This is a genomic window from Cytobacillus sp. S13-E01 (genome assembly GCF_029193815.1).
GTDB lineage: Bacteria > Bacillota > Bacilli > Bacillales > Bacillaceae_L > Bacillus_BV.
This window is the reverse complement of record NZ_JARFVC010000030.1, coordinates 1-50,620: the sequence shown is the minus strand read 5'-3', so window position 1 is coordinate 50,620 and position 50,620 is coordinate 1. Positions and strand designations below refer to the sequence as shown.

At 35.9% G+C, this 50,620-nt stretch carries 54 protein-coding genes, 1 pseudogene and 1 riboswitch; of the genes and pseudogenes, 33 read left to right on the top strand and 22 right to left on the bottom strand.

Annotated features, from left to right (window positions below):
• Nucleotides 1-368 precede the first annotated feature (368 nt).
• A complete protein-coding gene (locus PY093_RS16310; RefSeq protein WP_275646910.1) occupies nucleotides 369-1,385 on the bottom strand; it encodes a thermonuclease family protein in 1,017 nt (338 codons plus the stop codon).
• A gap of 139 nt (nucleotides 1,386-1,524) precedes the next feature.
• Nucleotides 1,525-1,845, bottom strand: a complete 321-nt coding sequence (locus tag PY093_RS16305; protein WP_275646909.1) for a winged helix-turn-helix transcriptional regulator — start codon at nucleotides 1,843-1,845, stop codon at nucleotides 1,525-1,527.
• 150 nt (nucleotides 1,846-1,995) lie between these two features.
• Here PY093_RS16305 and PY093_RS16300 point away from each other — a divergent pair, with 150 nt between their 5' ends.
• From PY093_RS16300 to PY093_RS16270, 7 genes are all read left to right on the top strand, one after another.
• Complete coding sequence (locus tag PY093_RS16300; protein ID WP_275646908.1) at nucleotides 1,996-2,730, top strand: GTP cyclohydrolase II; 735 nt, start codon at nucleotides 1,996-1,998, stop codon at nucleotides 2,728-2,730.
• Nucleotides 2,731-3,004: 274 nt separating this feature from the next.
• On the top strand, nucleotides 3,005-4,105 hold the full coding sequence (locus tag PY093_RS16295; RefSeq protein ID WP_275646907.1) for an AI-2E family transporter: 1,101 nt from the start codon (nucleotides 3,005-3,007) through the stop codon (nucleotides 4,103-4,105).
• Between the two features lie 289 nt (nucleotides 4,106-4,394).
• Nucleotides 4,395-5,174, top strand: a complete 780-nt coding sequence (locus PY093_RS16290) for a DUF1189 domain-containing protein (protein ID WP_275646906.1) — start codon at nucleotides 4,395-4,397, stop codon at nucleotides 5,172-5,174.
• A gap of 319 nt (nucleotides 5,175-5,493) precedes the next feature.
• Nucleotides 5,494-6,939, top strand: a complete 1,446-nt coding sequence (gene treP, locus PY093_RS16285; protein ID WP_275646905.1) for a PTS system trehalose-specific EIIBC component — start codon at nucleotides 5,494-5,496, stop codon at nucleotides 6,937-6,939.
• A 107-nt stretch (nucleotides 6,940-7,046) separates the two neighbouring features.
• Nucleotides 7,047-8,729, top strand: a complete 1,683-nt coding sequence (treC, locus tag PY093_RS16280) for an alpha,alpha-phosphotrehalase (RefSeq protein ID WP_275646904.1) — start codon at nucleotides 7,047-7,049, stop codon at nucleotides 8,727-8,729.
• A 13-nt stretch (nucleotides 8,730-8,742) separates the two neighbouring features.
• The gene (gene treR / locus PY093_RS16275) at nucleotides 8,743-9,456 is read left to right on the top strand and encodes a trehalose operon repressor (protein WP_275646903.1); all 714 of its coding nucleotides are present in this window, start codon (nucleotides 8,743-8,745) and stop codon (nucleotides 9,454-9,456) included.
• Between the two features lie 20 nt (nucleotides 9,457-9,476).
• Entirely contained in the window at nucleotides 9,477-9,974 is a 498-nt protein-coding gene (locus PY093_RS16270) for a PTS sugar transporter subunit IIA (protein ID WP_275646902.1), read from the top strand.
• Nucleotides 9,975-10,144: 170 nt separating this feature from the next.
• Here PY093_RS16270 and PY093_RS16265 read toward each other — a convergent pair whose 3' ends face one another.
• Nucleotides 10,145-10,420 carry a hypothetical protein gene (locus tag PY093_RS16265; protein ID WP_275646901.1) on the bottom strand — a complete coding sequence of 92 codons (276 nt, stop codon included), beginning with the start codon at nucleotides 10,418-10,420 and terminating at the stop codon, nucleotides 10,145-10,147.
• A gap of 458 nt (nucleotides 10,421-10,878) precedes the next feature.
• Between PY093_RS16265 and PY093_RS16260 the strand changes: the two genes are divergently transcribed.
• Nucleotides 10,879-11,541, top strand: a complete 663-nt coding sequence (locus PY093_RS16260) for a haloacid dehalogenase type II (protein WP_275646900.1) — start codon at nucleotides 10,879-10,881, stop codon at nucleotides 11,539-11,541.
• Nucleotides 11,542-11,783: 242 nt separating this feature from the next.
• Here PY093_RS16260 and PY093_RS16255 read toward each other — a convergent pair whose 3' ends face one another.
• From PY093_RS16255 to PY093_RS16245, 3 genes are all read right to left on the bottom strand, one after another.
• Nucleotides 11,784-12,215, bottom strand: coding sequence for a Fur family transcriptional regulator (locus PY093_RS16255; RefSeq protein ID WP_345774246.1), 432 nt, complete (start codon nucleotides 12,213-12,215; stop codon nucleotides 11,784-11,786).
• A gap of 78 nt (nucleotides 12,216-12,293) precedes the next feature.
• Nucleotides 12,294-13,754: a catalase KatA gene (gene katA, locus PY093_RS16250; RefSeq protein WP_275646898.1), complete on the bottom strand. Its 1,461-nt coding sequence runs from the start codon at nucleotides 13,752-13,754 to the stop codon at nucleotides 12,294-12,296.
• A 378-nt stretch (nucleotides 13,755-14,132) separates the two neighbouring features.
• Entirely contained in the window at nucleotides 14,133-15,275 is a 1,143-nt protein-coding gene (locus PY093_RS16245; protein ID WP_275646897.1) for a CAP domain-containing protein, read from the bottom strand.
• A gap of 801 nt (nucleotides 15,276-16,076) precedes the next feature.
• Nucleotides 16,077-16,194, top strand: a riboswitch (SAM riboswitch).
• Nucleotides 16,195-16,557: 363 nt separating this feature from the next.
• On the opposite strand from PY093_RS16245, the gene PY093_RS16240 reads away from it, so the two are divergent.
• The 3 genes from PY093_RS16240 (at nucleotide 16,558) to PY093_RS16230 (ending at nucleotide 20,250) form a co-directional block, all read left to right on the top strand.
• Entirely contained in the window at nucleotides 16,558-17,673 is a 1,116-nt protein-coding gene (locus tag PY093_RS16240; protein ID WP_275646896.1) for a sugar ABC transporter substrate-binding protein, read from the top strand.
• A 74-nt stretch (nucleotides 17,674-17,747) separates the two neighbouring features.
• Complete coding sequence (locus tag PY093_RS16235) at nucleotides 17,748-19,301, top strand: sugar ABC transporter ATP-binding protein (RefSeq protein ID WP_275646895.1); 1,554 nt, start codon at nucleotides 17,748-17,750, stop codon at nucleotides 19,299-19,301.
• A complete protein-coding gene (locus tag PY093_RS16230; protein ID WP_275646894.1) occupies nucleotides 19,252-20,250 on the top strand; it encodes an ABC transporter permease in 999 nt (332 codons plus the stop codon). The genes PY093_RS16235 and PY093_RS16230 overlap by 50 nt, the downstream gene beginning before the upstream one ends.
• A 77-nt stretch (nucleotides 20,251-20,327) precedes the next feature.
• Here PY093_RS16230 and PY093_RS16225 read toward each other — a convergent pair whose 3' ends face one another.
• Nucleotides 20,328-20,720 (bottom strand): SET domain-containing protein, encoded by a 393-nt coding sequence (locus PY093_RS16225; protein ID WP_275646893.1) that lies wholly within the window; start codon nucleotides 20,718-20,720, stop codon nucleotides 20,328-20,330.
• A gap of 253 nt (nucleotides 20,721-20,973) precedes the next feature.
• On the opposite strand from PY093_RS16225, the gene PY093_RS16220 reads away from it, so the two are divergent.
• From PY093_RS16220 to PY093_RS16210, 3 genes are all read left to right on the top strand, one after another.
• Nucleotides 20,974-21,984, top strand: a complete 1,011-nt coding sequence (locus PY093_RS16220; RefSeq protein ID WP_275646892.1) for a DUF3231 family protein — start codon at nucleotides 20,974-20,976, stop codon at nucleotides 21,982-21,984.
• A gap of 139 nt (nucleotides 21,985-22,123) precedes the next feature.
• Nucleotides 22,124-22,591, top strand: coding sequence for a UPF0158 family protein (locus tag PY093_RS16215; RefSeq protein WP_275646891.1), 468 nt, complete (start codon nucleotides 22,124-22,126; stop codon nucleotides 22,589-22,591).
• Between the two features lie 61 nt (nucleotides 22,592-22,652).
• Nucleotides 22,653-23,213, top strand: a complete 561-nt coding sequence (locus PY093_RS16210) for a maltose acetyltransferase domain-containing protein (RefSeq protein ID WP_275646890.1) — start codon at nucleotides 22,653-22,655, stop codon at nucleotides 23,211-23,213.
• A gap of 172 nt (nucleotides 23,214-23,385) precedes the next feature.
• Here PY093_RS16210 and PY093_RS16205 read toward each other — a convergent pair whose 3' ends face one another.
• The 3 genes from PY093_RS16205 to PY093_RS16195 all read right to left on the bottom strand — a co-directional run bounded on the left by PY093_RS16205 (nucleotide 23,386) and on the right by PY093_RS16195 (nucleotide 26,386).
• Nucleotides 23,386-24,624 carry an MFS transporter gene (locus PY093_RS16205; RefSeq protein ID WP_275646889.1) on the bottom strand — a complete coding sequence of 413 codons (1,239 nt, stop codon included), beginning with the start codon at nucleotides 24,622-24,624 and terminating at the stop codon, nucleotides 23,386-23,388.
• Between the two features lie 32 nt (nucleotides 24,625-24,656).
• Entirely contained in the window at nucleotides 24,657-25,010 is a 354-nt protein-coding gene (locus PY093_RS16200) for an NUDIX hydrolase (protein ID WP_275646916.1), read from the bottom strand.
• Nucleotides 25,011-25,453: 443 nt separating this feature from the next.
• A complete protein-coding gene (locus tag PY093_RS16195; protein ID WP_275646888.1) occupies nucleotides 25,454-26,386 on the bottom strand; it encodes a manganese-dependent inorganic pyrophosphatase in 933 nt (310 codons plus the stop codon).
• Nucleotides 26,387-26,687: 301 nt separating this feature from the next.
• On the opposite strand from PY093_RS16195, the gene PY093_RS16190 reads away from it, so the two are divergent.
• The 5 genes from PY093_RS16190 (at nucleotide 26,688) to PY093_RS16170 (ending at nucleotide 30,504) form a co-directional block, all read left to right on the top strand.
• Complete coding sequence (locus PY093_RS16190) at nucleotides 26,688-27,317, top strand: hypothetical protein (RefSeq protein ID WP_275646887.1); 630 nt, start codon at nucleotides 26,688-26,690, stop codon at nucleotides 27,315-27,317.
• A 336-nt stretch (nucleotides 27,318-27,653) separates the two neighbouring features.
• The gene (locus PY093_RS16185) at nucleotides 27,654-28,052 is read left to right on the top strand and encodes a hypothetical protein (RefSeq protein WP_275646886.1); all 399 of its coding nucleotides are present in this window, start codon (nucleotides 27,654-27,656) and stop codon (nucleotides 28,050-28,052) included.
• 186 nt (nucleotides 28,053-28,238) lie between these two features.
• On the top strand, nucleotides 28,239-28,802 hold the full coding sequence (locus PY093_RS16180) for a VUT family protein (protein ID WP_275646885.1): 564 nt from the start codon (nucleotides 28,239-28,241) through the stop codon (nucleotides 28,800-28,802).
• 350 nt (nucleotides 28,803-29,152) lie between these two features.
• Nucleotides 29,153-29,896: a type I methionyl aminopeptidase gene (gene map / locus PY093_RS16175; protein WP_275646884.1), complete on the top strand. Its 744-nt coding sequence runs from the start codon at nucleotides 29,153-29,155 to the stop codon at nucleotides 29,894-29,896.
• Between the two features lie 203 nt (nucleotides 29,897-30,099).
• On the top strand, nucleotides 30,100-30,504 hold the full coding sequence (locus tag PY093_RS16170; protein WP_275646883.1) for a hypothetical protein: 405 nt from the start codon (nucleotides 30,100-30,102) through the stop codon (nucleotides 30,502-30,504).
• 263 nt (nucleotides 30,505-30,767) lie between these two features.
• Here the strand turns inward: PY093_RS16170 and PY093_RS16165 are convergent, their stop codons facing one another.
• Complete coding sequence (locus PY093_RS16165) at nucleotides 30,768-30,854, bottom strand: YjcZ family sporulation protein (protein ID WP_275646915.1); 87 nt, start codon at nucleotides 30,852-30,854, stop codon at nucleotides 30,768-30,770.
• Between the two features lie 324 nt (nucleotides 30,855-31,178).
• On the opposite strand from PY093_RS16165, the gene PY093_RS16160 reads away from it, so the two are divergent.
• Together PY093_RS16160 and PY093_RS16155 are read left to right on the top strand one after the other, a co-directional pair.
• Nucleotides 31,179-31,664, top strand: a complete 486-nt coding sequence (locus PY093_RS16160) for a hypothetical protein (protein ID WP_275646882.1) — start codon at nucleotides 31,179-31,181, stop codon at nucleotides 31,662-31,664.
• Between the two features lie 188 nt (nucleotides 31,665-31,852).
• Nucleotides 31,853-32,533, top strand: coding sequence for a protein kinase family protein (locus tag PY093_RS16155; protein WP_275646881.1), 681 nt, complete (start codon nucleotides 31,853-31,855; stop codon nucleotides 32,531-32,533).
• Between the two features lie 139 nt (nucleotides 32,534-32,672).
• On the opposite strand, the gene PY093_RS16150 is transcribed toward PY093_RS16155, so the two are convergent.
• A complete protein-coding gene (locus PY093_RS16150) occupies nucleotides 32,673-33,578 on the bottom strand; it encodes a VanW family protein (protein ID WP_275646880.1) in 906 nt (301 codons plus the stop codon).
• A gap of 137 nt (nucleotides 33,579-33,715) precedes the next feature.
• Here PY093_RS16150 and PY093_RS16145 point away from each other — a divergent pair, with 137 nt between their 5' ends.
• A complete protein-coding gene (locus tag PY093_RS16145) occupies nucleotides 33,716-34,558 on the top strand; it encodes a hypothetical protein (RefSeq protein ID WP_275646879.1) in 843 nt (280 codons plus the stop codon).
• Between the two features lie 235 nt (nucleotides 34,559-34,793).
• Nucleotides 34,794-35,411: a signal peptidase I gene (gene lepB, locus PY093_RS16140; RefSeq protein ID WP_275646878.1), complete on the top strand. Its 618-nt coding sequence runs from the start codon at nucleotides 34,794-34,796 to the stop codon at nucleotides 35,409-35,411.
• A gap of 120 nt (nucleotides 35,412-35,531) precedes the next feature.
• Here the strand turns inward: lepB and PY093_RS16135 are convergent, their stop codons facing one another.
• Nucleotides 35,532-35,825, bottom strand: coding sequence for a hypothetical protein (locus tag PY093_RS16135; RefSeq protein WP_275646877.1), 294 nt, complete (start codon nucleotides 35,823-35,825; stop codon nucleotides 35,532-35,534).
• A gap of 424 nt (nucleotides 35,826-36,249) precedes the next feature.
• Here PY093_RS16135 and PY093_RS16130 point away from each other — a divergent pair, with 424 nt between their 5' ends.
• The 3 genes from PY093_RS16130 (at nucleotide 36,250) to PY093_RS21465 (ending at nucleotide 38,123) form a co-directional block, all read left to right on the top strand.
• Nucleotides 36,250-37,119, top strand: a complete 870-nt coding sequence (locus tag PY093_RS16130) for a PhzF family phenazine biosynthesis protein (RefSeq protein WP_275646876.1) — start codon at nucleotides 36,250-36,252, stop codon at nucleotides 37,117-37,119.
• A 15-nt stretch (nucleotides 37,120-37,134) separates the two neighbouring features.
• Nucleotides 37,135-37,761, top strand: a complete 627-nt coding sequence (locus tag PY093_RS16125) for an NUDIX hydrolase (RefSeq protein WP_275646875.1) — start codon at nucleotides 37,135-37,137, stop codon at nucleotides 37,759-37,761.
• 155 nt (nucleotides 37,762-37,916) lie between these two features.
• Nucleotides 37,917-38,123, top strand: coding sequence for a YrvL family regulatory protein (locus PY093_RS21465; RefSeq protein ID WP_481769312.1), 207 nt, complete (start codon nucleotides 37,917-37,919; stop codon nucleotides 38,121-38,123).
• Nucleotides 38,124-38,136: 13 nt separating this feature from the next.
• Here PY093_RS21465 and PY093_RS16120 read toward each other — a convergent pair whose 3' ends face one another.
• Nucleotides 38,137-38,280, bottom strand: coding sequence for a hypothetical protein (locus PY093_RS16120; RefSeq protein WP_275646874.1), 144 nt, complete (start codon nucleotides 38,278-38,280; stop codon nucleotides 38,137-38,139).
• A gap of 263 nt (nucleotides 38,281-38,543) precedes the next feature.
• On the opposite strand from PY093_RS16120, the gene PY093_RS16115 reads away from it, so the two are divergent.
• Nucleotides 38,544-39,785 carry an HD domain-containing protein gene (locus PY093_RS16115; protein WP_275646873.1) on the top strand — a complete coding sequence of 414 codons (1,242 nt, stop codon included), beginning with the start codon at nucleotides 38,544-38,546 and terminating at the stop codon, nucleotides 39,783-39,785.
• A 48-nt stretch (nucleotides 39,786-39,833) separates the two neighbouring features.
• On the opposite strand, the gene PY093_RS16110 is transcribed toward PY093_RS16115, so the two are convergent.
• Nucleotides 39,834-40,211, bottom strand: a complete 378-nt coding sequence (locus tag PY093_RS16110; RefSeq protein ID WP_275646872.1) for a hypothetical protein — start codon at nucleotides 40,209-40,211, stop codon at nucleotides 39,834-39,836.
• Nucleotides 40,212-40,578: 367 nt separating this feature from the next.
• On the opposite strand from PY093_RS16110, the gene PY093_RS16105 reads away from it, so the two are divergent.
• Together PY093_RS16105 and PY093_RS16100 are read left to right on the top strand one after the other, a co-directional pair.
• A complete protein-coding gene (locus PY093_RS16105; protein ID WP_275646871.1) occupies nucleotides 40,579-40,785 on the top strand; it encodes a zinc ribbon domain-containing protein in 207 nt (68 codons plus the stop codon).
• Between the two features lie 737 nt (nucleotides 40,786-41,522).
• Nucleotides 41,523-42,956: pseudogene (locus tag PY093_RS16100) on the top strand (IS4 family transposase).
• Nucleotides 42,957-43,153: 197 nt separating this feature from the next.
• Here PY093_RS16100 and PY093_RS16095 read toward each other — a convergent pair.
• The 7 genes from PY093_RS16095 to PY093_RS16065 all read right to left on the bottom strand — a co-directional run bounded on the left by PY093_RS16095 (nucleotide 43,154) and on the right by PY093_RS16065 (nucleotide 46,967).
• Nucleotides 43,154-43,318 carry a YjcZ family sporulation protein gene (locus PY093_RS16095; RefSeq protein ID WP_481769311.1) on the bottom strand — a complete coding sequence of 55 codons (165 nt, stop codon included), beginning with the start codon at nucleotides 43,316-43,318 and terminating at the stop codon, nucleotides 43,154-43,156.
• Between the two features lie 39 nt (nucleotides 43,319-43,357).
• Nucleotides 43,358-43,438: a YjcZ family sporulation protein gene (locus PY093_RS16090; RefSeq protein WP_275646913.1), complete on the bottom strand. Its 81-nt coding sequence runs from the start codon at nucleotides 43,436-43,438 to the stop codon at nucleotides 43,358-43,360.
• 433 nt (nucleotides 43,439-43,871) lie between these two features.
• The gene (locus PY093_RS16085) at nucleotides 43,872-44,000 is read right to left on the bottom strand and encodes a YjcZ family sporulation protein (protein WP_275646912.1); all 129 of its coding nucleotides are present in this window, start codon (nucleotides 43,998-44,000) and stop codon (nucleotides 43,872-43,874) included.
• Between the two features lie 62 nt (nucleotides 44,001-44,062).
• Nucleotides 44,063-44,149, bottom strand: a complete 87-nt coding sequence (locus PY093_RS16080) for a YjcZ family sporulation protein (RefSeq protein ID WP_275646911.1) — start codon at nucleotides 44,147-44,149, stop codon at nucleotides 44,063-44,065.
• A 278-nt stretch (nucleotides 44,150-44,427) separates the two neighbouring features.
• On the bottom strand, nucleotides 44,428-45,612 hold the full coding sequence (locus tag PY093_RS16075) for a chromate transporter (protein ID WP_275646869.1): 1,185 nt from the start codon (nucleotides 45,610-45,612) through the stop codon (nucleotides 44,428-44,430).
• Between the two features lie 243 nt (nucleotides 45,613-45,855).
• Nucleotides 45,856-46,083, bottom strand: coding sequence for a hypothetical protein (locus PY093_RS16070; RefSeq protein ID WP_275646868.1), 228 nt, complete (start codon nucleotides 46,081-46,083; stop codon nucleotides 45,856-45,858).
• Between the two features lie 305 nt (nucleotides 46,084-46,388).
• On the bottom strand, nucleotides 46,389-46,967 hold the full coding sequence (locus PY093_RS16065; protein ID WP_275646867.1) for a thioredoxin family protein: 579 nt from the start codon (nucleotides 46,965-46,967) through the stop codon (nucleotides 46,389-46,391).
• A gap of 175 nt (nucleotides 46,968-47,142) precedes the next feature.
• On the opposite strand from PY093_RS16065, the gene coaA reads away from it, so the two are divergent.
• The 4 genes from coaA to PY093_RS16045 all read left to right on the top strand — a co-directional run.
• Entirely contained in the window at nucleotides 47,143-48,129 is a 987-nt protein-coding gene (gene coaA, locus PY093_RS16060) for a type I pantothenate kinase (protein WP_275646866.1), read from the top strand.
• Between the two features lie 178 nt (nucleotides 48,130-48,307).
• A complete protein-coding gene (locus tag PY093_RS16055) occupies nucleotides 48,308-48,739 on the top strand; it encodes a GNAT family N-acetyltransferase (protein ID WP_275646865.1) in 432 nt (143 codons plus the stop codon).
• A 194-nt stretch (nucleotides 48,740-48,933) separates the two neighbouring features.
• A complete protein-coding gene (locus tag PY093_RS16050) occupies nucleotides 48,934-49,068 on the top strand; it encodes a hypothetical protein (protein WP_275646864.1) in 135 nt (44 codons plus the stop codon).
• An 865-nt stretch (nucleotides 49,069-49,933) separates the two neighbouring features.
• A partial coding sequence (locus PY093_RS16045) for a reverse transcriptase domain-containing protein (protein WP_275643805.1) occupies nucleotides 49,934-50,620 on the top strand: 687 nt, incomplete at its 3' end.

Here is a 50,620-nt window from a genome sequence, read left to right as displayed (position 1 = left end):
TTTATGGTATTCTTGTCCATAGATTTCTCCTTATAATTGGGATTTGGACAGGACAACCTACCTTCCACCTAATTATAAGGTTTTTTTGTATCTATTTGAACTAAAAATTACCAATTATTACAAAAAAATCAATATAAATTTATGTTGAATTAGTCTTGACAAATTGATTTTTATTTAATGCAATGCTAGTGAGGAATTTATAAAATTGTAAGGTTGTGTATAACTTCGAGTCTTTGTCTATCTATGTCTAGCTCCAGGCGCCATCGGACCTGAGGTCATAAGCCATTTCCTTTAAGAAGGAAAAACCACCTTCTTGAATAAACCGTCTTATGCTTGTCGCCGAAAGACGGGCGCGCCTTTCGCTTTTCTTATTTTGCTTTATAAAAAACAAAAAACAGAATGAGGATAATAATGATGATTGCTGTATAGATTGGTCCATTTTTTTCTTCGTCTATTGATGACTCAACTTCATTTTCAATAGCCTCTTTTTCTTTTGTAGCAGGCTCGGATTGGTTTTCTTTAGAATTAGGGGCTACTTTTTCACTTTCAGTAGAACTATCGTCTTTATCCGTACTCTCACTTGTCGAACGATTATCTGTTGGTTTTGTTGAATCGTCTGGTTTTAAAGAAGCAAACATGCCAGTATAGTTTGTTTTGGCATTTTCCATAGCTGAAATGATACGATCTTCATATTTATAGGTACCATAATCATAAAAATCCTCAACTAGCCCAGCCTTTGTGATTTCTTCTTGATGGAGTTTCGCATCAACCCATACCCATGCAAGTAGACGTTCATACTTATCAAAAAGATCTTTCCCATCTGTTTCAATTGTAATTTCACCCTGTTTCAAAAAAGAACATGTATAATCACTAGCTTCTTTTCCAAAGGGTTCAATTTGGTTTGTACTTTCAGGTGTATCAATATAAAGAAAACGAGTTTTATAAATGGTTCCATTAATATTGAAATTAGCTGTATCTCCGTCTGTACATTTTTCTAGAGTTGCCGTGTATTTTTGGCCAATCTGTAATTGTGTCTCTGTGTCAGGCACTGTTTCTTTTACTTGTGGTGGTGTTGATCCAGTTTGTGGAGAGGTTGATTGACTTCCTGTAAAAGTATATCCTTCTAACTCAACAGTACTTGGGCTTAATTTTTCTGCACAACTAGAATTACTATTATTTTTTTTAATCAGTCCAATTAACTCTGTGAGGTTTGCAGCAGATTTAGCAATGGGTGTTGGTTCATGAAGGATATAGACACAATCAGCTCGTCTGAAGTGGCCACCTAATTCATCTCTCCCACCATTATGCGCTAGTGCAAGAGTGGGTAAATAGGATAATGTCAAAATTATTATAACTAAAAATAAATGAATACTGCGTTTTAACAAATCAGATGTTCCTCCTATTATTACTTTAACTAACGTAACTATAATACCATATTAAGAGCGCTTTATCGGTTTTATCTTAAGTTGTAAAAAATTTGAAATTAAAACGATTCGACAAGTACCTGGTACTTGTCGAATCGTTTTAGTTATCTTCAATTTTAATCCAGTCTTGAGACCAATTTTGAATTTCTTTGATTATAGGTTCAAGTGCAAGTCCTTTTGTAGTTAAGGAATATTCAATGCGCACAGGGGTTTCAGGAAATACTTTGCGACTGACGATGTCCTCTTTTTCTAATTCCTTTAGCCTTTCAGACAAAAGTCTACCACTGATGGGGAGGGATGATTCCAGGGTGCCAAACCGATGTGGGCCAGATAGAAGTTGAAAAACAATAAGTCCAGTCCAGCGCTTGCTTATTAATGTCATGGCCTTTTCAAATCTTGGACATAATAAGGATGGATTCATTTATATCACCTCATTTTTTTTATTGTAGCGTAAACTAACTTTTAAATACAAGTTTATTTATGGTAAAAAGATTACTTGACATCGTTTCATTACAAATATAAAGTTTATTACAGAAAGTAAGTTAAATTATGAAATAAAGGGGTTTAACAAATGAACACCATGACACTTGATCATAAAGTTCTTGCCTTGTTGGAAAAGAAAATACAGTTAATAAAAACAGATAAAGGTGCAATCTATTTAGTTGGTCCTATCCGTTTACCAGTTACATTAGGTGATAAAACCGAAATTTTTCAGTGGTATTGCTGGTTGCAATGTGAAGAAGTTACAGAAGACTACCAACGAATTGTAGAAAAATTATCGTCTGTAAACTTAGCTGAGCTTCAACAGTCCAGTGCACTCGTTTATGGTGATTTTGAAAATAATGAAGATGCACTGATTCGTATGCACTCAATCTGTCACACAGGTGATATTTTTGGTAGTAAACGTTGTGACTGTGGATTCCAATTAGAGCAATCAATGAAAATGATCACAGAACACGGGACAGGAGCTCTGTTTTACCTAGCAAACCACGAGGGAAGAGGTATCGGCTTGTTCAGTAAAGCAATGGCATATGTTTTACAAGAAAACGGGTATGATACAGTCGAAGCTAATTTAAAGCTTGGTTTTGTTGACGATGCTAGGAACTATGATGATGCCATTCGAGTGTTGAAAACTTTACGAAAAAAAGCAGTTACGTTACTTACAAACAATCCCAAAAAATTAGATGCCTTACAAAATTCTGGAATGGATGTTACAGGTCGGACCCCACTTTGGGGTGATACCACCGAATTTAATGAGAAGTATTTGAACACAAAGGTTGTCCGCTCTGGTCATTTGAAAGAATAATATCGAAACCAAAGGTCAACTATGTATAGTTTGACCTCTTTGTTGCATTAAATGGAAAAAAGTTCAAAAAGATCTAGAGAATTATATGTAGGGGACTCTCGTTCCTTATTTGTCAACAATACCTCATTTTTAGGAATTTATGCTTAATGTATTCTGAGTCCGCTAAACCATCTAAAATGTACAAATCCAGAATGTTCCATTATAATAGTAGTTGATGTATACTTGGTTAAGTCTTCGGATCTAAGAAGTTAAAAAGCAAATGAGGTAGAGTAAATTGTTTAAAAATAAATTTCATTTTTGGTCTCTTCAACTATTAATTATTGTAACCATATTGTATCTATCTTCAAAAATTACATTTTTGTTTGAACCAGTTGTCGTTTTCTTTACAACACTATTCTTTCCAATCATAATATCAGGATTTTTATATTTTTTATTAAATCCTTTAGTTAAAATACTGCAAAAATGGAGGGTGCCAAGAATATTGGCAATTGCCATTATGTATGTTGTTTTTATTGGATTAGTAGGTGTTGTAATAGGGAGCTTGGCCCCATTGATATCAAGGCAAATAACAGAGTTGTTTAATAATTTACCACTGTATGCAGAACAAACGAAACTTCTAATAAATGGGTTGTCGACTTCCCCACAATTCAAATGGGTCATGACTCAATCCTATGTTCCAATTACCGAAGTTGAAAATGAGCTTATTCGATTTGCTAACACGCTCCCTGATTTAGCGTCACAAGCGATTTCCAACCTTCTTGGGTTAATTGCCAATGTCACAATCACCATCGTCACGGTTCCATTTCTATTATTTTATATGTTCAAGGATGGTCATAGGTTTCCAATTGCCCTTACAAAGTTTTTCCCGGTGGCATATAGAAAAGAGGGAATTGAAACTTTAAAAGATACTGGAAATACATTAGCAGCCTATATTCAAGGACAGGTTTTAGTTGCATTGTTTGTTGGCACATTAGCTTTTATAGGCTACTTAATCATCGATTTACCATATGCTTTAGTTATGGCAATGATTGTAGCAGTAACAAATATCATTCCCTATGTTGGCCCATTTCTTGGGGGGGCACCAGCAGTAATAATAGGTTTGTTTGAGTCACCAACTACTGGATTATTAGTTGTCGTCGTCATTTTAATAGCCCAACAGGTAGAGGGAAATCTTCTCTCACCATTAATTCTAGGTAAACGATTAGATACCCATCCTGCGACGATCATTATCCTATTACTAGTTGCAGGTAATTTAGCAGGGGTACTGGGAATGATCCTTGCAGTCCCAACCTATGCGGTACTAAAGACAATTGTACTTAACGCCGCTAGACTGCTAAGAGCCCGAAAAGCGCACATAGAACAAGAAATAGAATAATTTAGGAGAGCTACAAACCTGACTAACAGTTTTGACTAAAGTTAAAAGGTTTTAGTAGCTCTTTTTAAAATAAGCGGGCTTCGCAAGCCACCATCTACAATGAAAAAGGTATTTCGTTTATTGAATATTGTAGTTCTATTTTGGAAATGATATTAATTTAGCCCCGGGCGTCATCGACTCTATGGTATAAGCCAATCCGTCCGGAAGGAAAAAAACAACAGTTAGGTTTGCTTTCACTTAGGTCCATTTAATTAAATGAAGTTAATAGACCTTACAAGGAGGATGTGCTATGAGCTTTTTTAACAAACTAATGTATAGTATGGTGAAATTTGATAAATATCCTGATATGGTTAAACAAGGAATAGGGAAAGCGTTTTTATATTTGTTCCTGTTTACTCTACTATTTGGAACTTTAAACAGCATCATTATTGGGTATCAAATAAATAGAGATATTGGTAAGTTTGTAACCGAGGTTAGTGGAAATATACCAGAATTCACATTTTCTGGTGGATTGCTTGATGTGAAAGAACCAATGCCAATTGTTTATGATAATATTGATGGAAGTACCCTTATCATTGATACAGATGGTCAAACAACGCCTGGTGTTCTAGACCAATATGAATCAGCAACATTGATACTAGAAGACCGTGTAATTACGAAAGAAAACGGCTTTAGCTCTGAGGAATACTCCTTTAGTGATTTTACAGGAATTACATTTGACCAAGATGATGTAATTAACAAGTTACCCCTACTAAAGTGGTTTAGCGCCATTGCGGCATTTTTTGTTTGGATTGGATTTTTCATTGGAAAGTTATTTAGTGCTTTACTACTATCACTTCTTGGTTTAATCATTGCCGCAATTAGAAAGACGAAACTTTCATTCGGTAGGCTATACAGCTTAAGTATCTATGCACTTACTATACCAATTTTACTAGATATTCTGCTACAAATATTCCAAACAGATTTACACAATCTTATTTATTATGCTATTGCATTAGTATACATGTGGATTGCAATGGGCCATTTTAAAGAACCAGCAATTGAATCAATGGAATTAGACAATTACTAAAAGTGAGCTTACTTACAATAATAACGAATTAAGGTGCAACCATTATAATTAGAAGAAAATATCGGGGCGAAATCTTAAACGATTTCGCCCTTTTTATGTTTTTAAAAGATAGTACTTTGTGTTAAAATGTCTAGCTCCAGGCGCCCCGTTTTTCTTTTGAATAATAAAATAGCAGATTGTGAAAAGTAAAATGAGGTAATTTTGTTGACATACTTGTATATACAAGATAGAATGAAAACGCAATCAATGACTTGTATATACAAATTTTTGTAACCGCAAACAAGTATATGTTTTATAAATGATGAGGGGGTTAAACTACATGAGTAAATATACTGACTCAGCAAAGGATTTGCTTGAGCATGTAGGGGGAAGTGACAATATTTCTGTTGTTACACACTGTGCTACTAGAATGCGTTTCGTTTTAAAAGATCCAAAACAGGCAGATGTGAAAAAGGTAGAAGAAATCGATATTGTTAAAGGGACCTTTACACAAGCTGGACAGTTTCAAGTTATTATTGGTAATGAAGTATCAACCTTTTATAATGAATTTTCAAAGGTTTCAGGTGTAGGTGATACAGCATCGAAAGACGATGCGAAAGTTGCAGCTAAACAGAATATGAATGTGTTACAGCGTATGATTGCCCATCTTGCTGACATTTTTACACCATTAATTCCAGCACTAGTTGTTGGTGGTCTTATTCTAGGTTTTAGAAATGTTATTGGCGAAATAAAGATGATTGATGATGGAACCAAAACATTAGTTGAAATATCACAATTCTGGGCTGGTGTCCATGCGTTCTTGTGGTTAATTGGTGAAGCGATATTCCACTTTTTGCCGGTCGGGATTACATGGGCGATTTCAAGAAAGATGGGAACGACCCAAATACTTGGAATTGTTTTAGGTATTACTTTAGTTTCTCCTCAGCTCCTCAACGCTTATGGTGTTGCAGGTGCGCAAGAAATACCTGTATGGGACTTTGGTTTTGCACAAGTGCAAATGATCGGGTATCAGGCCCAAGTTATTCCAGCCATTCTTGCCGGATTTGTACTTGCATATCTTGAATTAGGGTTGCGTAAAGTCATTCCTAATGTTATATCGATGATTTTTGTTCCATTCTTTGCTTTAATTCCAGCAGTGTTAATTGCACATGTTGTATTAGGACCAATTGGTTGGACAATCGGTTCATGGATTTCTGATGTTGTGTACACAGGATTAACATCTGCATTTGGCTGGTTATTTGCAGCTGTATTTGGATTTGCTTATGCACCACTCGTTATAACTGGTCTCCATCACATGTCCAATGCTATTGATCTACAATTGATGAGTGAGTTCGGTGGAACAAATCTATGGCCAATGATTGCATTATCGAATATTGCGCAAGGTTCAGCGGTGGTTGCGATGATTTTCTTAAATCGAAAAGATGAAAAAGAGCAGCAAGTTTCCGTTCCAGCTGCAATTTCTTGTTATTTAGGTGTTACTGAACCCGCGATGTTTGGTATTAATTTAAAATATTTATTCCCTTTCCTAGCAGCGATGATTGGTTCAGCGGTGGCGGCAGTTATATCAGTAGCTAGTGGAGTAATGGCAAACTCTATCGGTGTTGGTGGTATCCCTGGGATCCTATCAATTCAAGTACAAGATATGCTTACCTTCGCAATTGCAATGCTAGTCGCAATCGTTATCCCATTCTTATTAACAATTGTTTTATCAAAAACAAAAATGGGTGTGAATGCTTACCAACGTCTTGGAAAAGTTAGAAGTTAATCATTATAACCGTCTTGTAAAACATAAAGACTTCAATATAAAAAGAATAGCAACCTAAAATTGGTTGCTATTCCCCTTTCTAAAACTAAAACAGGTAGGTGCTCTAATTGACTCAACCATGGTGGAAAAAAGCCGTTGTCTATCAAATTTATCCAAAGAGCTTTAATGATACAATAGGAAATGGTGTGGGAGATCTTCAAGGGATAATTGAGAAATTAGATTATTTGAAAGAACTAGGTGTGGATGTTCTTTGGTTAACTCCTATATATGAATCCCCACAACGGGATAATGGGTATGACATTAGTGACTACTACAATATTTACAATCAATATGGAACGATGGAAGACTTTGAGCGCTTGTTAAATGAAGCACATAGGCGCGATTTGAAAATTATCATGGATATCGTCATAAATCATACCTCTACAGAACATGAATGGTTTAACAAATCCATGTCTTCAAAAGATAACCAATATCGCGATTATTACATATGGAAAGATGGAGTTAACGGGGAGCCACCAACGAATTGGGCTTCGAAATTCGGTGGCTCTGCATGGCAGTATGATGAAAATACTGGGCAGTATTATTTGCATTTATTTGATGTGACACAGGCCGATTTGAACTGGGAAAACGAAGAGGTTCGAAACACTTTATATGAGATGATGAACTATTGGCTTAAAAAAGGAGTCGATGGTTTTCGGCTTGACGTAATCAACCTGATATCAAAGGACCAAGACTTTCCGAATGATGACGGCTCAGTTCATCCAGGAGATGGACGAAAATTTTACACAGACGGCCCACGCGTACATGAATTTTTTCGAGAAATGAATAAAGAAGTGTTTTCAAACTATGACATTATGACTGTTGGCGAAATGTCGTCGACAACGATTGAAAATTGTATTAAATATACAGATCCAACAAGAAACGAACTCAATATGACGTTTAACTTTCATCACCTCAAGGTCGATTATCCAGATGGTGAGAAATGGACGAAAGCCGACTTTAATTTCCATGAACTAAAGAAGATTTTATCTACTTGGCAGGTTGAGATGAATAAAGGGTCTGGGTGGAATGCCCTTTTCTGGTGCAACCATGATCAGCCAAGAGTAGTATCAAGATTTGGTGATGATGAAAAGTATCATAACAAATCTGCCAAAATGCTTGCAACCACCATTCATATGATGCAGGGGACCCCTTACATTTATCAGGGAGAAGAGTTTGGGATGACCAATCCTAAATTCGGCCACATTGATGATTACCGTGATGTCGAATCATTAAACATCTTCAAAATTAAAAAGCAAGAAGGGATGTCAGAGCAAGAAATCATTGAGATCCTTAAGCAAAAATCAAGAGATAATTCAAGAACACCTGTCCAGTGGAATGCAAGTGTGAACGCCGGATTCACAACAGGAACGCCTTGGATTACTACAGCAAACAATTATAAAGAAATTAATGCTGAACAAGCACTAACTAATAAGAATTCGATCTTTTATCATTATCAAAAGCTAATTGATCTAAGAAAAAAATACGATATCATCACAGAGGGTGATTATCAGTTAGTTTTAGAGGATCATGATGATATATTTGCTTATATACGAAGTACTGACAAAGAGAAACTACTTGTTATCAATAATTTTTATGGGAAAGAAACATTCTTTGTCATACCTGAGAGTTTGAATTTGGTTGAATACAAAAGCGAAATATTATTATCAAACTATGATGATTCTTCAGAAGACATACAGCAGATGATGTTACGACCTTATGAATCAATTGTCTATCGCTTCAAAAAATAAATGGGGATATAGTATGAAAAATAAATATTTATCGATTTACAATAAGATTGCGACGCAAATTAAAATCGGAGAGATGGCGCCAGGCACACTTCTACCGTCTGAAAATGAATTAACAGATCTTCATGGTACATCAAGAGAAACAATTCGCAAGGCGCTAAACCTTTTATCCCAAAACGGTTATATTCAAAAAGTAAGAGGTAAAGGTTCACTAGTAATTGATATTAACAAGTTTGATTTTCCTGTTTCAGGGCTTGTTAGCTTTAAGGAATTAGCACAGAAAATGGCTAACAAAACAAGAACGATTGTAAATGAATTATCATTAACAAAACCAGATCAGTATATAAAACAGCAATTGAATATTTCAAGCAATCAACACGTTTGGAAAGTGGTAAGAACTAGGGAAATTGATGGAACGAAGGTTATTTTAGATAAAGATTTTCTAATTGAGGATTTTGTTCCGTCCTTAACAAGAGAAATATGTGGAGATTCCATTTATAACTATGTGGAAAATGAACTTAATCTGACAATTAGCTTTGCTAGAAAAGAAATTGTTGTTGTAGAACCGACAGATGAAGATCGGGAACTACTAGATCTTGAAGGCTTCCATAATGTAGTCGTCATTAAAAACTATGTTTATTTAGATGACGCTAGACAATTCCAATATACGGAATCTAGACATAGGCCTGACAAATTTCGCTTTGTTGATTTTGCTAGGAGAAACCATTAATTATGCAGAGGAGTACTATGATGCTAAAAAAATTATTTGGTAAAAAAGAAAATGCAGTTGAACAAATTACAGCACCAATCAATGGGAAGGTTCTAGATATTACAGAGGTCCCAGATCCAGTATTCTCTCAGAAAATGATGGGTGAGGGAATTGCAATTGATCCAACTGATGGACAAGTAGTTAGTCCTATCGATGGGGAAGTTGTCCAAGTGTTTCCTACAAAACATGCGGTTGGACTTAAAACAAAATCTGGGTTAGAAATTTTAATCCATATTGGCTTAGAAACGGTTGCATTAAATGGTGAGGGCTTTGAAAGTTTTGTCCAAGCAGGTGACAAAGTTAAACGTGGAGATAAGTTAATCAGCTTTGATTTAGAATTCATTAGAGAAAAGGCAGCAAGCACAATCACCCCAATGATCATTACAAATACTGATGAAGTTGTTGGAAACCTTGAAAAAAATGTTGGTGTAGCTGCAAAAATAGCGGAAACAGAAGTATTAACTATAACGCTAAAATAAATAAATAACCTGAACTGATAAGGGTAAACAATATAAATAAAAATACATGTAGAGGGTGAAACGCAATGGTTTCACCCTCTACTATTTGTTGGTATGTGAATGTATCCCGACGTTGTTCATACTACTAAATGGTGTGTTACTTCAAATGTTTTTCTTATTTAGGCAAATTGTTAATGCAATCTCCCATTGCCCATACTTTCATCAACTATATCGTTAACTTTTTCTATGGCTTGTTCAACCATTTCATCGGCAATCATAACAATATCAGTGTCGTAGTTAGCCTCCTTTGAAACAGTAAATTGTAATTTCTCTGCATAAGCTGCTGGTCGATTCATCATAAAAGCGGAGGTTACTTCACAATAAACATCACGAGCCTTTTCAACGGTTAACTTACCTGTAACAATATCATTCATTAAATTTAGTGCAAGAATATTGGCAGCCTCCATATCACAACGCGAGGACACCTCACCTATTTTCCTTATCATTTGAAAAATGAATATAATATATTCATTTGTTGAATCATCCATTATCTCTTTTGTAATTCAACTACCAAGTAAGAACGTAACTTCGGTGCCTGAGCCCCGATCTAATAGGAGTTCGACTTGTTTATATATTATCGGGATGCTTATTGCTATTTTCATCTCTATTTGGATTTATTCAGCTTCATATCCGCAGAAATGGTATTTCTTTGGAGAGTGATAGTTTAAAAGCTTAAAGTAAAGCTTGAACATAGATTAAATATTCTAGAAGAGAAATCGCAGTTATGAAAAATCAACTGCGATATCATTCGTATCATATGGCTTCCAATCTGCGAGTTGTTTGTCACCTGGGGGAGATTCGACAAAAATCACGCTTTGAATGATATACACTATATAAAGGCAAAGATTGGAAAAGGAGACGTTGTATGAACACTATCAAAGCATTTGTATTTGACGCTTATGGAACATTGTTTGATGTGAATTCTGTTGCAAAGGCATGTGAAGAACTGTTTCCTCAAAACGGTTCTAAGATCTGTAAAGTGTGGCGTGAAAAACAGCTTGAGTATAGTTTTTTACGACAACTTATGGGCCGGTACATCCCTTTTTCGGCTATTACTCGAGATGCCCTGCAGTATGCTTGTGCAAGGGAAGGTGTAGTTTTAACTGAAGAAAAAGAAATTTTCCTCTTAGATAAATATTTACATTTAAAATCTTTTCCAGAAGTAAAAGAGGTGTTAAAAGCAATAAAAGAGCGAAATAGGATAATCTTTTCAAATGGATCTTATGATATGCTCTTACCTTTAGTAAATAACTCATGGTTAGAGGAATTTCTTGATGATGTCATCAGTGTCGATGAAGTTAAAGAATACAAGCCAACACCTATGTCATATCAAATAATAATAGAGCGTTTAGGAGTAAAACGAAATGAAGTACTGTTTATGTCCTCAAATACATGGGACATCGCAGGTGCGACTAGTTTTGGTTTTTACACAGCATGGATCAATCGAAAAAATGATGTAATGGATAATTTAGGTGTAGCTCCAAATTTTATTTATAGCGACTTGACTGGAATTCTTGAACATTCATAATTCGAGGCAAAACAAAAAACAGGTGATTATCTTACCCGATATCGCCTGTTAGAAACTTGAGTAATTTAACGTTTTATTGTTTTTATTTTTATTCCACATTCACACAAAAGACTGTGCTTGAGGGTTTTAACTTCTGTTTGACATTTAGGGCAAACGCTCTTTTTTGTATGCATTATTTTCAACCTTTCATATCATTCTATAGTTGGAACAAAGGGTAAATAGGAACGAATGCCTCTATAAAATTATTGATTGGAATCTTGGCATGTAGCACATTCCCCATATATTTCAAAGTGATGGGAATGGACTTTAAAATTTGTAAGCTTCAAGGCAACCTGTTCGACTTCTTCAAGATTTGGATATTTAAAGTCGATAATTCCTCCACATCTTTCACATATCACATGATAATGATTAGATTTGTATAATTCATATTTACTTAAACCATTACCATACGGAAGTTCCTTTAATATTTGTAACTTAACAAATAATTTGATGTTATTGTAAATTGTCGCAACACTTATATAGGGGATATGACTATGAATATCATCAACCGTTGGATGACCATTTAATGAAATGATTGTTTTTAAAATGAGTAGCCTTTGAGGTGTTATGCGTAAGCCACGCTCTTTTAAATAAGGAATTAGTTCTTTATATTGATCTTCTTCCACGGTAAACATCCTCTTTTTATTTTTATTGTAAGAATAGGTATCCGTTATGAGTACGGATACCTAAAGAGTGGGCATAAAAAACTTCTATTAATCTATCTTAACTTCTTCTGGCACAGCTAACCCAAGACCTTCAGCAATACGAGTTCCGAATTCAGGATCTGCTTTGTAGAAGTGTCCGATTTGACGAAGTTTGATTTCATTACTTTCAACAGGCTTCATTGCACCAACAATTGTGTTAACCAGTCGAGCACGTTCTTCTTCACTCTGTAGACGGTATAGGTCACCAGCTTGAGTGTAGTGATCGTTATGGTCATATGCAATACTCTCAGCAACACCACTTACAGGGTATGCGGCTTGTTTATTTTCATGAAATTCTGTCGGACCACCTAAGCTATTAGGCTCGTAATATACTGATTTTCCACCATTATTATCAAAGCGCATTTGGCCATCACGTTGATAGTTATTCACTTCATTACGTGGACGATTGATTGGCAATGCTTGATGGTTAGCACCTACACGATAGCGATGTGCATCATGGTATGCAAATAAACGACCTTGTAGCATTTTATCTGGAGAGACATCAATACCAGGTACTAATGTTCCAGGTGAGAATGTAGCTTGTTCAACTTCAGCAAAATAGTTTTCAGGGTTACGATCTAATACCATACGACCTACTTCGATAAGTGGATAGTCTTTGTGAGACCAAACCTTTGTTACATCGAATGGATCAAAACGATACGTATTCGCATCCTCTAAAGGCATGATTTGTACATAAAGTTTCCAAGCAGGGAAATCACCATTTTCGATTGCATTGAATAAATCCTCTGTATGATAATCAGGGTTTTCACCAGCAATTTGTGCAGCTACTTCATTTGTTAGGCATTTAACGCCTTGTTCTGTTTTAAAGTGATATTTCACCCATACTCCATCACCATCAGCATTTGTCCATTTAAATGTGTGGCTACCAAAACCATGCATGTGACGAAGTGTAGCAGGGATACCACGATCACCCATTAACCAAGTAACTTGATGAAGAGACTCAGGTGATAATGACCAGAAATCCCAAATTGCATTAGGATTTTTTAAATGCGTTTGTGGATGACGCTTTTGTGTATGGATAAAGTCAGGAAACTTAATTGCATCTCTAATGAAGAAAACAGGAGTGTTGTTACCAACTAAATCATAGTTTCCTTCTTCTGTGTAAAATTTAACAGAAAATCCGCGTGGATCACGAACTGTATCAGCAGAACCATTCTCACCAGCTACAGTAGAAAAACGAACAAATAAAGGAGTACGTTTTCCAACTTCTGATAGGAAATTAGCTTTAGTATACTTCGTTAAATCGTTTGTTACTTCAAAATAACCATGTGCACCAGTACCTTTTGCATGAACCACACGTTCTGGAACACGTTCTCTGTTAAAATGCGCTAGCTTTTCAAGAAGATGAACATCTTGAATTAACGTAGGACCACGAGAACCGGCTGTGATCGAGTTTTGGTTGTCCCCAACAGGAGCGCCCCAACTAGTAGTAAGATTGTTTTTATTCATTACTAGAATCACCTCATATGTTTTATTTACATTTCTAATGATAACACTTATCATAATAAAATCAATACTTTTTTATAATTATTATAAATAAAAAGGTATTATAAATAAGTTTCTAGCTATAAAAAAGGTTAGATACAGGTTTAGCATAATAGGTTACGAGATTAGATATCAACGGCTTTGGAAATAAATGAGAAAGTCGGCTTGCATTTTGTTTTTGTCCATCTATCTATTATTTATTGTGATAAGTAGGAATATATGAAGGAAATCTTGTAACTTTTAAAATATTTTAGTTAATATGGGTTTAAAGAAACAGATAAAACCGTTAAAAGTAAATGAATTTTAATAGTAAAGAAGATGTGCGAAAACACATCCTCTTAACTACTTCGTATAAAATTTCTCCGTATAATAAGGCTGATATTCCGTATTAAACGCAACGCCAACGCCTAAGTTTTTAAAATCTGGCTTAAGGATTATTTCTCTGTGACCCAATGAATTCATTAACCCTTCATGAGCAAAAATGCTACTTAATTGTCCGTAGGCGAGGTTTTCGCCTGCAAGTGTAAAAATGATATCATCTGCTAGCATACGATCAAAAGGTGATTGTCCTTGTAAGTTCGTATGGTTAAAGTAATTGTTCTCTGCCATATCCAAGCTGTGTTTTCGGGCTGTCTCTCTTACCTGATCATCCCACGTAAGTATCTGTAGGCCATGATTTACTCTAGTTGCATTAGTTAAATCAAACAACTGGTACTCGAACCCTTCTATCAGGTTCTCATTTGAAACTGTGAAGAAGTCCTTCTTACTATTTTCGAGAGCTTCACTAACAATCTGAATAGATGTTACCGTATTTTCTTGATGTTTATCATAAAAAACTGTGATATAGCTTTCATCAACTAAAAATACATCATAATTTCGATCTGGTTCAAATTGATAATATGTCATACCTTTTCTTATTTCGGTTAACGGTTTGCCGAGAACGTCAAGAACCGACTCTTTTGAACTACCTTTTTTGATCCCTTTATTTGAGGCAATTAAATCTTGCGATGTAAATAATCCGACTACATTGTTGTTTTCATCATATGAAACCATTATAAAATTTTGATAGTTTTCATGGTAAGCACTCCATTGTACTCCATACTCATTGTAGGAAGAACGTTTTGGTTTCCCGAGAAACTGTTCAACATATTCTCTTGAATCGCCAAGTTGAACATTATAAACTGAGAAGGTTTGTTCAGTTGGTATTGATAAAGGTGGTTTATCTACTGTAGTACTCTCAACGTTATCCTCAGATTGTTGTGGTGATTTTTTAAGATTATCTAATTGATCCATCAGTTGAATAATGCCTTGCTGAATAGTACCAATTGCGGCGATGTATTCAGGCTTTTCTCTAATTTCATCTATATCTGATTTAATGTTTTCAAGAGTGGTAGCATAATCACTTTTCTCTACCCATTTTTCAAAAGTAGTCCAAGCTGAAAACAAAAACAATAAAAAAGCGAACAATAGTACCAAACGACCCATCGTTTTGCCCCCCTTTCGAATGGCTACTACCATTCTATCCAAAAAAGGTAAGTATCATAAGTTTATAATCATAATAAGCGATAATAACATACTATGAAAGTGCTAGCAGTTACAGACTATTATAAAAGATGAGGGAATCAGCATGGTTTAATAAATAAGCGGAGAAATTTCTCTTAATTACGAAATAGCACTTAAAATAGCTTAAATAGACGGAAGAACTCCGACTATTTACACAAAAAACGTCAAAATGGATCATTTTGCATTGCTTAAGCGGAAAACCTCCGCTTATATACCCCGAACCAAGCCTTATTACGCAGTTTAACCGGAAAATCTCCTCTTATTTTAACTATCACTGGTTACTAAATTTAGGAGTTTACTTCTGTTGTATATGGAAATGTGTAAGAATTGACATCCCAATTGACATTTAATTTTGAGTGTCCAAAAAGCATTGTCCTTTAAATTTATTTTGTCATTAGTGGTTTTATTCTACTATAAGAGGTATTATAAATCCCTATATAAAAGGAAAATGGCATACGTCGATTCGTATGCCATTTCTAATGTCAATTTTCCGTTTTGCACCTCAAAACGGAACCCTTTAGCAAAAGAAACACCCGTTATTCTGAGATGGGGCGGGAAGGAGCTTGCTCAATTCAGGCAATATGTTTCCATTTTCGCCAAGAAATATAGCAAACTACTATATACAAGTTAGTTAATAAAAAAATATTTAAAATAGTATTGACATTGTTTCACTACCCCGTTAAAGTAGTAACTATCAAAATAATCACAAACTTAATACGTGATCTCTTATCAAGAGTGGCGGAGGGACTGGCCCTACGATGCCCGGCAACCGTTCCATTATGGAATTGGTGCTAAATCCAGCAAAACAAATATTTTAATTATTTGTTTTGGAAGATGAGAGAGGATGACCGGATATAGCCGCTAACCTCTCTTTTCTAGAGAGGTTTTTTTAATGTTAAGGAATTTATAAAATTGTAAGGTTGTGTATAACTTCGTGTCTCTGTCTATCTACGTCTAGCTCCAGAGCCCCAACGACTAGTGGACTTCCCTTACCTCCTTACGATAAGTCAACATCGAATCGCTTTCGCTCTTCGTGTTTCCTTTATCTCATGCGGCTCAGTCCAGTCCATACGTCGCTAAACGGGGCGCTTGCGCTTTTGTTAATGCCTACATACCCATCCTCTAAAAGAAAAGATTACTAGTTAGGAGTACTTTTTATTTAGAGATGTATTAAGAAAATGACCAAAAGGGGAGTATTACCAACATGAGAAAATCAATATTAAAAACAGCATTCACTTCACTAGCTTTTTCAGTCCTTTTAACAGGGTGTGCATCAGCTGAAAATTCAGCAAATAAGGCCAGCAGCAATGAAAAAATAACATTTGAAAATGTACCTGAAAGATTTGCAAATGGAGAAGGCGCAAAAATAAAAGTTATCCGTAAAATCGGTGGAGACGATCATACTGCGCAATTTTTAGCGGGTGCGAAAGAAGAGGGAGAGTCCTTGGGCTTTGATGTTGATGTGTTCACAGCAAATGGAGATTCAGCTAAATTCCATGACGCAATTGAGCAAGCGTTAACTCAAGATTATGATGGATTTATTATTTCACATGGTGATGACGCAGCAACTGTAGATGGCGTTAAGAAGCTAACTGAAAGTGGAAAGAGCGTTGTAACATTTGACTCTAATCCTGATATTGCATCTGTTAACGGTGTTACTCTAACTTCACAAGATGATGAAGCATTAGCGACGTTGGCACTTGATCAATTAGTGAAAGACAGCAATGGTGAAGCGAACATCGTATACCTTTGGGTTGATGGGTTCCCACCAATGGTAAGAAGAAACAATGTATATAAGCAAACGCTTGAAAGTAACCCGGGAATTAAAGAGATTGAACGCTTCGGAGTTGCTGCAGCAGACACATCTGTACAAACGCAAAACGCAGTGGCAGCGATGTTAAACAAGTATCCAAAAGGTGAAATTGATGCGATCTTTGCAACATGGGATGCATTTGCAATTGGTGCAGCTCGGGCGATTAAAGAAGCAGGAAGAGATGAAATTAAAATCTACGGTATCGATGTATCCAATGCAGACCTTCAAGAAATCCAAACAGATGGTAGCCCATGGAAGTATACAGCAGCAGTTGATCCTAAATTAATTGGTGCTGTAAACATGAGACTTTTAGCTAAAAAGCTTGCAGGTGAAGAGACACCTCAAAACTATGACTTAGAAGCTTCCCTCATTTCACAAGCTGAGCTTCGTACGTCAAAAGAAGCAGTTAACATGGTAAACCTAGCTGACATAATCGAAGGCTGGGGAACAACAACTGCTTTTGAAGAAGACTGGATGAAAGTGTTAAAGGATCATTATAAAAAGTAATCACCCATGGGGGAACACTCTCTTTACCATAGAAGAGAGTGTTCGCTTATGTTACTTGGGAGGAGGTAGCAAGAATGACAGCATTACTTCAGATGAATAACATCTCCATTGAATTTCCAGGTGTGAAAGCATTGACAGATGTTCATTTTACAACCGAAACGGGTTCGGTTCATGCTCTCATTGGTGCAAATGGAGCTGGAAAGTCAACGTTAATGAAGGTTTTATCAGGAGCATATCGTCACTACACTGGTGAAATCACCCTCGGTGGTCAACTACTCTCCATTCGTTCTCCAAAAGAGGCTCAAGATCATGGCATACAAATTGTCTATCAGGAAGTAGATACAGCGCTAATTCCTTATTTAACAGTTGGTGAAAACATTATGTTAAATCACACTGTCGGTGGAATGGGTAAAAGACAGCTAGTGAATTGGAAAGAGCTCCATAAGAAAGCTTCCGAAATTTTATCAAGTATGAAAATTAACGTATCATCTAAAAAACTTGTTAATGAATTAACGCTTGCTGAAAAACAAATGGTCTTGATTGCAAGAGCAGTTACAACAGAGTGTAAATTCCTGATTCTAGATGAACCAACGGCACCTTTAAGCCAAACCGAAACAAAAGAACTTTTTCGAATTGTAAACGATTTAAAGAATAGAAACGTTGGGATTATTTTCATCTCACATCGGCTACCAGAGATTTTTGAGATATGTGATGAGATTACGGTGCTTAGAAATGGCGAATTTGTTGGGAAAGAATCCGTATCTACTACTACTCAAAATAGGGTAGTAGAGCAAATGTTAGGAAAAAAGTTAGAGGAACAGTTTCCGGAACATATGGCAACGATCGGTGAAAAAATATTTGAAGTCAAAGACCTAAATGAACCTGCTAAAATAAAAAACCTTTCCATGTATGCTTCAGAAGGTGAAATTGTTGGGATAGCTGGTTTAGTAGGTGCAGGGAAAACAGAACTTTGTAAAACGTTATTTGGCTGCTCAAAGATTACATCTGGTCACGTTTTGCTAAAGGGAAAAAAGCTAAAGCTTACAAATCCTCATCTCGCAGTGAAGCAAGGTATCGCATTAGTTCCGGAGGAAAGAAGAAAAGAAGGGATTCTTGTAACGGAGTCGGTCGCAACGAATCTTACTTCTGCCAATTTAAGTAAATTCACCAACCTTTTTAGCTTTTTAAATAGAAAAGCGGAAAAGATTCAATCGGTTGAACTAATAAAGAGCCTTGGGATTAAGACGCCACATGAAAATACTTTGGTTCAAAATCTCTCTGGTGGAAACCAACAAAAGATAGCCATTGGGAAATGGTTAATCACAGATGCAGATGTTTATATTTTTGACGAACCTACAAAGGGTGTTGACGTAGGTGCGAAAAAGGACATTTTTAATTTAATAACTGGATTAGCAGAGAACGGTAAAGTCATTATCTATGCTTCCTCAGAAACATCAGAAATCATTGGTATTACGAACCGTTTGTACGTTTTATATGATGGTCAAGTCGTTAAAGAGCTCGTAACATCTACCACAAATGAAGAAGAAATTTTATTTTACTCAGCAGGAGGTAATAAGCATGAAGGGAACGCTAGCAACAAGTACGAACTCCACGAAAAAATCCTTTGATTTATTCTCGTTTTTTTATAAATATGGTACAATCCTAACTATTTTTGTATTGATCATTGTTTTTGCGGCTGCCAATCCTTCATTTATACAAGGAAACAATATCATAAATATCTTGAGATCCATCTCGATTGTGACTATTATCGCAATTGGAATCACGATTTCACTTTCTGTAAATGGTTTTGATTTATCGGTTGGATCAGTCGCTTCTTTATCAAATGCGGTAGTAATCTCGATGTTTGTCTGGTTTTCGCAAAATACATTCATCGCTATTCTAGCGGCTATTGCTGCTTCGTTACTAGTTGGCGCACTAAATTCTTTTCTAATTGTAAAAATGAAAATCCCAGATATGCTGTTAACATTAGCGATGATGTTTATTATTCAGGGAATTGCGTTGACCTACACCAAGGGAGCAACGATTTCTCAAAACATGGTTATGCCTGATGGTTCATTTTCTGAAGGCTTGATTAGCCCGTTTTTCGCAAAAATCGGCCAAGTCCCATGGATTATTATGATCATGGTCGTAGTTGTTGTCTTAGTTCACATCTTTTTAACGTATACAAAGCACGGAAGATACATGTACGTGATTGGTGGAAATATCGAAGCAGCAAGACTTTCAGGTATTCCGGTTAACAACTATAAAGTAGTGGCCTATTTATTGTCAGCACTTTTTGCTTCTATTGGTGGAATTGTACTGGCTTCAAGGGTGATGACAGCTGAAATAAGTGCAGGTGCCCCGTACTTAATGGATTCTGTTGCGGCGGCATTTATCGGCTTTTCCGTTCTAGGTGCAGGTAAGCCGAATGCATTCGGAACATTCGTCGGTGCAGTTTTAATAGGGATTTTACAAAACGGTTTAGTGATGATGTCTGTCCCATATTATGCGATGGACATTGTTAAAGGAACGGTATTGGCATTTGCGCTTGGGTTGACTTACTATAAACTTAAATAAGAAAAAGAGGTAATAATCCTTTTGGGATAATTGCCTCTTACGTGTCTGAATGATGTTCGGTTCAGAAATCAATCAGATTATTCTTTGTTATCTTCCTCCATATTAAACCAAAGCGGATCATCGATATCGACATCACCATTATAGTTGATTAGGATCTCTTCACCTGCTTTTATGTCTGTGAAAGCATAAAAGTCAAAGGAATGGTTATCAAAGTTAATTTCATATTGTGCATTTGGTTCGTATGAATGGTTAAACAGCATACCATATCCTAGAAGTATTGCAGTGTGGTTGATACCATATTCGAACGCATAATCTGCAAGTGTGGTTTTTTCGATGTGTTCATGCTCTTCATTCGGATAAGCAATGACCGGGGCTTCATGGAGGAGCTCACCCTTTGCTATATCACGCGTCGCAAATACTCCTCTATTGAATTCTCCATCACTAATTTCAGATGTCTTTATTTCAATCATATTCATCACCTACTAATTCATTTCTATGAAGTCTATTATCTACTTAAGCTTGACAGTTTATAAAGATGAAAGCAACTATTTTTACTCAAAAACAAACAAATACTGTCATATATATTTTTCTAATCTAAAATAATTAAATTTTGCACGTAATTTAGAGAATGAAGGTATTTAATTTATACTAAAAGGGATTAATAACAAGAGTCAGCAAAATTATTTATAAACAACTCGGTCCGCAGTAGGAGTGAATCTATCTATGGAAACAAGTCACGAAACTAAATTATGTTCCACGGAAATTACAAGTCTGTGGACGCAATATATGAGCGATAGTATGTCTATTTGTGTTATTAGCTATATGCTTGAAAAGGTTGAGAATAGTGATATTAGATCAATATTAGAATTTGCTATCGATTTATCAAAAAAGCATGTTAAAGCGATAAAAAGTTTTTTTGATAAAGAAAATTATCCAATTCCTTATGGTTTTACGGAAGAGGACGTAAATATTAAAGCGCCAAGGTTATTTTCAGATACATTTCTTCTGAAATATCTGCACATTATGGCAGCGCATGGCTTAACAGGTTATGCTGTTTCCTTAACTACTGCTATTCGGGCAGATTTACGTGAGTATTATACTAGATGTAATAATGAAGCAATGAAGCTATATAACATAACCTTAGATTTAATGTTGGCTAAAGGAGTCTATACTAGACCCCCATATCTTTATCCACCTGAGCAGGCTCAGTATGTCCAAAAACAAAACTTTCTAACAGGTTGGTTTGGTAATCGCCGTCCGTTAAATGGGATTGAAATTAGTAATATCACCTTTAATATGAATAAAACAGTAATGGGTAAGGCATTGCTACTTGGATTCAGTCAAGTAGCCAAACACAAGGAGGTTCGTGAATATTTGATGAGGGGGAATCAGGTTTCTTCCAAACATGTTGAAGTTTTTAGTTCGATCCTTCATGAAGACAATCTTCCCTGCCCACCGACTTTTGAATCGGAAGTTACAAACGCAACTGTTTCACCATTTTCAGACAAACTAATTATGTTCCATACAGCACTATTAACTCAAGCATCAGTAGCATTTTACGGGGCGGCCATGGCAGTAAGCATGAGACGTGATTTAGGAGCACAATACACTCGTCTTTTAGCAGAAATGGAGCAATATGGTGAGGATGGCGGAAACATCATGATTAACAACAGCTGGATGGAACAACCACCAACAGCAGACGACCGTGTCGCTTTGGCCGAGGATAAAAATTGAGAGTTTTACACAAAAGCAGTTTAAAACTAACTCAGGCATCATCAAATTAAAAAGTAAGAATACTATCATAAGAATTGACTCTTTGGTAGTTTTTTCTTATAATCGGGAACAAATAAGGTATGGAAGGTGATGCGTTATCATGAGTGTAAAAGTAAAGCTCAAAGATATAATTGCAGAAATGGAAATACAGTTTGAAGAGTCTCATACATACTTAAATAGTAAAACCGGTGAAATAGTTGTAGTAACATCGGATGATTTACTAGCTGCAGAAGACGGAATACCATTCGATGACTTACTTGATTGGGAACAAGAAAATAGAATGGTAGCTATTGATGTTGTTGAAAACTTTGAGAATTACATAGAGTTACCAACTAAATTTGATGTAAATGAATATGAAATCATGGAAGACTTTTGCTTCAATGTTAGCAATGAACGAAAGCAAGAGACCTTGCTAGGGGTAATTAGGGGGAAAGGTGCTTTTCGAAGATTTAAGGACAAAATAATAGATTTTGAAATTGAGGATCAATGGTATTTATTTCGTGACGAACGTTTAAAAGAAATTGCGATTGAATGGTGTCGAGACAATAATGTAAACTATATTGAATAGTGCTAATTCACTATCCATTAACCAATGTAATTAACACTATTTTTTAATGAAAGGAATACCTATGAAAACAGAAAAAGAAAAAATGTTGAATGGGGAACTGTATAATCCTGCTGACCAGAAACTAGTTAAAGACCGTGAAAAAGCGAGAAGAAACACTAGATTATACAACCAAACCTTGGAGACTGATGTTGACAATCGAACTGTAATGTTAAAGGAGCTTTTCGGTTCAACTGGAGAAAGCTTATTTGTGGAGCCAACATTCCGTTGTGATTATGGTTACAACATACATGTAGGGGAAAATTTTTATGCTAATTTTAATTGCGTCATCTTAGACGTTTGTGAAGTGCGAATTGGTGATAACTGTTTTATCGCTCCAGGTGTCCATATCTATACAGCGACGCATCCTTTAGATCCATTTGAACGCATTTCTGGTGAGGAATATGGCAAACCAGTTACTATTGGTAATAATGTATGGATTGGCGGTCGAGCTGTGATTAATCCTGGGGTTAACATAGGTAACAATGTAGTTATTGCTTCAGGGGCAGTGGTGACAAAGGATGTATCAGATAATGTTGTTGTAGGTGGAAATCCTGCAAAAGTAATTAAACAAATTGAAATATAAATTACTTTATTTATGGATGCTAAAAGAGCTTGGAACGTTTCTTGAAACATTTTCCACGCTCTTTTTTGATTTGCCTATTAATCTGGGTTTTTGACCTTTATCTTACGTTTATACCCAATAAGTGGACACATTATATCACGTTACAAAAATATCAAAACTAATAACTAAGCTTTTACACCTTCAGAGTATTTTCACTAAAATATATTTTCCTAGAAGGTCTAAATACAAGAAAAATCAGTGCTAGACTTACCCCCATATTTAAAATAGAAGCGATAATGATGCTATAGCGAAGAGGTAAGAATTCACCTGTAAATCCGATCAGCAATATAAATCCGATTTGGAATACGCTTTGAAAAGTACCAAATACACTTAAAATACGTCCCATCATATCTGTTGGAACGTTATTTTGTACAAATGTCATGAATCCAGTCCCACAAAATGCATTAAAGTAACCTAAAAGAATAAATCCTACTGCTACTGATAGGAATGAGAACGAGAAAGCATAGATTAAGTAGCCGACCGCGACCATGATATATCCAATTCCCATTAGTTGTTGAATTGATATTTTTTTTGAAAAAATCGATACAGTCAATGAACCGGCGATATGTCCTATTCCAGTGATACTCATTAAGTATCCAAAATCAGCTTCAGAAAGCCCTAACACTTTTTGTGTAAAGACAACTTCTTGGGCGTCCATACCAAGAGCAATAATCATGATAAATTGAGCAATCGCGTAAACAGCTACGATATAGTTGTTCTTTTTACTAAACGAGATGACATATTTCCAATCAAGTTTAAGGGTAGTTAGGCTCATCATTTTTGAGTGTGCAATATTTTCATTTTTTTCTAAATTAGGAAGTAATAGCAGAATAATAGCTGAAATGGTAAAAGTGAAAGCGTTTATCCATATCGCAACATTGGCGGAACTAATGATAAGTAGTACACCTGCAATAGCGGGGCCAACCAAGAATGCTCCTGAGGTAACAAGACTTCGGAATGAGTTGAATTTTTTCCTTTGGTCCTGTGGAATGAGCTTAGTTATGTAAGTCATCGAAGTTGGCTCAAAGAATGCTTTAGCAACGGATAGGAAAAATAAGCAGAAATAGATTAACCAAATAGAAGTTAAAAAAGGAATAACCGCTACCAACAGGGCCCGAAATATATCAGCTGCAATCATTAAATTTCGTTTATTCATTCGATCAATTAAACTTCCTGACCAAAACTTCGTCAAGATTGAAGCGATTGGTCCCATAATCCATAACCCAGCAACTGCTGCAGCCGAATTTGTAAGTTGTAGGACAAGAATATTGATGGCAACAAGATAGATAAAGTCACCAAAAGAAGATGTACCTATCCCAACTAATAGAAAGACTGAATTCTTTTTAGAAGTATTTGCTGTGAGTTGACTCAAAATAACATCTCCCTAGCTGTTGATTGTAATTATTAAAATCCTTTTTTTATTGCCTCTTTTAAGATGAGAAAAGTTAGTTGATGATCATCGATAATGTAAGGGACTTCTACTGGTTCCACCCATATTCTTGCAGTCGATTCATTCTTACGTTTAAAGGGGTGACATTCTGTAATATCCATTAGGTAGAATAGTTGATAACCTATTTTAGGATATTTCCCATTAGGGTCAAATAATGAATTTTCCTCATGACTAACTTCAATCATTCCAATATACCGAATATTCCCTTTTACGTATCCTTCTTCATAAGCTTCCCTATGCATAGCCTGTTCAGGGGTTTCTCCAGCTTCAAGATGTCCACCCGGAACATTAAATCCTCTCCTTTTAATAAGCTACTTTCATTATACAGAATTTAAAAGATTAATAGAAAATATTTACAGAAAAAGACGTTACCCAGAGTGAGATAATGTGCTTATATATGAGAAGTTAATAGATAGAAAAGAGTATTGCTAGTTATTTTCCATAAAACCAATCATAGAGTGCATTTTCCTAAATCAAACTAATATTACCCAAAATCATTCATACTGGCCCAAATTATAAAACAAATAAATTAAATCATAAGGTTTAAACCATACTAAATCGGGTACTGGTCAATTTGTCGGAGATCCATTTCCCTTGAGACAAAATTGTTACATTCACTCTGTTATCAGGTTATCGACAGTTTTATATCATCAAGGCAAGTTGTATTAATTAAACTTTTTTTCAATTAGGTAAATCAAAAAAGCTGACACTAAAAGTCACCATTCCGTGACTGAGTGTCAGCTTTACATCTTTATCGTTTTGATAATGTTTCAGTTAATACTGGAACAATTTGTTTCTTACGAGATACAACACCCTTTAATACGACAGTGTTGTTATCTAATTTTACATTATATGCTTCCTCAACAGCGTTAGCCTGTTTACCTAATGCTAACCCCACTGAATCGTTATTTAAGATATCTGTTACAACAAATAAGAATAAATCTAGGTTTTTAGAAGCGATTACGCTAGAAAGAGCTGCTTCAATCTCAGTTTGACGGGCTAGTACATCATTTGTATCAACTGCATTTACTTGAGCAACTTCCACTTTATAGTTCCCCATTTGAAATTCCTTAGCATCTAGGGAAATCAATTGTGCAATTGTTTTATCGCTTAAATCTGCACCAGCCTTAAGCATCTCTAGTCCATAGCTATCAGCATCAACACCTGCAATTTCAGCTAATTCACGAGCTGCTGCCACATCTTGATCTGTGCATGTTGGTGATTTGAATAATAGAGAGTCAGAAATGATTGCCGATAACATTAACCCAGCAATATTTTTTTCAATTGCAACACTATTTTCTTTGTATAATTTATTTAAGATTGTTGCAGTACAACCAACTGGCTCACAACGGTAATATAAAGGATCGCTCGTTTCAAAGTTAGCAATTCGGTGATGGTCAATTACTTCTACTACACGAACTTGATCAATGTCTTCAGCACTTTGTTGACGTTCATTGTGGTCAACAAGGATAACATTTTTAACTTCAGATGCAACAGTATTCACTAAACGTGGTATAGCAACTTTGAAAGTATCTAAGGCGAATTGTGTTTCACCGTTCAGTTCACCTAAACGGACTGGCTCAACAACCATACCTAGCTTTGTTTTTAAATCAGCATAAGCAATTGCAGAGCAAATAGTATCAGTGTCTGGGTTTTTATGACCAAAAATTAGTGTTTTTTCCATAGATATTACTCCTTTTTATATGTGTTTTGGTTGTTTTAGTTTACCATATGTAGGTCGAAATCGATAACTTGACTATTTAATAGAATATCACAAAATGAAGGATTAATGATGTGTAATTTTTAAAAATCGTATTAGAAGTAAATCGATCATAATCTAAAATTTGTCTAGATCCAGGCGCTGCTTTTTCTCTTATTAGTACAAAAGCTCCATTTATTCGTAGCTGCCACAGATGTCCTCACGGAAACCATAATAGAAGCGTATAATGCAACAAAACAATCTTTCAAAAGGGTGATTTCCTAATATGAAATGGAGAAATTACGGATTATGGGTATCCATGGCATCTGTTATTTATATGGTATTACGTGATATGGGCATGCAAATTGACTTAACTCAGTGGGAAACATATGTAACAGCTATACTTGGTATACTTGCCACACTTGGAGTAATATCTAATCCAGAACAGGGTAGAGGATATTTTACGATTAGACGACAAGGTAATACTCAAAACGTACAAAATGGCTTTGGACTAAATCAAGGAATGCAGCAAACTAATCCTGTACAAGGAAACCAACAAATTGGTCAAAACCAACTTCCAGTACAAAATCAAAATTTCCAGGGAACTCAACAAACTAAGCAAACGATGCCTGTACTCCCGAACCAAGGAATGCAACAAATGGAGCCAGGGCAGCAGAACCAAGGAATGCAACAAATGGAGACAGGGCAGCAGAATCAAGGAATGCAACAAATGGAGACAGGGCAGCAGAATCAACGAATGCAACAAATGGAGCCAGCGCAGCAGAATCAAGGAACACAACAAATGGAACAGGTAGTATCTGAACCTGTAGAAAATACACAGCAATATTCTGAACCGGAAGGAATCGACCAAGTACAAAGAGACTTTATAGGTGCAGAGCAAAATGAAAGGTATTAACCATTAAAACTGTTCTCTCGGATGCCCGGGACATGTTTTATTATGTTTCACGGGCATCCATTGCCAGTGGACCTTTTCATTTTAGGAGATTAATGCTAGTGATTCTAAAACTATGATACCTAATTACCCTGTGATGACCCCTAACAGCGTACTGTAATGAGAGATCGATAGACTTCTTGATTTCCCCGCATTTTTGCATTTCAACATCATAGATGCAAACAAAATCGAGGTGCATCGCTTTGTTTTTTATAGTAACAATCTTTTACATAGAGAAAATTCTCATTTCTTGTTAAAATAGATTATAAGTTAACATATTCGTTCTAGTGGAGGAAGCGCATGTCTGTAACAGATAACTTAGTAAGTGATTATAAAGATGTATTAATTAATATAAAACAGTTTAATAAAGATTTACGGGATGATTTAGACATTGTCCACCACTTATCTCAATTTAAACATTGGTACTATATCCCGGATTTACATTTGTTTGGACCAGGAAAATATATAGGTTATAAAAATATGAATTCAAATTCTTATGACCTGGACGGTCGCAAATCAGAAGTAGAAACGGGAAAAGTATTAAGAGAATGGTTTCATCAAATAGAGCCTGAGACGACTGAAGATTTTATAATACGAGAAGAATTGGAAAACATACTAGAAGATTTTGATAAAAGACTCCGTAATAATGCAGTCATCCACATTCCAAAGGGTGTACGCTTCTTTTTGATGAATCCATAGGGCTTAAGCAAGTTTGTACTAATAGATAAAATATTTTGAAAACGTCCTATTGGTGTTTTTTATGATACAATTAATAAAATTAAAAATCCGCTTTTGCGGTAGAGGTTATTAGCTACCCTCTCAAAAAAACTAAGAGGAAACAGTACTCCTTTTGGTGTACTGTTTTCTTTATTTGGAGGAAAGAAAATGAGAATATTTTTGTATTTAGTTTCAATAATTGCAGCGAACGTTAGTACGGCTGCATTTGCTCCGTTGCATATTGGTGCATTTATCGTTCCAATGGGTACCTTGTTAATTGGTGCTACTTTTATCTTCCGCGACCTTGTTCAAAATAAATATGGTCGTAAAAAGACGTATATGTTTATTGGAGCGGCCTTAATTTTATCAGGACTAGTTTCTTACTTTTTAGGAGATACACTAATAATCGTATTGGCATCGGCCCTTTCCTTTGCGATTGCGGAAACAACTGATACTGAAATTTATACACGCTTAAAACTGCCAATGGGCTGGAGAGTATTTTACAGTGGTTTAGTAGGTGGATTTTTAGATTCAGTCGTTTTCGTAGTGATCGGATTAAGTCCACTTGGTGCGAACTTCTTACCATGGGAAGCGATTCCCTTTGCTATACTCGGCCAGGTTATTGTAAAAACCATCATTCAAGCAATAGGTGCATTGATTCTAAACCAAGTACAGCATAAATTTGATAAAGTGAAACTTCAATCAGTAGGGATTTTCTTCAAGCACCACTGATTGTTAATTGAACTTATAACGCTAGTAGAGTGCAGGTTCTGTGCACAACGACTTACTTGCACGTCCTGTGCGTCGTCGGACCTTTAGGGGCAGTATCCCACACATAATCTTCCTCGAATTTTCTCGAAATTATGTGGAGGGGTCTTACTGCCTAAACAGGAACAATTCAAACTAATAAAAAATCCTCTATATTTTGTATAGAGGATTTTTTGTGATATTGGAACCCTTTCAATAGTCGTTTCGTAAGACTAATGTAGGAAGTGATTTCTTACATTTTCGGAACATGTTAATGTAAAAAGGGAGTTGGATAGGTTATAGTAATAGATAGATAAAAAGAGAGGAAAGAGAATATGATTGTAAAAAATGAACAAGAATTACAAGCACTGAAAGAAATTGGGAAGATTGTTGCAACGATTCGCGATGAAATGATTGAAAGAACAAAGCCTGGAGTTACAACGAAAGAATTAGATGAGCATGCAAAAGTTCTATTTGAGAAATTCGATGCTATTTCTGGACCAAAAGGAGAATATGACTTTCCTGGTTATACATGTATTAGTGTAAATGAAGAAATCGCTCATGGCATTCCTGGATCTCGTGTGATAAAAGATGGAGATTTGGTCAACATTGATGTCTCTGGATCGAAAAATGGTTATTTCGCAGATACAGGTCTTTCTTTTGTAGTTGGAAATGGGAATAGTGAGCTTCATAAAATATGTGAAGTAGCAAAAAAGGCGTTTGATGTTGGTGTGAAAAAGTGTAAAGCTGGTTCAAAATTAAATGGAATTGGAAAAGCAGTTCATAACGTGGCTAAACTAAATGGGTTTACTGTTATTAAAGATTTAACAGGTCATGGTGTTGGCCGTGCATTACATGAGCCTCCTAACCATATCCTAAATTATTTTGACCCTTGGGACAATGAATTGTTACAAGATGGGACAGTTCTTGCTTTTGAACCATTTATTTCAACAAACTCTGAGCACATTGTTCAATTAGAAGATGGCTGGACATATGTTCCAAAAGAAAAAAGCTTTGTTGCCCAGATTGAACATACCATTATCGTTACAAAAAAAGAACCGATTATCATTACACTTTAAGACACTTATGAGAATTCCTAAATACCATACCCGGAAGTACCTCATTTAACAGGAAAACTTAATCGAGTAAATGACGGAGAATGCCATTACAAGGATCGAATATCTACACCCTTATTTTACTCAATGTAAAAACGAATTAGTTTTCTGGAGGAATGAAATCTTAAAACTAAAAAGGTAAGCTAAAAGGAGAGGTTAAATAGCAAATGGAGCTATCTAGAAAAAGTACGATAGTTGTAATTCTATCTTTCTTCATGCTTCTTTTACTAGCCGCAGTTATACACCATCAATTAAGCCTCATACAGATGGAAACATATAGGTCCTATCCTTCTATCTTATTTGTTGGCCTCTTATATTTTCCAGCCGGAGTGGTATTAGGTTTATTTCAATTTTTAAGTCAAAAAAATAAACAAGGAAAATGGGCCGTACAGTATTTATATTTACTAGGCTTAGGCATCCCTTGCCTTTATTTAATGAATTATACGACTTTGCACTTCTATTTATTTCCGTTACCTGAATTTTTAGCGATTCCACTACTAAGTGCCAATAACTCTCCATTATTTGGACTATTGCTGGGGCTTATTGTAAGTTCAAGTGTTTACAAACGTTAGACGAAAAAGAGGTGCTACCTAAACTAGGTGGTACCACTTATTTTTAACAATAAAAATTACCTAGTTTTGGAGCATTGAATATTGATATGGAATAAAGGCTGTGGATCCAACTAATCTTAAAATCCAAAAAAAACAAAAATTCCTTTTTAACATATTCATCATCCTTCTTTATTTGTCAGTGAAAATAAGCAAGAAGGATGAAAAAGGTTCACAAAAAAAGAATTCTATCTGAAGGGATAGAATTCTTTTTTAGTTTCATTATATTATAACCAAGCTGCGCCAACGATAATTAACAAGATGAAAAGCACTACGATAAGTGCAAATCCACCACCATAACCTACAGTACTCATTTAAATAACACCTCCATTTGTGTTATATACTTTATCCTATGGAAGTTGTGGTGTATTGGTAAGGGTATATGCCTAATTTTAAAAAGATTGTTTTAAAAAATTTGTGCAGTATTTGGTGCCTAACTCGAAGTCGCAATCGGTACAATGGCATAAGCCAGTTCTAAAAAGGAACAAAGTGATTTACCTTTTTTAGAATATATCTCAAATGCCGTGACAATAATGAGTGATAGAAGAAATGTTGATATGGGAACAACCTATTAAAGAATAAAATAATACAATACAATTGAGATTTCCCTTAACCTACTTTTAGGAAGTTGGGGTATAATGGAAGATAAAAAAGTGAGTGCGTTTACGCATGTATCAATCTTTAGTTCAATCTATGTTTTAATAATAGTCATCATGTTTTTGTTTGTTGATACCTTTGATTTCTATCCTAATGGATATAAAACTCAGCTTAATGATAACGTTTTGACAATTAATGAAACAAATTTGTTCGGATTTACAAAAGAGCAATACACTTTTTCTATTACGGATGAAAACGTAAAAACACTATGGAAGATGCAGTACAAGATTTCTGAAATTCGCACTGTGTGGATGAACAACATTATCTTATTTTCTCTACTTTTTACCTTTCCAATTGCCGGGCTTGTAGGGAGTTGGAACCACTACTTAGAACGGTTCAAACACCTCATTCGTCCTAGGTTTATTCGGGTATACATCCTTGTGTTTCTTTTTATACTTGCTATAAATATCGTGGTATACCCCGAACACCTGTATGAGATGGAGCAACTAATCCGATTGGTTTCATAAAGGATACGATGACTAATAAAGTGGAAAAACGCATCTTTGGTTCTTTTTCGAAATACAAATGTGTTTCTATGCTACAATAAAAAAAGTACAAACAGTAGAAATTAGCTTCTTGGGAGTCTCTTTAAAAACATATTGTAGTTATAGGAAGAATACAATGAAATAATACACACCAAAGGATTGTGATCCGGATGGAGAACAAGTGGATGGTTGCTGATGATGCGTTACGTAAAGTTAAAATTAAATCAACAAAGGACAATGATCTGATTAGTGTCACTCGGCATTCTGAACAATTGAGATGTTTAGGTATCGGAACAGACGCTGCTGTCTTTCAACATATAGCAGAACCAAGCTTTGCCTTTAAAGTATTTGCAGATGATAAATTGAGTAAAATGAAAGTTGAGCAAGAGGTATATGAAAAGCTAGGGAATGCAGAGTTTTTTCCTATCTTTTATGGAACAGGAAGTAATTATCTCGTTTTAAGCTTTGAACCTGGGGTTACCTTATATGATTGTCTTTTAACTGGCATTCACATTCCACCCCAAGTTTTGGTAGATATAGAAGCGGCTAGAACATATGCGTTTTCAAAAGGTTTGAATCCAAGGGATATTCATTTGAAAAATATTTTGCTACATGAAGGTCGAGCTAAGTTACTTGATATATCGGAATATCTCAAACCTGGAGATGACAGACGCTGGGAATATTTAAAAAAGGGTTATGTTGAATATTACCATCTTATTGACAGAAAGGTTATCCCATTATGGATCATTGAGACTGTGAGAAAATGGTTTAACCAAGCAAACAGTAGCTCGTTTGACTTTCAAGAGTTCACAAATAAACTAATTAAACTCTTTAAATCAATCATTACCTAACCAGAATTACTATTGTCGGTTAAAAGGTGATTAACCGTCTAAATCATCGTTTTTTTATCGTCCACTTTGCAAACAACCACTGTAACACTGCGATTCCGACAATAGCAACAGCTGTATTGATATGACCTATATTACGGCATTATCTGCTCCCACTACGGATCCAAGCGATAGGATTATTAGAAAATCGAAAACTGGTATTGTTAACAACGTCCGATGAATAAATTGAAATAACAACACTTCCACCATATGTGTTTGCTCGAATTAAAATTGGTTGGTTATAAATGTTTTTAAATTGAAAATCGGGCCCATACCAGCTGACGGTTGCATCCCGTCCAGGAGGAACGTATGGTACCTTTTTACTATGGGAGTACCGCTTTACGATAGCAGCACCAGCGTGATCGATAGCATTAAATAATGTTGAGGAAACTTGACAAATTCCGCCCCCAATGCCTTCAGATAATTCACCTTTAATAATGATTGGGGCAGGTAAATAGCCTTTTTCTGCAGTTCTTTTACCAACGACCTTATTAAATGAGAAAGTTTCGCCTGGGAACACTACATGGTTGTTAATTGCTGCTGTAGCAAGTGATATATTATGAGAACGTTGCTTGTTTGACGAGTTGAAGTAGGTGACATACTGGCCAATCTTCTTTGTGCGAATTGAAACAAGTAATTCACTATCGACCCTTGGATAAATGTATTCCAAAGGTGCTTCAATTGTGGAAGAACCATTATTAAATAAGTAGTTATAAAATAAATTGTTGAATTTTAAACGATTTAATTTGTAGCCTACCTGCTCTTGAACTATCTCTTCCTTAACATTAATTGTTGCATTTATAGGTTTTTCATAAAGTTGATGGTCAAGATCATCAATAAACTGATTGTATGTATGATCATTCAAAACTGGAACACCAAGTAGAGGTATTGTAAACTCGGCCCTATTTACTGAAGATATAATCTCACCTTCATGTGTTATTTTCAGATTTTCCTCAGCATTAATTGGTTGAACAAAAACTAATAAGGTAGCAAACCATAATATTCTCATAAATTTTTAACACCTCCAAACTTAGTATTAGAAGGAAGATCAATTTTCATGTTAGTGGTTAACAGTTTCCACTATTTTCAAATCATGAATTGTCCTTTTTATCGAAAAATAAGTAAAAAACAAAGAGGTAATAGCTAATGTTACGAAAAATAGTAATTGTGCTGCTGAGTTGCTTAGTTTTATTTTCGAATAGTGACTTAACCCAAGCAATTGAAGTTGTAAAACAAGATAATCCAATAAGCTTTACGCTTGAGATCCTGCCTTGGGAGATTGTTGATAAACTGATTCCAAGAAAAACGATATTTACGATTATAGATATTGAAACAGGTATGCAGTTTCAGGTACAACGAAGAGCGGGTCAAAGTCACGCGGATGTACAGCCATTAACAAGAAAAGATACTATGATTATGAAGAAAATATATGATGACAAGTGGAGCTGGAAAAGAAGGGCCATCATTGTACTTTCAGAAGATAATATGATTGCGGCCTCGATGCATGGAATGCCACATGGTGCAGGGGCGTTGCGTAATAGCTTTCCAGGTCACTTTTGTGTTCATTTTTTAGATAGTACAACCCATAAATCGAAAAATGCAAACCGAGCACACAAGCTTATGATAGTAAAAGCGGCTGGCCAACTTGAAAAATACGTTCATCAGGCTAATCCTTATGAATTGATTCATATTTTTACTGAGGGAATTAATCAGAATGACCCAAGGATACTTGGACTTACGGTTTCAGTGGAAAGCTTTAAAAAACTTCAACAAAGAATCGAAGACATTGAACAAGTAAATGCTACTCTCACTGAAGAACTATCCAATCAGGAGCTAGAATCTTTACTATTTCTCGAGGTATCTGTTAAATTGAAAATGTATAGAAAGGGAAAAGGGAAAGAGGTCAAGACAATTCATTTTTTATTAGAGCGGGAAAGCTTAAATGAACATTGGGTTATAAATGGGGAAAGTCTGTATGATCAACTATAATTTTGAAACGATAACAAAGTTAGGTCTCCGGAGCGGGCGCTCTGCCCCGGTTTCTTATCATAATTTCTCCTTTACTTGTTTGGTTACCTCTTTTAAAGTAGTGATGAGGGTTATTTTACATTTTAACCTTATTAAAACCGTATAAATGTAAAAAAGCTCACGATTTGTTTAATTCTTCAAAAATTATAATCAAGGTATGATTTGTAACTGATTTAATGTAAAGGGTGATTTTTAAATGACTGGTAAGCTACTAAATGAAGTATTTGTTTGGACAAAAACGATTATTTTGGCTATGCTTGTTTCCATTATTATAAACGTGTTTTTATTTCAGCCATTTAAAGTTAGTGGTAGTTCAATGGAACCAACCCTACAGGGTGAAGATCAATTTGACGAAGCAAAAGTAGGAGACCGCTTGTTGATTTTTAAAAGCTCTTATACTTTAGGTAATGAACCTGAGCGTGGTGATATGGTGATAATTGACAGTCGAATTGATAGAGAACGAACTATTAAGGATGATTTTACAGAAAGCCCCATTGTTGGAATTATCACGCAGCAGAAGAACTATGAAAGAAATCTTTGGATTAAAAGAGTAATAGGAATTGAAGGAGACTTATTAGAGTTTCAAGGCCAGCAGTTATACCGTAACGGTGTTTTAGTTGTGGAGGATTATATAAAGGAAGAGATGAATCCCCAATTTGATTCCATTGTAGTCCCAAAAAATCATGTCTTTGTCATGGGAGATAATCGAAACTATAGTAGTGATAGTAGAGAAATAGGACCAGTACCTGTAGAAAATATTGTAGGGCAGGTTATGTTCAGATATTTTCCATTTCAAAAACTTACAACCTATTGAATTACGATTATAGAAATAAAAAAAGCGATTGAAAGGTTGATTAATTAATAGGTCAACCTTTTGATCCTGTGTAACATTTATTACCATATTCTGCTCTTTTAGTCATAACAAACCAATCATCTATTTTAATAACTCAATACCTTTATAAGTAATCCTAATTTCTTCCCACCAAATTGCAATACAGCTATTTTTAAAAAGAGGATGAATAGTATCACACTGCTGGCATGGTGTTCTTTCAAATTGAACCAACCCTAATTTTTCTAACTCATAAATATAAGACATGGTCTCTTGTACCTTGGGAGTTTGCAATGTTTCTATAAGTCCATAATTATCAATAGATGGTTTCCATTTCGGATTAATATGCTTTTTATATAGGTCATTTAGAATTGATATACAAATAGAATTTAGCAACATTTATTTTCACCTCGCAAAAAAACAATTCGTATTATAACATTCGAAATGTAGTTATAATAAAAGAGAGTTGTCCAATTATTTTTATTAGAATTTTCTAAATTTAGTAGTAAAATGGGCATAGGTGCTAGGAAAAATCATAAGAATACCTATTAGAGGTTTAAAGCTATATGTTCTTATCGAATAAGAGGAAAGAGAAGCGTGCTTTAGAAAAAGCAAAGTGGAAAATTCAACTTTGGGGATCTGTCATCTGATATCTTGTTTTTTATACCAGACCTAATTTTTCTTCCATTTCGTATCCTTTGGTTACTAATCCGATTATTAGGAAGAACAATTGGTAACTTATTTGACGGTTTCTAGGAGATTACAAAGGAGACAAGCGAAATTCTACATTACATCGCAGTTTTCACTAAAGAATGGAGTCCGTATGAGGAAAATAAAGTGTTTTGAAATCTCTGCGTTTTCAAAAAATAATAAGGGTGGCAACTTAGCAGGTGTAGTTTTATTTGAAGAAACTTTAACAGCCGATCAGATGCAACATATAGCAAGCATATTGGGGTTTTCTGAAACTGCGTTCGTGCTACCTTCTTCAGAAGACGAATTTAGAGTCCGCTTTTTCACACCAAAAGGAGAAGTTGATTTATGTGGACATGCAACAATTGCTGCCTTTTATTGTCTCCAGCAAAAAGGTTTTGTTGTAAGGGGTATGTATAAACTAGAAACAAAAGCAGGCAAACTTGAGGTAAGAGTAGAAGAAAGTACGATTTTTTTACAGCAAAAATTACCGACCTTTTGTCAAGAAGTTGTAAAGGAGGATGTAGCAAATGCTCTCTCCATTCCATTAGCTTCTTTAGGTGATTTACCAACTGAGGTGGTGTCAACAGGTCTACCGGACATCATTGTTCCGATTAAGAATTTAACGACACTTCTGCGATTAGAACCAGATTTCGAGCAGGTTAAAGCTATTAGTAAAAAATACGATACGATTGGTATCCATGCGTTTTGTCAAGAAACATTGAATCCACAATCTACTGCTCATTGTAGAAACTTTGCACCCTTATATGGTATCCCGGAGGAAAGTGCAACCGGTACCGCAAATGCTGCCCTTCTAAGTTATCTTCACAAACATAAAAAATTAAAAAAATCAGACACCAGTTTTGTTATTGAGCAAGGCTATTGTATGAATAAGCCTTCAGAAATAACTGTCACATTACAGGAATTAAATGGGCATATACATACAGTATACGTTGGCGGTTCTGCTTTTAGTGTCGGAGAAAAAGCGGTAATGATTAATTAGAAATGAGGTGGAAAAATGGACCTGGAAAAAATAATGTCTCAATTACAAAACAGGGATAGAAATATTTTAGGAAGTGAAAACTTCTCCAAGTTCTCGGTCCTTTTACCCTTGCTCCAAAAAGACGATGATCTTCATATCCTATTTGAAGTAAGAGCCCATCATTTAAGAAGACAGCCCGGGGAGATTTGCTTTCCAGGTGGGAAAATCGATAAGAATGATAAAAATGAGCAATTTACAGCAATACGAGAGACAACAGAGGAATTAGGGATATCAAACGACTTGATTACAAATGTTTTTCCACTTGACTATATGGTATCACCGTTTGGTTCTGTCATTTATCCGTATGTTGGAGTAATCTCTGAGCCTGATAAAATAAAGCCAAACCAATCAGAGGTAGCAGAAATTTTTACAGTCCCGATTACCTACTTTCAAAAAGCCAAACCAGATCGATATAAAATAAACTTTAAAATCAATCCAGAACCTAACTTCCCCTATGAATTAATTGAAGGGGGACAAAACTATGACTGGCAAACTCGCCATTTAGATGAGTATTTTTATTTTTATGAAGACTATGTAATTTGGGGGTTGACTGCAAGGATTTTATCTCATTTTTTAGAAGTAGTTGGCAGGTGTGAGCAGTGAGTGTTCTATAAACCGTTTTGAAGGTGGAAAAATAATCCGATGTATGTCTATAGAGGGCAATGAAATGTCTCATAAATTAAGATTTAAGGACAAAGCGATAGTGATTATTGCACTGAGTTTATTATCTGTCTTTGTTATAGGTACTTACTTTCGGCATAATGGGACTATTTACTATATTTAGGATGAAATATGAATCCACTACATCAATTGTCATTTTTGTTCTACTTTATTTTGTAATCGGTGTTTTTACAGGTATTATTGCAAAATTGAAACTGTCCCTTAAGGTCGGTAGGCAAAGACAGGTGCGAACGAACTTCTACCGTTATAAGTTCAACTCAGTGGGGAGGGAAAAGCCCCACTGATTGATGTTTCACTTTATTTTTCTTTATTAGTATTTTGTTTTTCCGCTTTTACATCTGTATAAGCAGCAAATTCAACAAGCTCTTCACTAATTCTGTTACCTTTTTTTACGTTGTTATTACGCTGTGCGTTTGGATTTCCTCGTTTGACTCTACCCATCATAATCATCTCCATTTTATAGTATCATTGGTAGTATAGGTTGATTAAAATGAATTATGTACCCATATTTTGAAATATAGCGATATGTATTAAAGGCTATGGTTGACAAATAAACGATAACCCTTCTACGATAGGGACAAGGATAAAAATATGGAACGAAATGAAATAAAAGGTTATTGAGCTTCCATATTCAAATATGCACTCGGAGAATGAAATAAACTAAAACCAGAAAACAGAAAGTTTACCAAAGTAGGAGTGAAAATATGTCGGCCTTGGAATATTTTTATGGGATAGTCCCCACACACGATTCAGAAAATGATCAGCGAAGAGAAAATATATTAACAGAATATCCAGTACCTCATTTTTCGGTAAGTTCTGAAGGGTTTTCAATTGAAAATCAATCACATGGTACGAATGTAGATAGAGTTACATTCTTACTTAATGAATTTTCAGTAGAGCGAACACAAGGAGCAAGTCCTAAACCATATTTTAAAATGAAGCTTTCCAATAACCTGGGAACGTATAGTGCGAAAATGTGGGACAATAATGGGGCAATTGAGCGTTACACTCCATTACTCGAGGAATATAGTGTTTTTGAAGTCACAGGTAGGGTTGAAGAATACAAGGGCTTCAAATCAATTACAATAAATGATTTAAATCCATCCAATAATGACATCGATCCATTTAGTTTAATTGCATGTACCCAACAATCGTTAGAGGATTTTACAGTTGAACTATATCATTATTTAAATGAATTAGAAGAACCATTTCGGAGAATTGCCTTAGCTGCAATGAAGCGCTTTTGGAGAGAATTTAGTATTCGCCCTGCCGCAATGGGTCATCATCATGCTTATTTAGGTGGTTTGCTAAAACATACAGTTGGATTGATGAGGATTGCACGATATATTCTCAAACATGAAATTGACCATTATAAAGCTGTCATTAAGCTAATCAATCAGGTTGAAAAAGTGTACAAACAAGAGTTGTGGAAGGACCTGCATTCAGAAGCTCCTGGTAATAATTCGCGTAACCTAGTGTGGAAGGATTCAATCGACCATTTATACACAATGTTTTATGGCATGGCTAAACATCGCGATGAACAAGTGAATTATTCCATGTTAATGTGTGCGATTTTTTATCACGATGTTGGTAAACTATTAGAATATCATCATGCCGGAAAAGGAACGGACGAATTTTCACTTCTCTATCCAACTGCTGATACATCTATACTTCAAGGTCGCAAGCCTAGCGGGATTAAAATGGATGATCTAGGTGTTTTAATTGGCCATATTCCTTATGGTGTTATGCTTGTTGCAAAAATAATTGAAACGAAAAACTGTAAAATGGCACTAGAAGACATCCATCGTCTACAGCATGCGATTCTTTGTCATCATGGAAAACTAGAATGGGGTGCAAATATTGCTCCTAAGACAGTTGAAGGCTATCTTATTCATATTGTTGATTATTTAGATTCGAGATATGAACGAACAGAAGTAATCAAATAGTATGTAAAAGGCAGCAGACAGTACGCCTGTTGCCTCATTTTTAACTTGTTATCTTCCAAATCCGCCATGGCCATAACCATAGCCGTGGCCAGGTCTAGGTCTTCCGTGCCCGCCAAATCCGCCATGGCCAAATCCACCATATCCACCATATCCACCATGGCCACCATGGCCAAATCCACCATAGCCAATTCCGTAACCAGGAGTACCGAATCCACCATAGCCATGACCGAAGCCACCATATCCACCATATCCACCATATCCACCATATCCAGGGGCTGCTAATCCACTACCTAAAGCACCTAAACCAACGCCTAGAAGTCCTGCGCCTACTGGGCCAATTCCAAAGCGCTCATCAATAATTTGTCCGCCGTCTCGCATTTGACCTCCGTAGGGATTGATTTGTCCTCCATAAAAATGTTGATTCATTATTTCATTCTCCTTTCGAGATTTAATAACTTATTTGAAATGTACACTGTAGCCTATGGGTTATAAGTCAATTGTGCATGGGGCAAAAGCCTTTTTTCTTAAAAATGATGAAAACGCACAATCAATTTTTAAAAAGATAAGAAAATATAAAAGTTTGTACCTAGTTTTAGTGTCTAGCTCCGGGCGCCATCGGCTCTATGGTATAAGCCAAGCCGTCTCTGGAAGGTCAAAGAACAACCTTCCAGCCGGCTTGTCTTATGCTTGTCGCCGAAAGGCGGGCGCCCTGCGCTTTTCTTGTTGTGAAACATTTTTGCTTTAAAATCGTACTAATAGTAGAGGGGAAATAAGAGAGATGGAGGGTTAAGTAATGAGTAATAATGGTTGTATTAAATGTGGGGGAACTGATGTTGGACAGAAAGAGGTAGCGATGACAGGTACAGGATTATCCAAAATGTTTGATATCCAAAATAATCAATTTGTCGTTATTTATTGTAAAAAATGTGGGTATTCCGAGTTTTATAATAAGAATGCTTCTACAGCATCGAACATATTAGACCTCTTCTTTGGAGGATAAAACCATCAGCAGGTGTTGCACTTTCGAGTAGATGGAGCAAAATTATTCGCTTGATTTTTTAACTGAAAACAACCCCCACCAAAAAATGTAACGGGTTTACTTGTGAGGTGCAAAACGGTAAATCGGAGACCGAATCAAATAGCAGATCACATAAACTTCACAGTATAATTCACAGTAAAAATGGCTTAGAGATGCAAATATCTCTAAGCTATTTTTAAAATTTCCTTTTTTTCACGAAACCACCCGTAAGTTGTACAAGTCCATTAGATGCTAATGCGAGTTTGATAAATAAGCGGAGAAATTTCGCTTAATTAGGAAATAGCACCGAAAATAGCTTAAATAGACGGAAAAATTCCGACTATTGACTCAAAAAGCGTAAAAATGGGTAACTTTGCTTTGCTTAATCGGAAAATCTCCGCTTATTTTAAATATCACTGGTTACTCAATTATAATCCACGTACTAAATCACAAAAACTTCACACACCTTCCAATAATTATTTCATACCCTGTGATTTCCTATGTGAATTAGGGAAACGGTATGCAATTAAAATTCCCCAAAATATTGATAAATCAATAAAAAACGCACTGTGAATTATATTCTTAAGTTTCGTACCTTGATAATTCAATAAAAAAAGCCTCTTTGAAAGAGACAAAGAGGCCAGAAAAACCCGCATGAGCACTGGCTTTTTGGTATAATTAAGTTACGATACCAAACCAACCAAAAAGGACGTGTTTTCATGCAGAAAAATGTAAAAGAAATCGAAAATGTATTTCAGTCACATGGTTTTTCTATTGATTCTATTATACAAAATGTGATGAAGAAATTCAAATTCCGATCCCTTTGTCACCAGGTAGGATTTAAAAAGTAACAAGGGTATTCTGTCACTGATATTATGACGTTATTGTTGCTGCTTCCACTCATGCTAATTACCAGTGCTAACGCTCTGTCCAAAAGCAGTTATCAAAATGTGTCAGGGATGAAAAAAGATACCCTTTATCGACTGAAAAATAATGAGTGTATGCCTTGGCGCAATCTGCTTTTAACTATCGCAAAACAATTTCAAAAATTAGTGAATCCGGACAAGGAAGTTGCCGAAAAGGCAGCCTTTATTTTGGATGACACGATTGATATTCGTACGGGTCGAAAGATCGAAAAGATTTCCTATGTTCATGATCACGTTGTAGGTCGAAAGAAAAGTACACTAGGGTTTAAGAACTTAACGTTGGGGTTGTTTGATGGGACAAGTTTTTCCCCTAGCCTACATGCAGAAAAACCACTTAAACAAAAGCAGCGGAAAGAACAATACACTAAAAAAAGAGACCCCCGATCCAATGGAGCCAAACGTAAGAAGGAGTGCGATATGGACAAAATTACCAGTGCGCTCGCAATGCTTAAAAGAGCAGGGAAGCACGGATTCCGGGCGAACTATGTTTTAGTGGATAGCTGGTTCTCGAGTAAAGGCTTTATCTCCACCGTTAGAGGGATCAAGAATGGCGCATTGCACGTTATTTGTGCAATGAAAAAGGACTTCAGAAAGTATACGTACAACGGACAAGAACTGAACGGCAAAGAACTACTAAAAACCCTACAAGCGGCAGGGAAAGAAAAGCGTTGTCGTAAAAGGAATACACGCTACTTTGAAGTGACTGTCGAGTATGCAGGCATCGGCGAAACGGTGAAGTTATATTTTTGTCGATTTCCCTACCAAAAGAAGTGGAAACTATTTCTTTCTACAGACGAATCATTGACCTTCCTTAAAATGTTGGAGGTCTATTCCGTGCGCTGGTCGATTGAGGTTTTTTTCAAAGAAACGAAGCAATTGCTCCGATTAGGAAAATGTCAGCCTCAGAACTTTGATGCACAAATTGCCCACGTCACAACAACCTATATTTTGTATACCTTTTTAGTCTATTTTCGTAGGATGAATGACTATGAAACGTTGGGTGGATTGTTTGAAGAAATTAAAGATCAGCTGGTGGAAAAGAATATCGCTGAACGATTATGGGACTTGTTTGAAGAGCTTTTGGACGTTGTCATTACTGCACTGACTGAATCGGGAACTGTTGATATTCAAGCCTTTAAGACTTCTCCCGAATATGTACATATTAAGGAACTATTTGATGTCTCGTTTTTGGGGAATCAGTTATTTGGAGACGATAAAGCTGCTTAACGATCGAAATTGGAATCGGGGCAAAACCTTATAGTAGTCTGGGAATTTGTCTAGAAGTATAGCTTGTAAACCCCGTTTTTAGGGGTGCGAAACTTAAGTATATTGTGGATTCAAGCGCGTTTTGCTTTGTGTTTTATAATGTTTGCACCTCTGAAGTAAACCCGCTACAAAAAATGGTGGGGGTTGTTAATTATACGTTATGCCCAACTAGCACCAACGATGATCAGAAGAATAAATAAAACGACGATTAACGTAAATCCACCAACACCACCACCTGTAGCTGGTACTACTGGTGCTCCATATCCGTAGCCTACCGGAGTAGCTCCTGTTTCTATTCCACACGGTTTATTATACATATGCATAATAAAAAAACCCCCTTTAGTTTTATGAATTTAATTTATCTAAAATGATGCTCCAACAATTATTAGTAAAATGAATAACACTACAATTAGCGCAAAGCCACCTTGTAATCCATGACTCATTTATGCCACCTCCAATGTGTTACTTACTATAGACTATGGAAGAGGGCGGTTGTCCGGATAGGCACTTACCTATTTTTTGAAAAACTGGTTAAAGAGCCGTTCCGGCATTGAAACGTTAAGGTTTACACTAAGGATTCTAAAGAACAAAAGCGCAAGGCGCGCCCGCTTATCGGCGCATCGATTAAAACTCGCCACGTCCTGTGGCGAACATCGACATCAGCACATCCTATGCAAGTCAAGCATAAGACGGTTTATTCAAGAAGGTGGTTTTTCCTTCTTAAAGGAAATGGCTAATGACCTCAGGTCCGATTGCGCCTGGAGCTAGATGTAGATAGACAGAGACACGAAGTTATACACAACCTTACAATTTTATAAATTCCTAAACAACAAAAAAATCCCATCAACTCTCTCTTGATGGGATCTCTTGATTAAATTAAGCCCAAGCAGCTCCAACAATGATAAGAAGGATAAACAACACAACGATTAAAGCAAATCCTCCAACACCAGCACCTGCTGCAGGTGCTGCATAACCATAGCCCCCACAGTCATATCCATGATACATATGCATTGACAAAACACTCCTTTTACATTTTTAATCTAATATAACTAAAAATCACTTATTTTTTACACATATGCTGTTCCGATTATAATTAACAAAATGAACAACACAACGATTAAAGCAAATCCACTACCATAACCTACTCCACTCATTTCGTAACACCTCCATCTGTGTTATACAATTACAGTCTATGGGTAATGTGGCCAGATGGACTGGGCTGGCACCTATTTTTTGAAAAATAAGTCATCAGCCGTTCCTCATTATGGATAAACGCATACTTACTATTACATTAGGCAAAACATTTAGGAGAAATAAGGGAATGGTTTGAAACAAATCGGAAAGTGTATGATAATGAAACACTATTAAAAATAAAAACGTTACATTATAAATAAAGAGGGTACCCACCAGGTACCCTAAAAACAATCTCGAGTTATAGTAATGATATTAATGAACCTCCAATTGCGCCAGCTACAACAACAATCCATGGAGGTAATTTCCAATATACGAGCATGCTAAATAATAGTGCCGCTAAAGCAAAATCAATGGGTGCTATGATGGATCCAGTAAAAATAGGATGATAAAATGCAGAAATTAAAATTCCAACAACCGCCGCATTCACGCCCATTAATGCTCCTTTTATGTTAGGATTGCGACGCATTGAATCCCAAAAAGGTAGCGTTCCAAAGACAAGTAAGAAAGCAGGTAGGAAAATAGCAATAGTTGCTAGTATTCCACCTTGCCAACCATTTATAACTGCTCCTAGATATGCGGCAAATGTAAATAAAGGACCTGGTACTGCTTGTGTAGCACCGTAACCAGCTAAAAATGCTTCTTCGCTAACCCATCCAGTTGGTACGAATTCTTTTTCAAGTAAAGGTAAAACGACATGTCCACCACCAAACACTAAAGAACCTGAGCGATAAAAGCTATCAAACATTGCGATCCAGTTTAAAGAAGTTACCTCTCTTAAAAATGGTAAAAGAATCAGTAAACCAAAAAATAAGGATAAGCATATGACTGCAAAGCCACGAGAAATTGGGAACTGTATTTTAGCTTCATCACTTTCAGGATGTTGTTTATATAGAAAATATCCAAGGATCGCGGAAATTAATATCACTCCAACCTGAATAAATGCTGTTTGCCACAAAAGTGTACCAACTAAAGCAAACAATGCCAGTGCTTTTCTCTTTAAATCTGGAGTAAGTTTTTGTGCCATACCTACAATTGCATGGGCAACGACGGCTACCGCTACTATTTTTAATCCGTGTATCCATCCAGCATTTCCTACTTCAAATCCTTGAAGAATGAGGGCAAACAAGATAAGTGCTATGACAGAAGGAAGTGTAAATCCAATAAAGGATACAATTCCGCCCAGGACTCCTGCTCTCATAACTCCTATTCCAATACCTACTTGACTACTTGCTGGACCTGGCAAGAACTGACATAAAGCAACCAAGTCGGCATAGCTTTTTTCATCCATCCATTTTCTTCTTCGGATGTATTCATCATGGAAGTAACCTAGGTGAGCTATTGGTCCCCCAAACGATGTCAAACCAAGTCTAGTAGACACAAGAAGAATTTCAATAAGAGACTTAAAACTACAATTTTTTTTCATTTTGCCACCTTCTTTATAATTCATAAGCTTTATTTCTAGCCTTGGAACCTGTTTTAGTGGTTGTATAATACTCTCTGATCTTTCCTTCATCGAATGTAGACAGGGATAGGGAGTACCGGAGCAGTTGTTTTAACCATATTCTCTGAGTTCTAAAAGCATCCAGACACTTAAATGTATTACAAATATTACAATAACACAAGAAAATACAGACACAAGAATGTCTGTGTACAAAAAATAACCTTCTTAAATAATAAGCCTTGCAATTTCTTCATTTCTTTTTTGCTGTTCATCTTTAGAAACCAAATCGTACTTCTTTAATAAATGAAACAACTCATTAAGTACAGTTTGGTCTACTTTATCTACCAAAAATAACTGTATTGCTTCGTACAATGAATCTGGTAAAAAGTCCTTTTGACTCAATAGTTTCTTGAGTACATCATTTTCTGAATGATCAAGATTACAAGTAGACATAGTATAAACCTCCAAAAAATTATCTCATCCTACTACTTTACCAGTTAAGACTTCAATATTTCAATAAGAAGGGGTGATTTTTTAAAAGATAAGAAAGTTATAGTGTAGTGTCCAGCTCCGGGCGCCCTGCGCTTTTGTTCTTAAAGACGAAATAGATGGGTGAGTTGTTGCTAAGGGGAAGAGAGGTTAATTGAGAAGAAGAAAAATTTGGGGCCGTCCACATACCGTTCTGGTTAGTCCCGCAACGAGGCGATTTTGATAGAGGTGGACGGCCTTGATTATATATTATGCTAAGGCAGACAATTTTATACGTAAGTCATAAAATTTCTAGCTTTTAATAATTGAATGAAATCTTGTTTTACTTCCTTCCAAAGGGATTCATCAGCTGTAAATTTCTCGGTAAGAATAGAAATAAATTGTTTAAATGCTTGTTCATGCTCAGGGGATTCTTTTGGTGGAAGCTCTTGTTTCAACTTGTCCACTAAAGATTGAACGAAAGGTGCCCTAGGTCCCCATTTAGCAATTTCTTCACCGTCCTTATTAAGTAGAATGATGATTGGAATAGAGCGTGCAGTTCCATTCGTTAAATACTGATCCATGAGCTCTAAATTTTGATCGCGAATTAAATAGCGAGTTTCAATTAACGCTTCGTTGGCTATTCTCATGAATATTGGTAAATTAACCATTGCATCACCACACCAATCAGCAGTTAAAATAACAGCTCTTAATTGGTGCTGCTGAAAGTTTTGTAAATATTCTACTTCCTCATTACTAAAACTAACATTATTATATACTTTTAAAAGATTATCCTGATGGACATTCATACTAGAAATATATTTATGAACAGTTAAGCCTTTCTCAAACCAATTTGTTAAATTATTCATTACTTTTCCTCCTAAAGGTTGTCCTTTGATGAATACTATAATAAAAAGAAAAAAACTGCTAATATTTAGCTTTAAAAGGTTGTTTCACAAATGTCAGCATCAAAAATAAAAAAATCTTTCAAAAAATTAAAAGGGATAATGGTTGTTATCTCGAAATAAATAGAGAAACGACAAAATGCTTACAAGACAGAAAGGTGTAAATATGCCAACAGAAACAAGCTATATATTACCATATACAACATTTGAACGCGAAGAGTGGGCTAGTTTTGACACAACATCCAACACGAAACTTACAGAAAATGAAATTGAAGAACTACAAGGGATTAATCGTCAAATCTCAACAGCCGAGGTTGCCCAAATATATCGTCCATTAACACGTTTGTTGCATTTATATGCAATCGCTACAAAGGAACGCCGCCAAATTACAACATCATTCCTTAACAATCGTATACGTAAAGTTCCTTTTATTATTGGGATAGCAGGAAGTGTAGCAGTTGGAAAAAGCACAACTGCACGATTGCTTCAGCACTTATTATCTACCTACACAGAACACTCAAGCGTGGAGTTAGTCACAACCGATGGGTTTTTATATCCTAACAGGATTTTAGAAGAAAAAGGGATTTTGAATCGAAAAGGCTTTCCTGAAAGCTATGACACTGGACGTCTCATTCAATTTTTAGCGGACTTAAAAACAGGTAAAACTGAAGTTCTAGCACCTATCTATTCTCACCTTGAGTATGATGTGATAAAAAATGAGTACCAACACGTTACAGAACCAGACATTGTAATAGTCGAAGGAATTAATGTGTTGCAAGTTCAATCAAGTAAAACAAAACTAACTAAATCAAGCTCTCAACTATTTGTTTCAGACTTTTTTGACTTCTCGATATATGTTGATGCAGAGGAAAGCAATTTATTAGAGTGGTACATTGATCGCTTTAAAATCCTTCGCAATACTGCTTTTAGAAACCCAGAATCATACTTCCATCGCTATGCCCATTTAACCGATGAAGAAGCGGTCAAATTCGCAACCGATGTTTGGACAAACATAAACGGTAAAAACTTAAGACTGAATATCTTACCAACTCGTTCAAGAGCGAATCTCATCCTTGAAAAAGGCACAAACCACTCTGTCTCACGAATCAAGTTGAGAACAATATAATAACAAAAAAATTCGACACCTTCTACGAGGGTGTCGAAAAATTATGTCTTAAAAAATTCGACATCTTCTAGGTAGGTGTCGAAAAATAACTTTCTAACGCTTTTTAAACTCACACTAACATTGCTCTCAACTGTTGAATATAGTAACCATAGGCTATATCACAGGGGAGAGATGCTTTTTGTTAATAAGAGTTCCAACCAATAATGAAGTTTCAATAATACGTAGCTATGCAAAAATCGTACAGGAAGAAGCTACAGTAGGATATTTAAAACAAACTGATGATGTCCCTAATATGGATTCACATTTTGTTGGTCCTAGTTATTATTTTGTATTACTTGAAAAGAGGAATCTATGTGGATGGATATTAGTTGGTGAAACGGTTGATCCTTTTAAAAACCAACCAACTGGCATCATTTTGGAGCTATATATTCTATCTAAACATAGAAAAAAGGGTTATGGTGTTGAATTAATGAAATATGCCTTAGCGACATTACGAAATAAGGGCTATAACAAGGTGCAATTAAACGTATTTAGTGGTAATCCAGCTCATAAAATGTATAAAAAGCTCGGATTCAAGGATGTTTCAACAACGATGGAGAGAAAAATATAAAAGGGTGTCTCTACTCACGGTGCATGGAATTATAACTTTAACAGAGGTATGTGCATATTGAAGATGGATTAAATAATTAAAAAAACCATAAACCACCCCCATACTGTAAATTACAGTTTCGAAATGTTTAGTAGCAAGTAGAAACGCGTATTCTTCTATTACAAGAGCGCTTTACAGTAAATGAGGTGGTTTATATGGAATTAGTACATATTGACATTGATCAACTTCTAGAAACTACTTATACGGATTTTAAAGTAAACGAACTAAATCCTACTATCCGCAGAATAGATATTGATAAATTACTTGATAACACTAAAAATAGCGACTAATTTTTGCAGGCCAGGGGATAGCATCTGGTCCCGTTTTGTGTTTTTAAAAATTCGACATGTTCTAGGAGGGTGTCGAAAAAATCTAAATTCGACATGTTCTAGGAAGGTGTCGAAAAATCTAGGAGGGTGTCGGAAAATTAGGTTTACTAGTTTTTTTGATAAGAGGCTCTTGTACAGTTCATTGTTTATAAACATGAATACGTTATAGTACAACGCATTTCGCTTACCCCATGAGTTTAATGCGTGACCAACCTCCTTTGGCCTCGCTATCGTTTGATAGTGGGGTGTTTATTATAAATTCAAGAAAGCATAAAAGTTTGTACCTAGTTATTTTGCCTTGAATTACATGTACGTTCAATTGTAGTGATTTGTGTAGAGAACAGCCTTATAGAAAAAATAAGCCTCTATCATCAGATAGAGGCTTATTTCCTGGTGCGCCCTGCATGGGTGAATACTCGGTGGTGAAAGTCCACTACAGGCTTGGCAGTAGGAACTGTTAGCGAAAGACAAGGTGGCTATCGTGAGGTAGTGGCTGAAGGAAGTCGGACGCAAACTCCTGAACTGACGAACAGAAACTAGATATAAGGCTGAATTAGGTCGGATAAGGTTGCAAGACAAACTGAAGTCCAATACTGCTCGAAACCTATACAGTAAATCTAGCAGTTACATGGGAGGAAAGTATTCACTCTTACCAGGGGAGGTCTTACGAGGGCACAGTGCAAGTTAAGTGATAACGAACCAGTGCAATCTTCATGGTGACATGAGGATGAATCGTAAGAAGTCAGCCGAGGTCATAGTAGCGTTCGCTGACAGGACGTGAAGGACTGAACAATAATAATTTTGAGGATACAAGGAGGTGTGGAAATTGCGACAACCGCAGAAAACAGGGAAACCTGGCTACCGTCAGAGAGATAATGTGGAACATGAAGAGTATAACGGAGTGCATAGTAATTTCCATGGTGAACTGAACAATCAAAATGGTGTAAATCTGTATGAGAGAATTCTTACAAGGAATAATCTCAATCAAGCCTACCTCCAAGTTGTCAGAAATAAGGGAGCCGCAGGCGTAGACGGTATGACTTACGACCAGTTACTCCCGCACTTGAAGGAGCACAGGGAAGAGTTACTAACGAAATTACATGACGGAACTTATAGCCCACAACCCGTGTTGCGGGTTGAAATTCCAAAACCTAACGGTGGTGTAAGAAAATTAGGGATTCCAACTGTTATCGACCGGATGATTCAGCAAGCAATCAATCAAGTCTTACAACCAATATTTGACCCTACGTTCTCCGATAATAGCTTTGGGTTTCGTCCGAAGCGTAGTGCACACCAGGCTATCATACAAGCGAAGTCGTACTACGAGCAAGGGTACAGATACGTTGTAGATATGGATATGAAAGCTTATTTTGACACAGTGAACCACGATAAACTCATGTACTACATCGAGGAAAAGGTAAAAGATAAGCGTGTTTTACATCTTATCCGCCAATACCTCAAAAGCGGTATTATGGTAAACGGTTTAGTTCAAGCATCCAAAGAAGGAACTCCA

Coding starts and splice junctions, on each gene's coding strand:
- PY093_RS16075 (WP_275646869.1), bottom strand. CDS start 45,612: ATGAAAAAAAATTGTAGTTTTAAGTCTCTTATTGAAATTCTTCTTGTG.
- PY093_RS16110 (WP_275646872.1), bottom strand. CDS start 40,211: ATGAATCAACATTTTTATGGAGGACAAATCAATCCCTACGGAGGTCAA.
- PY093_RS16195 (WP_275646888.1), bottom strand. CDS start 26,386: ATGGAAAAAACACTAATTTTTGGTCATAAAAACCCAGACACTGATACT.
- PY093_RS16145 (WP_275646879.1), top strand. CDS start 33,716: ATGTTACGAAAAATAGTAATTGTGCTGCTGAGTTGCTTAGTTTTATTT.
- PY093_RS16130 (WP_275646876.1), top strand. CDS start 36,250: ATGAGGAAAATAAAGTGTTTTGAAATCTCTGCGTTTTCAAAAAATAAT.
- PY093_RS16225 (WP_275646893.1), bottom strand. CDS start 20,720: ATGATTGAAATAAAGACATCTGAAATTAGTGATGGAGAATTCAATAGA.
- PY093_RS16090 (WP_275646913.1), bottom strand. CDS start 43,438: ATGAGTCATGGATTACAAGGTGGCTTTGCGCTAATTGTAGTGTTATTC.
- PY093_RS16245 (WP_275646897.1), bottom strand. CDS start 15,275: ATGGGTCGTTTGGTACTATTGTTCGCTTTTTTATTGTTTTTGTTTTCA.
- PY093_RS16165 (WP_275646915.1), bottom strand. CDS start 30,854: ATGAGTACTGTAGGTTATGGTGGTGGATTTGCACTTATCGTAGTGCTT.
- katA (WP_275646898.1), bottom strand. CDS start 13,754: ATGAATAAAAACAATCTTACTACTAGTTGGGGCGCTCCTGTTGGGGAC.
- PY093_RS16150 (WP_275646880.1), bottom strand. CDS start 33,578: ATGAGAATATTATGGTTTGCTACCTTATTAGTTTTTGTTCAACCAATT.
- PY093_RS16180 (WP_275646885.1), top strand. CDS start 28,239: ATGAGAATATTTTTGTATTTAGTTTCAATAATTGCAGCGAACGTTAGT.
- PY093_RS16265 (WP_275646901.1), bottom strand. CDS start 10,420: ATGGAGGCTGCCAATATTCTTGCACTAAATTTAATGAATGATATTGTT.
- PY093_RS16170 (WP_275646883.1), top strand. CDS start 30,100: ATGGAGCTATCTAGAAAAAGTACGATAGTTGTAATTCTATCTTTCTTC.
- PY093_RS16235 (WP_275646895.1), top strand. CDS start 17,748: ATGACAGCATTACTTCAGATGAATAACATCTCCATTGAATTTCCAGGT.
- lepB (WP_275646878.1), top strand. CDS start 34,794: ATGACTGGTAAGCTACTAAATGAAGTATTTGTTTGGACAAAAACGATT.
- PY093_RS16290 (WP_275646906.1), top strand. CDS start 4,395: ATGAGCTTTTTTAACAAACTAATGTATAGTATGGTGAAATTTGATAAA.
- PY093_RS16155 (WP_275646881.1), top strand. CDS start 31,853: ATGGAGAACAAGTGGATGGTTGCTGATGATGCGTTACGTAAAGTTAAA.
- PY093_RS16215 (WP_275646891.1), top strand. CDS start 22,124: ATGAGTGTAAAAGTAAAGCTCAAAGATATAATTGCAGAAATGGAAATA.
- PY093_RS16260 (WP_275646900.1), top strand. CDS start 10,879: ATGAACACTATCAAAGCATTTGTATTTGACGCTTATGGAACATTGTTT.
- PY093_RS16240 (WP_275646896.1), top strand. CDS start 16,558: ATGAGAAAATCAATATTAAAAACAGCATTCACTTCACTAGCTTTTTCA.
- PY093_RS16095 (WP_481769311.1), bottom strand. CDS start 43,318: ATGCATATGTATAATAAACCGTGTGGAATAGAAACAGGAGCTACTCCG.
- PY093_RS16135 (WP_275646877.1), bottom strand. CDS start 35,825: ATGTTGCTAAATTCTATTTGTATATCAATTCTAAATGACCTATATAAA.
- PY093_RS16255 (WP_345774246.1), bottom strand. CDS start 12,215: ATGTTTACCGTGGAAGAAGATCAATATAAAGAACTAATTCCTTATTTA.
- map (WP_275646884.1), top strand. CDS start 29,153: ATGATTGTAAAAAATGAACAAGAATTACAAGCACTGAAAGAAATTGGG.
- PY093_RS16220 (WP_275646892.1), top strand. CDS start 20,974: ATGGAAACAAGTCACGAAACTAAATTATGTTCCACGGAAATTACAAGT.
- PY093_RS16065 (WP_275646867.1), bottom strand. CDS start 46,967: ATGAATAATTTAACAAATTGGTTTGAGAAAGGCTTAACTGTTCATAAA.
- PY093_RS16120 (WP_275646874.1), bottom strand. CDS start 38,280: ATGGGTAGAGTCAAACGAGGAAATCCAAACGCACAGCGTAATAACAAC.
- PY093_RS16160 (WP_275646882.1), top strand. CDS start 31,179: ATGGAAGATAAAAAAGTGAGTGCGTTTACGCATGTATCAATCTTTAGT.
- PY093_RS16085 (WP_275646912.1), bottom strand. CDS start 44,000: ATGTATCATGGATATGACTGTGGGGGCTATGGTTATGCAGCACCTGCA.
- PY093_RS16190 (WP_275646887.1), top strand. CDS start 26,688: ATGAAATGGAGAAATTACGGATTATGGGTATCCATGGCATCTGTTATT.
- coaA (WP_275646866.1), top strand. CDS start 47,143: ATGCTTACAAGACAGAAAGGTGTAAATATGCCAACAGAAACAAGCTAT.
- PY093_RS16230 (WP_275646894.1), top strand. CDS start 19,252: ATGAAGGGAACGCTAGCAACAAGTACGAACTCCACGAAAAAATCCTTT.
- PY093_RS16050 (WP_275646864.1), top strand. CDS start 48,934: ATGGAATTAGTACATATTGACATTGATCAACTTCTAGAAACTACTTAT.
- PY093_RS16305 (WP_275646909.1), bottom strand. CDS start 1,845: ATGAATCCATCCTTATTATGTCCAAGATTTGAAAAGGCCATGACATTA.
- PY093_RS16300 (WP_275646908.1), top strand. CDS start 1,996: ATGAACACCATGACACTTGATCATAAAGTTCTTGCCTTGTTGGAAAAG.
- PY093_RS16105 (WP_275646871.1), top strand. CDS start 40,579: ATGAGTAATAATGGTTGTATTAAATGTGGGGGAACTGATGTTGGACAG.
- PY093_RS16070 (WP_275646868.1), bottom strand. CDS start 46,083: ATGTCTACTTGTAATCTTGATCATTCAGAAAATGATGTACTCAAGAAA.
- PY093_RS16125 (WP_275646875.1), top strand. CDS start 37,135: ATGGACCTGGAAAAAATAATGTCTCAATTACAAAACAGGGATAGAAAT.
- PY093_RS16210 (WP_275646890.1), top strand. CDS start 22,653: ATGAAAACAGAAAAAGAAAAAATGTTGAATGGGGAACTGTATAATCCT.
- PY093_RS16270 (WP_275646902.1), top strand. CDS start 9,477: ATGCTAAAAAAATTATTTGGTAAAAAAGAAAATGCAGTTGAACAAATT.
- PY093_RS16080 (WP_275646911.1), bottom strand. CDS start 44,149: ATGAGTGGAGTAGGTTATGGTAGTGGATTTGCTTTAATCGTTGTGTTG.
- PY093_RS16115 (WP_275646873.1), top strand. CDS start 38,544: ATGTCGGCCTTGGAATATTTTTATGGGATAGTCCCCACACACGATTCA.
- PY093_RS16185 (WP_275646886.1), top strand. CDS start 27,654: ATGTCTGTAACAGATAACTTAGTAAGTGATTATAAAGATGTATTAATT.
- treR (WP_275646903.1), top strand. CDS start 8,743: ATGAAAAATAAATATTTATCGATTTACAATAAGATTGCGACGCAAATT.
- treP (WP_275646905.1), top strand. CDS start 5,494: ATGAGTAAATATACTGACTCAGCAAAGGATTTGCTTGAGCATGTAGGG.